Annotated in this window: 70 protein-coding genes, 1 rRNA gene, 1 pseudogene and 2 other annotated features (1 of these 74 cut by a window edge); of the genes and pseudogenes, 71 read left to right on the forward strand and 1 reads right to left on the reverse strand. The window is 44.6% G+C overall.

All coding sequences use genetic code 11. The features are described 5' to 3' along the window. Nucleotides 1–89: 89 nt before the first annotated feature. From rrf to BXO87_RS19830, 71 genes and pseudogenes are all read left to right on the forward strand, one after another. Nucleotides 90–205, forward strand: a 5S ribosomal RNA gene (gene rrf / locus BXO87_RS19475). A gap of 226 nt (nucleotides 206–431) precedes the next feature. Beyond that, on the forward strand, nucleotides 432–896 hold the full coding sequence (gene ctsR, locus BXO87_RS19485) for a transcriptional regulator CtsR (protein WP_003156396.1): 465 nt from the start codon (nucleotides 432–434) through the stop codon (nucleotides 894–896). A 13-nt stretch (nucleotides 897–909) separates the two neighbouring features. Next, a complete protein-coding gene (gene mcsA, locus BXO87_RS19490) occupies nucleotides 910–1,467 on the forward strand; it encodes a protein-arginine kinase activator protein McsA (protein WP_025284097.1) in 558 nt (185 codons plus the stop codon). Beyond that, nucleotides 1,467–2,558 carry a protein-arginine kinase McsB gene (mcsB, locus tag BXO87_RS19495; protein WP_003156398.1) on the forward strand — a complete coding sequence of 364 codons (1,092 nt, stop codon included), beginning with the start codon at nucleotides 1,467–1,469 and terminating at the stop codon, nucleotides 2,556–2,558. Before mcsA ends, mcsB begins: the two co-directional genes overlap by 1 nt. Further along, nucleotides 2,555–4,987 carry an ATP-dependent protease ATP-binding subunit ClpC gene (gene clpC, locus BXO87_RS19500; RefSeq protein ID WP_015239036.1) on the forward strand — a complete coding sequence of 811 codons (2,433 nt, stop codon included), beginning with the start codon at nucleotides 2,555–2,557 and terminating at the stop codon, nucleotides 4,985–4,987. Before mcsB ends, clpC begins: the two co-directional genes overlap by 4 nt. A gap of 93 nt (nucleotides 4,988–5,080) precedes the next feature. Further along, nucleotides 5,081–6,460 (forward strand): DNA repair protein RadA, encoded by a 1,380-nt coding sequence (gene radA, locus BXO87_RS19505; protein ID WP_014416742.1) that lies wholly within the window; start codon nucleotides 5,081–5,083, stop codon nucleotides 6,458–6,460. A 3-nt stretch (nucleotides 6,461–6,463) separates the two neighbouring features. Further along, nucleotides 6,464–7,546, forward strand: coding sequence for a DNA integrity scanning diadenylate cyclase DisA (disA, locus tag BXO87_RS19510; protein ID WP_007615225.1), 1,083 nt, complete (start codon nucleotides 6,464–6,466; stop codon nucleotides 7,544–7,546). 113 nt (nucleotides 7,547–7,659) lie between these two features. Further along, nucleotides 7,660–8,760, forward strand: a complete 1,101-nt coding sequence (locus BXO87_RS19515; protein WP_003156403.1) for a PIN/TRAM domain-containing protein — start codon at nucleotides 7,660–7,662, stop codon at nucleotides 8,758–8,760. Between the two features lie 12 nt (nucleotides 8,761–8,772). Beyond that, on the forward strand, nucleotides 8,773–9,471 hold the full coding sequence (ispD, locus tag BXO87_RS19520; RefSeq protein ID WP_038456709.1) for a 2-C-methyl-D-erythritol 4-phosphate cytidylyltransferase: 699 nt from the start codon (nucleotides 8,773–8,775) through the stop codon (nucleotides 9,469–9,471). Continuing rightward, nucleotides 9,464–9,940, forward strand: coding sequence for a 2-C-methyl-D-erythritol 2,4-cyclodiphosphate synthase (gene ispF / locus BXO87_RS19525; RefSeq protein WP_038456712.1), 477 nt, complete (start codon nucleotides 9,464–9,466; stop codon nucleotides 9,938–9,940). The genes ispD and ispF overlap by 8 nt, the downstream gene beginning before the upstream one ends. Nucleotides 9,941–10,031: 91 nt before the next feature. Then, complete coding sequence (gene gltX / locus BXO87_RS19530; RefSeq protein WP_038456715.1) at nucleotides 10,032–11,483, forward strand: glutamate--tRNA ligase; 1,452 nt, start codon at nucleotides 10,032–10,034, stop codon at nucleotides 11,481–11,483. A gap of 2 nt (nucleotides 11,484–11,485) precedes the next feature. Next, nucleotides 11,486–11,719, forward strand: a binding site (T-box leader). Between the two features lie 74 nt (nucleotides 11,720–11,793). After that, the gene (cysE, locus tag BXO87_RS19535; protein WP_003156410.1) at nucleotides 11,794–12,447 is read left to right on the forward strand and encodes a serine O-acetyltransferase; all 654 of its coding nucleotides are present in this window, start codon (nucleotides 11,794–11,796) and stop codon (nucleotides 12,445–12,447) included. Further along, entirely contained in the window at nucleotides 12,444–13,844 is a 1,401-nt protein-coding gene (gene cysS, locus BXO87_RS19540; protein ID WP_007615229.1) for a cysteine--tRNA ligase, read from the forward strand. Before cysE ends, cysS begins: the two co-directional genes overlap by 4 nt. Before the next feature lie 4 nt (nucleotides 13,845–13,848). Further along, nucleotides 13,849–14,280, forward strand: coding sequence for a Mini-ribonuclease 3 (locus BXO87_RS19545; protein ID WP_038456717.1), 432 nt, complete (start codon nucleotides 13,849–13,851; stop codon nucleotides 14,278–14,280). After that, the gene (gene rlmB, locus BXO87_RS19550; protein WP_003156413.1) at nucleotides 14,264–15,013 is read left to right on the forward strand and encodes a 23S rRNA (guanosine(2251)-2'-O)-methyltransferase RlmB; all 750 of its coding nucleotides are present in this window, start codon (nucleotides 14,264–14,266) and stop codon (nucleotides 15,011–15,013) included. The genes BXO87_RS19545 and rlmB overlap by 17 nt, the downstream gene beginning before the upstream one ends. A gap of 6 nt (nucleotides 15,014–15,019) precedes the next feature. Continuing rightward, nucleotides 15,020–15,532: a ribosome-dependent mRNA decay endonuclease Rae1/YacP gene (rae1, locus tag BXO87_RS19555; protein ID WP_003156414.1), complete on the forward strand. Its 513-nt coding sequence runs from the start codon at nucleotides 15,020–15,022 to the stop codon at nucleotides 15,530–15,532. Between the two features lie 62 nt (nucleotides 15,533–15,594). Continuing rightward, nucleotides 15,595–16,251: an RNA polymerase sporulation sigma factor SigH gene (gene sigH / locus BXO87_RS19560; protein WP_003156415.1), complete on the forward strand. Its 657-nt coding sequence runs from the start codon at nucleotides 15,595–15,597 to the stop codon at nucleotides 16,249–16,251. A gap of 85 nt (nucleotides 16,252–16,336) precedes the next feature. After that, nucleotides 16,337–16,486, forward strand: a complete 150-nt coding sequence (rpmG, locus tag BXO87_RS19565) for a 50S ribosomal protein L33 (RefSeq protein WP_003156421.1) — start codon at nucleotides 16,337–16,339, stop codon at nucleotides 16,484–16,486. 32 nt (nucleotides 16,487–16,518) lie between these two features. Then, the gene (gene secE, locus BXO87_RS19570; protein WP_003156422.1) at nucleotides 16,519–16,698 is read left to right on the forward strand and encodes a preprotein translocase subunit SecE; all 180 of its coding nucleotides are present in this window, start codon (nucleotides 16,519–16,521) and stop codon (nucleotides 16,696–16,698) included. A gap of 166 nt (nucleotides 16,699–16,864) precedes the next feature. Beyond that, on the forward strand, nucleotides 16,865–17,398 hold the full coding sequence (gene nusG / locus BXO87_RS19575) for a transcription termination/antitermination protein NusG (protein ID WP_003156423.1): 534 nt from the start codon (nucleotides 16,865–16,867) through the stop codon (nucleotides 17,396–17,398). Between the two features lie 167 nt (nucleotides 17,399–17,565). Next, complete coding sequence (rplK, locus tag BXO87_RS19580; RefSeq protein WP_003156430.1) at nucleotides 17,566–17,991, forward strand: 50S ribosomal protein L11; 426 nt, start codon at nucleotides 17,566–17,568, stop codon at nucleotides 17,989–17,991. 94 nt (nucleotides 17,992–18,085) lie between these two features. After that, complete coding sequence (rplA, locus tag BXO87_RS19585) at nucleotides 18,086–18,784, forward strand: 50S ribosomal protein L1 (protein WP_003156431.1); 699 nt, start codon at nucleotides 18,086–18,088, stop codon at nucleotides 18,782–18,784. Between the two features lie 48 nt (nucleotides 18,785–18,832). Next, nucleotides 18,833–18,975: a sequence feature (ribosomal protein L10 leader region), on the forward strand. Between the two features lie 63 nt (nucleotides 18,976–19,038). Further along, nucleotides 19,039–19,539, forward strand: coding sequence for a 50S ribosomal protein L10 (gene rplJ / locus BXO87_RS19590; RefSeq protein ID WP_007410396.1), 501 nt, complete (start codon nucleotides 19,039–19,041; stop codon nucleotides 19,537–19,539). 41 nt (nucleotides 19,540–19,580) lie between these two features. Then, nucleotides 19,581–19,952, forward strand: a complete 372-nt coding sequence (gene rplL, locus BXO87_RS19595; RefSeq protein ID WP_003156436.1) for a 50S ribosomal protein L7/L12 — start codon at nucleotides 19,581–19,583, stop codon at nucleotides 19,950–19,952. 91 nt (nucleotides 19,953–20,043) lie between these two features. After that, on the forward strand, nucleotides 20,044–20,649 hold the full coding sequence (locus tag BXO87_RS19600) for a class I SAM-dependent methyltransferase (protein WP_029325705.1): 606 nt from the start codon (nucleotides 20,044–20,046) through the stop codon (nucleotides 20,647–20,649). Between the two features lie 244 nt (nucleotides 20,650–20,893). After that, a complete protein-coding gene (gene rpoB / locus BXO87_RS19605) occupies nucleotides 20,894–24,475 on the forward strand; it encodes a DNA-directed RNA polymerase subunit beta (RefSeq protein ID WP_038456721.1) in 3,582 nt (1,193 codons plus the stop codon). Nucleotides 24,476–24,537: 62 nt separating this feature from the next. Further along, entirely contained in the window at nucleotides 24,538–28,137 is a 3,600-nt protein-coding gene (rpoC, locus tag BXO87_RS19610; RefSeq protein ID WP_038456723.1) for a DNA-directed RNA polymerase subunit beta', read from the forward strand. A gap of 168 nt (nucleotides 28,138–28,305) precedes the next feature. Continuing rightward, nucleotides 28,306–28,554 carry a 50S ribosomal protein L7ae-like protein gene (locus BXO87_RS19615; protein WP_003156443.1) on the forward strand — a complete coding sequence of 83 codons (249 nt, stop codon included), beginning with the start codon at nucleotides 28,306–28,308 and terminating at the stop codon, nucleotides 28,552–28,554. A 115-nt stretch (nucleotides 28,555–28,669) separates the two neighbouring features. Beyond that, nucleotides 28,670–29,086, forward strand: a complete 417-nt coding sequence (rpsL, locus tag BXO87_RS19620; protein WP_003156445.1) for a 30S ribosomal protein S12 — start codon at nucleotides 28,670–28,672, stop codon at nucleotides 29,084–29,086. 39 nt (nucleotides 29,087–29,125) lie between these two features. Next, entirely contained in the window at nucleotides 29,126–29,596 is a 471-nt protein-coding gene (gene rpsG, locus BXO87_RS19625) for a 30S ribosomal protein S7 (RefSeq protein WP_003156447.1), read from the forward strand. A 52-nt stretch (nucleotides 29,597–29,648) separates the two neighbouring features. Then, nucleotides 29,649–31,727 carry an elongation factor G gene (fusA, locus tag BXO87_RS19630; RefSeq protein ID WP_007410399.1) on the forward strand — a complete coding sequence of 693 codons (2,079 nt, stop codon included), beginning with the start codon at nucleotides 29,649–29,651 and terminating at the stop codon, nucleotides 31,725–31,727. 119 nt (nucleotides 31,728–31,846) lie between these two features. Beyond that, nucleotides 31,847–33,037, forward strand: coding sequence for an elongation factor Tu (tuf, locus tag BXO87_RS19635; RefSeq protein WP_007410400.1), 1,191 nt, complete (start codon nucleotides 31,847–31,849; stop codon nucleotides 33,035–33,037). A gap of 103 nt (nucleotides 33,038–33,140) precedes the next feature. Then, nucleotides 33,141–34,106: an alpha/beta fold hydrolase gene (locus BXO87_RS19640; RefSeq protein ID WP_038456726.1), complete on the forward strand. Its 966-nt coding sequence runs from the start codon at nucleotides 33,141–33,143 to the stop codon at nucleotides 34,104–34,106. Nucleotides 34,107–34,354: 248 nt separating this feature from the next. Continuing rightward, the gene (gene rpsJ, locus BXO87_RS19645; RefSeq protein ID WP_003156464.1) at nucleotides 34,355–34,663 is read left to right on the forward strand and encodes a 30S ribosomal protein S10; all 309 of its coding nucleotides are present in this window, start codon (nucleotides 34,355–34,357) and stop codon (nucleotides 34,661–34,663) included. A gap of 39 nt (nucleotides 34,664–34,702) precedes the next feature. Then, a complete protein-coding gene (gene rplC, locus BXO87_RS19650; RefSeq protein WP_007410402.1) occupies nucleotides 34,703–35,332 on the forward strand; it encodes a 50S ribosomal protein L3 in 630 nt (209 codons plus the stop codon). Nucleotides 35,333–35,359: 27 nt separating this feature from the next. Beyond that, nucleotides 35,360–35,983, forward strand: a complete 624-nt coding sequence (gene rplD, locus BXO87_RS19655) for a 50S ribosomal protein L4 (RefSeq protein WP_007615239.1) — start codon at nucleotides 35,360–35,362, stop codon at nucleotides 35,981–35,983. Next, the gene (gene rplW / locus BXO87_RS19660; protein WP_003156467.1) at nucleotides 35,983–36,270 is read left to right on the forward strand and encodes a 50S ribosomal protein L23; all 288 of its coding nucleotides are present in this window, start codon (nucleotides 35,983–35,985) and stop codon (nucleotides 36,268–36,270) included. Before rplD ends, rplW begins: the two co-directional genes overlap by 1 nt. Nucleotides 36,271–36,301: 31 nt before the next feature. Then, nucleotides 36,302–37,135 carry a 50S ribosomal protein L2 gene (gene rplB / locus BXO87_RS19665; RefSeq protein WP_003156470.1) on the forward strand — a complete coding sequence of 278 codons (834 nt, stop codon included), beginning with the start codon at nucleotides 36,302–36,304 and terminating at the stop codon, nucleotides 37,133–37,135. A gap of 57 nt (nucleotides 37,136–37,192) precedes the next feature. Then, on the forward strand, nucleotides 37,193–37,471 hold the full coding sequence (gene rpsS / locus BXO87_RS19670; protein WP_003156472.1) for a 30S ribosomal protein S19: 279 nt from the start codon (nucleotides 37,193–37,195) through the stop codon (nucleotides 37,469–37,471). 16 nt (nucleotides 37,472–37,487) lie between these two features. Further along, entirely contained in the window at nucleotides 37,488–37,829 is a 342-nt protein-coding gene (gene rplV / locus BXO87_RS19675) for a 50S ribosomal protein L22 (protein WP_003156475.1), read from the forward strand. Between the two features lie 3 nt (nucleotides 37,830–37,832). Beyond that, complete coding sequence (gene rpsC, locus BXO87_RS19680; protein ID WP_003156476.1) at nucleotides 37,833–38,489, forward strand: 30S ribosomal protein S3; 657 nt, start codon at nucleotides 37,833–37,835, stop codon at nucleotides 38,487–38,489. A 1-nt stretch (nucleotide 38,490) separates the two neighbouring features. Then, nucleotides 38,491–38,925 carry a 50S ribosomal protein L16 gene (gene rplP, locus BXO87_RS19685; protein WP_003156478.1) on the forward strand — a complete coding sequence of 145 codons (435 nt, stop codon included), beginning with the start codon at nucleotides 38,491–38,493 and terminating at the stop codon, nucleotides 38,923–38,925. After that, complete coding sequence (gene rpmC / locus BXO87_RS19690; RefSeq protein ID WP_003156482.1) at nucleotides 38,915–39,115, forward strand: 50S ribosomal protein L29; 201 nt, start codon at nucleotides 38,915–38,917, stop codon at nucleotides 39,113–39,115. Before rplP ends, rpmC begins: the two co-directional genes overlap by 11 nt. A gap of 22 nt (nucleotides 39,116–39,137) precedes the next feature. Then, nucleotides 39,138–39,401: a 30S ribosomal protein S17 gene (gene rpsQ, locus BXO87_RS19695; protein ID WP_003156484.1), complete on the forward strand. Its 264-nt coding sequence runs from the start codon at nucleotides 39,138–39,140 to the stop codon at nucleotides 39,399–39,401. 40 nt (nucleotides 39,402–39,441) lie between these two features. Next, nucleotides 39,442–39,810: a 50S ribosomal protein L14 gene (gene rplN / locus BXO87_RS19700; RefSeq protein WP_007410404.1), complete on the forward strand. Its 369-nt coding sequence runs from the start codon at nucleotides 39,442–39,444 to the stop codon at nucleotides 39,808–39,810. A 36-nt stretch (nucleotides 39,811–39,846) separates the two neighbouring features. After that, a complete protein-coding gene (rplX, locus tag BXO87_RS19705; RefSeq protein ID WP_003156486.1) occupies nucleotides 39,847–40,158 on the forward strand; it encodes a 50S ribosomal protein L24 in 312 nt (103 codons plus the stop codon). Between the two features lie 26 nt (nucleotides 40,159–40,184). Continuing rightward, nucleotides 40,185–40,724, forward strand: a complete 540-nt coding sequence (rplE, locus tag BXO87_RS19710) for a 50S ribosomal protein L5 (protein ID WP_003156487.1) — start codon at nucleotides 40,185–40,187, stop codon at nucleotides 40,722–40,724. Between the two features lie 22 nt (nucleotides 40,725–40,746). After that, nucleotides 40,747–40,932 carry a 30S ribosomal protein S14 gene (gene rpsN / locus BXO87_RS19715; RefSeq protein WP_003156488.1) on the forward strand — a complete coding sequence of 62 codons (186 nt, stop codon included), beginning with the start codon at nucleotides 40,747–40,749 and terminating at the stop codon, nucleotides 40,930–40,932. A gap of 31 nt (nucleotides 40,933–40,963) precedes the next feature. Then, nucleotides 40,964–41,362, forward strand: a complete 399-nt coding sequence (gene rpsH, locus BXO87_RS19720) for a 30S ribosomal protein S8 (protein WP_003156489.1) — start codon at nucleotides 40,964–40,966, stop codon at nucleotides 41,360–41,362. Between the two features lie 30 nt (nucleotides 41,363–41,392). Next, nucleotides 41,393–41,932, forward strand: coding sequence for a 50S ribosomal protein L6 (gene rplF, locus BXO87_RS19725; RefSeq protein WP_003156490.1), 540 nt, complete (start codon nucleotides 41,393–41,395; stop codon nucleotides 41,930–41,932). Between the two features lie 34 nt (nucleotides 41,933–41,966). Next, the gene (gene rplR / locus BXO87_RS19730; RefSeq protein WP_003156492.1) at nucleotides 41,967–42,329 is read left to right on the forward strand and encodes a 50S ribosomal protein L18; all 363 of its coding nucleotides are present in this window, start codon (nucleotides 41,967–41,969) and stop codon (nucleotides 42,327–42,329) included. A 24-nt stretch (nucleotides 42,330–42,353) separates the two neighbouring features. Beyond that, nucleotides 42,354–42,854 carry a 30S ribosomal protein S5 gene (gene rpsE, locus BXO87_RS19735; protein WP_003156493.1) on the forward strand — a complete coding sequence of 167 codons (501 nt, stop codon included), beginning with the start codon at nucleotides 42,354–42,356 and terminating at the stop codon, nucleotides 42,852–42,854. Nucleotides 42,855–42,867: 13 nt separating this feature from the next. Then, on the forward strand, nucleotides 42,868–43,047 hold the full coding sequence (rpmD, locus tag BXO87_RS19740) for a 50S ribosomal protein L30 (RefSeq protein WP_003156497.1): 180 nt from the start codon (nucleotides 42,868–42,870) through the stop codon (nucleotides 43,045–43,047). A 30-nt stretch (nucleotides 43,048–43,077) separates the two neighbouring features. Continuing rightward, nucleotides 43,078–43,518, forward strand: a complete 441-nt coding sequence (gene rplO / locus BXO87_RS19745) for a 50S ribosomal protein L15 (RefSeq protein WP_003156499.1) — start codon at nucleotides 43,078–43,080, stop codon at nucleotides 43,516–43,518. 1 nt (nucleotide 43,519) lies between these two features. Continuing rightward, complete coding sequence (gene secY / locus BXO87_RS19750) at nucleotides 43,520–44,815, forward strand: preprotein translocase subunit SecY (RefSeq protein WP_007615246.1); 1,296 nt, start codon at nucleotides 43,520–43,522, stop codon at nucleotides 44,813–44,815. A gap of 51 nt (nucleotides 44,816–44,866) precedes the next feature. Next, nucleotides 44,867–45,520, forward strand: coding sequence for an adenylate kinase (locus BXO87_RS19755; RefSeq protein WP_007410407.1), 654 nt, complete (start codon nucleotides 44,867–44,869; stop codon nucleotides 45,518–45,520). Continuing rightward, on the forward strand, nucleotides 45,517–46,263 hold the full coding sequence (gene map, locus BXO87_RS19760; RefSeq protein ID WP_007410408.1) for a type I methionyl aminopeptidase: 747 nt from the start codon (nucleotides 45,517–45,519) through the stop codon (nucleotides 46,261–46,263). Before BXO87_RS19755 ends, map begins: the two co-directional genes overlap by 4 nt. A gap of 22 nt (nucleotides 46,264–46,285) precedes the next feature. Next, nucleotides 46,286–46,610, forward strand: a pseudogene (locus BXO87_RS21120) (KOW domain-containing RNA-binding protein). After that, nucleotides 46,588–46,806, forward strand: coding sequence for a translation initiation factor IF-1 (gene infA, locus BXO87_RS19770; RefSeq protein WP_003156508.1), 219 nt, complete (start codon nucleotides 46,588–46,590; stop codon nucleotides 46,804–46,806). The pseudogene BXO87_RS21120 and the gene infA overlap by 23 nt, the downstream one beginning before the upstream one ends. A gap of 33 nt (nucleotides 46,807–46,839) precedes the next feature. Continuing rightward, a complete protein-coding gene (rpmJ, locus tag BXO87_RS19775; RefSeq protein ID WP_003156543.1) occupies nucleotides 46,840–46,953 on the forward strand; it encodes a 50S ribosomal protein L36 in 114 nt (37 codons plus the stop codon). A 22-nt stretch (nucleotides 46,954–46,975) separates the two neighbouring features. Beyond that, nucleotides 46,976–47,341 (forward strand): 30S ribosomal protein S13, encoded by a 366-nt coding sequence (gene rpsM, locus BXO87_RS19780; RefSeq protein ID WP_003156545.1) that lies wholly within the window; start codon nucleotides 46,976–46,978, stop codon nucleotides 47,339–47,341. Nucleotides 47,342–47,361: 20 nt separating this feature from the next. Continuing rightward, a complete protein-coding gene (rpsK, locus tag BXO87_RS19785; protein ID WP_003156547.1) occupies nucleotides 47,362–47,757 on the forward strand; it encodes a 30S ribosomal protein S11 in 396 nt (131 codons plus the stop codon). A gap of 176 nt (nucleotides 47,758–47,933) precedes the next feature. Then, the gene (locus BXO87_RS19790; protein WP_003156549.1) at nucleotides 47,934–48,878 is read left to right on the forward strand and encodes a DNA-directed RNA polymerase subunit alpha; all 945 of its coding nucleotides are present in this window, start codon (nucleotides 47,934–47,936) and stop codon (nucleotides 48,876–48,878) included. Nucleotides 48,879–48,955: 77 nt separating this feature from the next. Beyond that, the gene (gene rplQ, locus BXO87_RS19795) at nucleotides 48,956–49,318 is read left to right on the forward strand and encodes a 50S ribosomal protein L17 (protein ID WP_003156550.1); all 363 of its coding nucleotides are present in this window, start codon (nucleotides 48,956–48,958) and stop codon (nucleotides 49,316–49,318) included. Between the two features lie 131 nt (nucleotides 49,319–49,449). After that, nucleotides 49,450–50,295 carry an energy-coupling factor ABC transporter ATP-binding protein gene (locus tag BXO87_RS19800; protein WP_007615256.1) on the forward strand — a complete coding sequence of 282 codons (846 nt, stop codon included), beginning with the start codon at nucleotides 49,450–49,452 and terminating at the stop codon, nucleotides 50,293–50,295. After that, nucleotides 50,271–51,140 carry an energy-coupling factor ABC transporter ATP-binding protein gene (locus BXO87_RS19805; protein ID WP_007615263.1) on the forward strand — a complete coding sequence of 290 codons (870 nt, stop codon included), beginning with the start codon at nucleotides 50,271–50,273 and terminating at the stop codon, nucleotides 51,138–51,140. Before BXO87_RS19800 ends, BXO87_RS19805 begins: the two co-directional genes overlap by 25 nt. Continuing rightward, entirely contained in the window at nucleotides 51,137–51,934 is a 798-nt protein-coding gene (locus BXO87_RS19810) for an energy-coupling factor transporter transmembrane component T family protein (RefSeq protein WP_014304219.1), read from the forward strand. The genes BXO87_RS19805 and BXO87_RS19810 overlap by 4 nt, the downstream gene beginning before the upstream one ends. Before the next feature lie 12 nt (nucleotides 51,935–51,946). Beyond that, the gene (gene truA / locus BXO87_RS19815) at nucleotides 51,947–52,690 is read left to right on the forward strand and encodes a tRNA pseudouridine(38-40) synthase TruA (RefSeq protein ID WP_017419475.1); all 744 of its coding nucleotides are present in this window, start codon (nucleotides 51,947–51,949) and stop codon (nucleotides 52,688–52,690) included. Nucleotides 52,691–52,849: 159 nt separating this feature from the next. Next, on the forward strand, nucleotides 52,850–53,287 hold the full coding sequence (gene rplM, locus BXO87_RS19820) for a 50S ribosomal protein L13 (protein ID WP_003225844.1): 438 nt from the start codon (nucleotides 52,850–52,852) through the stop codon (nucleotides 53,285–53,287). A 20-nt stretch (nucleotides 53,288–53,307) separates the two neighbouring features. Continuing rightward, nucleotides 53,308–53,700 carry a 30S ribosomal protein S9 gene (rpsI, locus tag BXO87_RS19825; RefSeq protein WP_003225846.1) on the forward strand — a complete coding sequence of 131 codons (393 nt, stop codon included), beginning with the start codon at nucleotides 53,308–53,310 and terminating at the stop codon, nucleotides 53,698–53,700. Nucleotides 53,701–53,837: 137 nt separating this feature from the next. Further along, on the forward strand, nucleotides 53,838–54,605 hold the full coding sequence (locus BXO87_RS19830; RefSeq protein WP_038456733.1) for a class I SAM-dependent methyltransferase: 768 nt from the start codon (nucleotides 53,838–53,840) through the stop codon (nucleotides 54,603–54,605). 13 nt (nucleotides 54,606–54,618) lie between these two features. On the opposite strand, the gene BXO87_RS19835 is transcribed toward BXO87_RS19830, so the two are convergent. Further along, nucleotides 54,619–54,751, reverse strand: partial view of a DinB family protein gene (locus BXO87_RS19835; protein WP_038456735.1) — the 3' end only. It continues 341 nt past the right edge of the window; only the last 133 of its 474 coding nucleotides appear in the window; its start codon lies off the right edge, out of view; its stop codon occupies nucleotides 54,619–54,621.

The following is a 54,751-nucleotide window of genomic DNA, read 5'->3' on the forward strand; positions in this document are numbered from 1 at the left end:
TGGAGCTGACAGATACTAATCGATCGAGGACTTAACCAATTTGAATGTATGCTTACTGTTATCTAGTTTTGAGAGAACACTCTCAATGGTTTGGTGGCGATAGCGAAGAGGTCACACCCGTTCCCATACCGAACACGGAAGTTAAGCTCTTCAGCGCCGATGGTAGTCGGGGGTTTCCCCCTGTGAGAGTAGGACGCCGCCAAGCTATATTATGGTAAAGGCAGCTCATCATGAGTTGCCTTTTTTGTGTTTTTCTGCATACATTATATAATATGAGAAACGTAACGATATGCCTTTTTGTAAAAGTAGGTTTTATGCTTGTTCAAAGTGGAAATAATAGAGATAGAGCGATACAGTTGAAAAATTTCACGAAACACCTTATAGTAAGATTAAAGTCAAATATAGTCAAAGTCAATAAAGGAGGGGGTTGAGTGGGACATAATATTTCTGACATCATTGAACAGTACTTGAAACAAGTATTAGATCAAAATGGCAAAGAAATTTTAGAGATCAAACGCAGTGAAATCGCTGATAAATTTCAATGTGTTCCTTCCCAAATAAATTATGTCATCAACACCAGATTTACAAGTGAAAGAGGATATATTGTTGAAAGTAAACGGGGAGGCGGCGGTTATATTCGTATTATCAAAATTAAAATGAATAACGAAGTCGTCCTCATCAATAATATTATTTCGCAGATTCATACCCACTTGTCCCAGGCAGCCTCTGATGACATTATTCTCAGACTGTTAGAGGACGGAGTTATTTCGGAAAGAGAAGCTAAAATGATGGTGAGTGTAATGGATCGTTCAGTTCTATATATTGATTTGCCCGAACGGGATGAACTAAGAGCCAGAATGATGAAAGCAATGCTCACATCTTTAAAACTAAAGTAAGCGGGTGAAAAGATTGATTTGTCAAGAATGCAATGAGAGACCGGCCACTTTTCACTTTACGAAAGTTGTTAATGGAGAAAAACAAGAAGTTCATATTTGTGAACAATGTGCAAAAGAAAATAGCGATTCATACAGTATAAGTGGAAACCAAGGGTTCTCGATCCATAATTTATTATCAGGGCTGCTGAATATGGAGTCTTCATTTCAAAACACCGGTTCTCAAATGTTCAGCTACTCAGAGCAAGGCACAGCTTGTAAGAAATGCGGTATGACGTTTCAGCAGCTGAGAAAAACAGGGCGTTTCGGCTGTGCGGAATGTTACGATACGTTCTACAGCCAAATTACGCCGATCTTGCGAAAAGTTCACAGCGGGAATACGGTGCATGCCGGGAAAATTCCAAAACGAATAGGCGGAAACCTGCATGTAAGACGGCAAATGGAAATGTTAAAAAAAGAACTTGAATCTTTAATACACCACGAAGAGTTTGAAAGAGCAGCGGAGGTCAGGGATCAGATCCGATCGTTAGAGCAGAAATTAAAAAGTAAAGACAGTGAGGGGGAACAAGGGTAATGTCGCTCAAGCATTTTATTCAGGACGCACTAAGCAATTGGATGAAGCAAAAGGGACCTGAAAGTGACATTGTACTCAGCAGCCGTATACGGTTGGCCCGAAACTTTGAAAATATAAAGTTTCCTGCCAGGTATACGAATGAAGAAGCCTCATCCATCATTCAGCAATTCGAAGATCATTTTTCAGGAAAAGAACTGCCTGATATCGGTCAATTTCATTTAATCAGAATGAGTGAAGCTCAGCCTTTGGAAAAACGGGTGCTGATGGAGAAACATCTGATCAGCCCGAATTTAACTGAATCCCCTTTTGGCGGCTGTCTGCTTTCTGAAAATGAAGAAGTCAGCATTATGTTAAATGAAGAAGATCATATCAGAATTCAATGCCTCTTCCCCGGCTTCCAGCTTCTCAACGCCATAAAAGCGGCAAACCAGGTTGATGACTGGATTGAGGAGAAAGTGGATTACGCCTTTGGAGAGAAGAGAGGATACTTAACAAGCTGTCCTACAAATGTAGGGACGGGACTAAGGGCTTCAGTCATGATGCATTTGCCGGGCCTTGTATTAACTAGGCAAATGAATCGAATTATACCGGCAATTAACCAATTAGGCTTAGTTGTTAGAGGAATTTACGGTGAAGGCAGCGAAGCATTAGGAAATATCTTTCAAATTTCAAATCAAATCACACTCGGAAAATCAGAACAGGACATTGTAGATGATTTAAACAGTGTGGCTGCCCAGCTGATTGAGCAGGAACGTTCAGCCCGAGAAGCGCTTTACCAAACCTCGAAAATTGAATTGGAGGACCGGGTATTCAGATCTTATGGTGTTTTATCCAACTGCCGTATGATTGAATCAAAGGAAACGGCGAAATGCCTTTCTGACGTTCGGCTGGGGATAGACCTTGGAATCATCAAAGGGCTATCAAGCAATATACTTAATGAACTGATGATTTTGACACAGCCGGGTTTTCTCCAGCAATATTCGGGCGGTGCATTACGGCCGAACGAAAGAGACGCGAGAAGAGCGGCTCTTATCAGGGAAAGGCTGCATTTAGAAATGAGTGCAAATAGACAGGAGGATGATTCGATATGATGTTTGGAAGGTTTACAGAGCGAGCTCAAAAGGTATTGGCACTGGCACAGGAAGAAGCACTGCGCTTAGGCCATAACAATATTGGAACTGAACATATCTTATTAGGTCTGGTTCGTGAAGGAGAAGGGATTGCAGCTAAAGCACTCCAAGCACTCGGACTCGGTTCGGATAAAATTCAGAAAGAAGTGGAGAGCTTAATCGGACGGGGACAGGAAATGTCTCAAACGATTCATTATACGCCAAGAGCAAAAAAAGTCATTGAGCTCAGCATGGATGAAGCCAGAAAGCTAGGACATTCTTATGTGGGAACAGAACACATACTTCTCGGACTGATTCGTGAAGGAGAAGGCGTGGCCGCGAGAGTTCTGAATAATCTCGGTGTCAGCTTGAATAAGGCGAGACAGCAAGTGCTGCAGCTTCTGGGAAGCAATGAGACGGGATCTTCTGCATCCGGTACGAACAGCAATGCAAACACGCCGACGCTTGACAGTCTGGCTCGTGATTTAACCGCGATTGCGAAGGAAGACAGTCTTGATCCGGTTATCGGCCGAAGCAAAGAGATTCAGCGTGTTATTGAGGTATTAAGCCGCAGAACGAAGAATAATCCCGTTCTTATCGGAGAACCGGGTGTAGGTAAGACTGCGATTGCTGAAGGCCTCGCACAGCAGATCATCAATAATGAAGTGCCGGAAATTTTACGTGATAAACGCGTAATGACATTAGACATGGGTACGGTTGTAGCTGGTACGAAATACCGCGGAGAATTTGAAGACCGCTTGAAAAAAGTAATGGATGAAATACGTCAGGCCGGCAATATTATTTTATTCATTGACGAACTGCATACACTGATCGGAGCGGGGGGAGCAGAAGGTGCGATTGACGCATCGAATATCTTAAAACCTTCACTGGCCCGCGGAGAGCTTCAATGCATCGGTGCGACAACGCTTGATGAATACCGTAAATATATCGAAAAAGACGCCGCTCTGGAGCGCCGTTTCCAGCCGATTCAGGTGGATCAGCCGTCAGCCGATGAAAGCATTCAAATTTTAAAAGGGCTCCGTGACCGCTATGAAGCGCATCACCGCGTATCCATTACCGATGAAGCGATCGAAGCGGCGGTTAAATTGTCCGACCGTTATATTTCTGACCGCTTCCTTCCGGATAAAGCGATCGATTTAATTGATGAAGCCGGTTCAAAAGTACGTCTCCGTTCTTTCACAACGCCTCCGAACTTAAAAGAGCTTGAGCAGAAACTCGATGAAGTTCGCAAGGAAAAAGACGCTGCCGTTCAGAGCCAGGAGTTTGAAAAAGCGGCTTCCCTTCGTGATACGGAGCAGCGTCTGAGAGAACAGGTGGAAGACACGAAAAAAACGTGGAAAGAAAAACAAGGCCAGGAGAACTCCGAAGTTTCTGTAGAGGATATTGCGATGGTTGTATCCAGCTGGACCGGGGTGCCTGTATCTAAAATTGCCCAAACGGAAACAGATAAGCTTCTCAATATGGAAAACATTCTGCACTCCCGCGTCATCGGCCAGGATGAAGCTGTTGTAGCCGTTGCAAAGGCCGTCAGACGTGCAAGAGCCGGTCTGAAGGACCCGAAACGCCCGATTGGTTCATTCATCTTCTTAGGCCCTACAGGCGTTGGGAAGACAGAGCTGGCACGAGCGCTGGCGGAATCCATTTTCGGTGATGAAGAAGCGATGATCAGAGTGGATATGTCCGAATACATGGAGAAACATTCGACTTCACGTCTTGTCGGTTCTCCTCCGGGATATGTCGGCTATGATGAAGGCGGCCAGCTGACAGAAAAAGTGAGAAGAAAACCTTACTCTGTCGTACTGCTTGATGAAATTGAAAAAGCGCATCCTGATGTGTTTAACATACTCCTGCAAGTGCTTGAAGACGGACGCTTGACTGATTCAAAAGGACGCACTGTGGATTTCCGCAACACGATCCTGATTATGACGTCAAACGTCGGAGCGAGCGAGCTGAAACGCAACAAATATGTGGGCTTCAATGTCCAGGATGAATCACAAAACCATAAAGACATGAAAGACAAAGTCATGGGAGAGCTGAAACGTGCCTTCAGACCTGAGTTTATCAACCGGATTGACGAAATTATCGTCTTCCACTCCCTTGAGAAAAAACATCTTACAGACATCGTGTCGCTTATGTCTGATCAGTTAACAAAACGTCTGAAAGAACAAGATCTCTCTATCGAGCTGACGGATGCTGCAAAAGCAAAAGTAGCAGAAGAGGGCGTCGATTTGGAATACGGCGCACGTCCGTTAAGAAGAGCGATTCAAAAGCATGTGGAGGACCGGTTATCAGAAGAACTCCTCAGAGGCAATATTGATAAAGGCCAGCACATTGTTCTTGATGTTGAGGACGGCGAATTTGTCGTAAAAACAACTGCTAAAACGAACTAATATAGTGACAAACATGAGGCATACGTAAGCGAGTGTATGCCTCACTTTGTTATATAGAGAAATATTCGATAAGGAAGAGGTCTTACAACATATATGGCTAAATCAAAAACAAAATTCATCTGCCACTCATGCGGTTATGAATCCGCAAAGTGGATGGGAAAGTGCCCGGGCTGCGGGGCTTGGAATACAATGGTGGAAGAAACCATAAAAAAAGCGCCGGCGAATCGGCGGGCGGCTTTCTCCCACTCCGTTCAAACCGTCCAGAAACCATCACCCATTACATCAATTGAAACATCGGAAGAACCCCGCGTTCACACAAAGCTTGAAGAATTCAACAGAGTGCTTGGCGGCGGCGTTGTGAAGGGCTCGTTAGTATTAATCGGCGGCGATCCCGGCATCGGAAAATCAACGCTCCTTCTCCAAGTATCCGCACAATTAGCAGATACGGCCGGCAGCGTGCTTTACATTTCAGGGGAAGAATCCGTGAAGCAAACGAAGCTGCGCGCCGACAGACTTGGAATCAACAGCCAAATGTTACATGTTTTATCTGAAACCGATATGGAGTATATTTCGTCTGCTATACAAGAGATGAAACCCGCATTTGTTGTCGTAGACTCCATTCAGACCGTTTACCAAAGTGATATCACCTCGGCTCCCGGCAGTGTATCACAAGTAAGAGAGTGTACGGCCGAATTGATGAAAATCGCGAAAACAAACGGCATACCTATTTTTATCGTCGGGCACGTCACAAAAGAAGGATCGATCGCAGGGCCGAGATTGCTTGAGCACATGGTCGATACCGTTCTATACTTTGAAGGAGAGCGGCACCATACATTCCGTATTTTGCGGGCCGTAAAAAACCGTTTCGGCTCCACAAATGAAATGGGCATCTTTGAAATGCGGGAAGAGGGGCTTACGGAAGTGCTGAACCCTTCTGAAATTTTCTTGGAAGAGCGTTCTGCCGGGGCATCGGGTTCGAGTATCGTTGCGTCAATGGAAGGAACGAGACCGATCCTGGTTGAAATCCAGGCGCTCATATCACCGACCAGTTTTGGAAACCCGCGCCGCATGGCTACAGGCATTGACCACAACAGGGTGTCGTTAATTATGGCTGTGCTTGAGAAGCGGGTGGGTCTTTTGCTTCAAAATCAAGATGCATATTTAAAGGTCGCCGGCGGGGTCAAACTGGATGAACCGGCGATTGATTTGGCAGTAGCCGTCAGCATTGCCTCAAGCTTCAGAGATACACCGCCGAATCCCGCAGATTGCTTTATCGGTGAAGTGGGTCTGACAGGAGAAGTCCGCAGGGTGTCAAGAATCGAACAGCGCGTAAAGGAAGCGGCAAAACTCGGCTTCAAGCGCATGATCATACCTGAGGCGAATGCAGATGGGTGGACAATACCAAAAGGGATTGAGGTTGTCGGAGTAGCAAATGTTGCAGAAGCGCTTCGTACTTCATTAGGAGGATCATAATAGATGGAAAAAGAGAAAAAAGGGGCGAAACAAGAGCTTGACCTGTCTGCAATTCTACAGTTCGTTGCACCGGGCACCCCGCTCAGAGCCGGGATAGAGAATGTACTTCGGGCAAATACAGGCGGCCTGATTGTTGTCGGATACAATGATAAGGTAAAGCAAGTCGTGGATGGCGGTTTTCATATTAATACATCATTTGCGCCCGCTCACTTATACGAGCTGGCTAAAATGGACGGTGCCATTATTTTAAGTGATTCCGGCCAGAAAATTCTTTATGCGAATACGCAGCTTATGCCGGAGGCGACCATTTCTTCTTCAGAAACGGGAATGAGGCACCGTACGGCGGAACGGGTGGCGAAGCAGACCGGCTGTCTCGTCATCGCCATTTCTGAGCGCAGAAATGTCATTACGTTATATCAGGACAGCATGAAGTACACACTAAAGGACATAGGATTTATTTTAACAAAGGCAAATCAGGCTATTCAAACGCTTGAGAAGTATAAAACCATTTTAGACAAAACGATTACGGCTTTAAACGCATTAGAGTTTGAGGAGCTTGTGACATTCAGTGACGTGCTGTCCGTCATGCATCGATATGAAATGGTGCTCCGAATAAAAAATGAAATCAATATGTATATTAAAGAACTTGGAACGGAAGGCCACTTAATCCGTCTGCAGGTGATTGAACTGATTACGGACATGGAAGAAGAGGCGGCACTTTTCATCAAAGACTATGTCAAAGAAAAAATCAAAGATCCGTTCGTGCTGTTAAAAGAGCTTCAGGATATGTCCAGCTATGATCTGCTTGATGACTCCATTCTGTTTAAGCTGCTTGGATATCCGGCTTCTACCAATATTGATGATTATGTGCTCCCGAGAGGATACAGGCTGCTGAACAAAATTCCGCGTCTGCCGATGCCGATTGTTGAAAATGTGGTTGAGGCGTTCGGGTTTTTGCCAAGCATAACGGAAGCCACAGTAGAAGAGCTTGATGATGTTGAGGGTATCGGCGAAGTGCGCGCCAAAAAAATCAAAAAAGGCTTAAAACGCCTTCAGGAAAAACACTATATAGATAGACAGCTTTAAGAATCGCTTAAACCTGTCGGAATCCGGGTATATTATTGTTAGTTTTTGTTTATTCTGAATTTGTAGGCTCTGACAGTCTGCTGAAAAAATGCTACTTAAAAGGAGGTGGAGGTATGTTAAAACGAATAGTTCAGGCGTTCTTCATTATTGTGGGCGGCGTTGTCGGTATCTTTTTAATACCTGAATTGTTTGTGCTGTCAAATATACAGGACATACCTTTAATAACAAACGCATATACGTCTGCTGCAATTGGTGCTATTATCTTTTTTCTCATCAGTATATGGACGACAGAATATGTGATTAATTGGGTAAAATGGATTGAAGATTCTTTGCTGAGAGCTCCGGTGCCGGATCTGTTATTCGGGAGTCTCGGATTGGTTTTTGGACTTATCATCGCATATCTCATTGTAAACGTGATTCCGCTGGACAATATTCCGTACCGTATATTCAGCACCATCATTCCGGTCTTTCTGGCTTTCTTTCTCGGTTATCTGGGCTTCCAAGTCGGATTTAAGAAAAAGGATGAACTGATCAGTCTTTTCTCCATTTCTGCAAGAATGCAGAAGAAAAAGGGAAGTGCTGATGAGGAGCAGGAGGAACAGGATAAAAGGCTGAAAATCTTAGATACAAGTGTTATTATTGATGGGAGAATTGCAGATATTTGTCAGACGGGCTTTTTAGAAGGCGTCATTGTCATTCCTCAATTTGTGCTGGAGGAATTACAGCATATCGCTGATTCTTCAGATGTTTTAAAACGTAACAGAGGACGCCGCGGTCTGGATATCTTGAATCGCATTCAAAAGGAACTGGATATTACGGTTGAAATTTATGAAGGCGACTTCGAGGACATTCAGGAGGTTGACAGCAAGCTTGTCAAACTTGCGAAGCTGACATCCGGCGTCGTTGTGACGAATGATTTTAATTTAAATAAAGTATGTGAGCTTCAGAAGGTTGCGGTACTGAATATTAATGACCTTGCAAACGCGGTGAAGCCGGTTGTGCTTCCGGGCGAAGAGATGAATGTGCAGGTGATTAAGGACGGGAAAGAGCACAATCAAGGTGTGGCTTACTTGGATGACGGTACGATGATTGTTGTGGAAGAAGGCCGCAATTATATAGGGAAACATATTGATGTGCTCGTAACCAGCGTACTGCAGACAGCGGCGGGACGAATGATTTTTGCCAAGCCCAAGCTGCTTGAGAAAGCTCTTTAAGAGGGAGTTCATATGGAGTATGTTGTCGTTATTCCGGCTGCCGGACAAGGAAAACGGATGAAGGCCGGAAAAAATAAGCTGTTCATCAGCTTAAAAGGTGCGCCTGTTATTATACACACACTGCGGGTTTTTGAAGGCCACGCACCCTGTCAGAAAATAATCCTGGTGATAAACGAGAGTGAACAGGAAGATTTTCGCCAGCTGCTGGCCCAATTTCCGATTCAGACGGAAATTGAGCTTGTTACCGGAGGTGCGGAGCGTCAGAACAGTGTATACGAAGGACTGAAAGTGATTGATAAGGAATCGGTCGTTCTTGTTCATGACGGAGCGCGCCCGTTTGTCACACATCAGCATATCGATAAGCTCGTTGAAACAGCAGAGGAGGCGGGAGCGGCTGTCCTGGCTGTTCCTGTGAAAGACACGATAAAACGGGCGGAAGGCTCCCGGGTTGCGGAGACCTTTGATCGTTCAAGCTTGTGGGCCGTTCAAACGCCGCAAGCTTTTCGTCTTTCTTTATTGAAGACGGCGCATATGGAAGCGGAAAACAAAGGCTTCTTAGGGACGGATGACGCCAGCCTCGTCGAGCGTCTTGATGGATATCAGGTGAGTATCGTTGAAGGCAGCTATACCAATATTAAGCTGACAACGCCGGATGACCTGATATTTGCGGAAGCAATCATGAAAGCGGAAAGTGGGAATCATAATGTTTAGAATCGGACAAGGATTTGATGTGCATCAATTAACGGAAGGCCGTCCTCTCATCATCGGCGGAATTGAAATTCCTTATGAAAAGGGGCTGCTCGGACATTCAGATGCTGATGTATTGCTGCATACAGTCGCAGACGCGTGTCTCGGAGCGGCAGGTGAAGGAGATATCGGCAAGCATTTCCCGGATACTGATCCGGAATTCAAGGATGCAGATTCTTTTAAGCTGCTTCAGCATGTCTGGAACATTGTTAAAGAAAAAGGATACGTACTCGGAAATATAGACTGCACGATTATTGCGCAAAAGCCGAAAATGGCGCCGCATATTGAAGCTATGAGAAAGCGGATAGCGGAAGGCCTTGAGGCGGACGTCTCTCAAGTAAACGTAAAAGCGACGACGACTGAAAAGCTCGGGTTTACCGGAAGAGCCGAAGGAATTGCCGCTCAGGCGACCGTTCTGATCCAAAAAGCCTGATCATTGTTTTGATGCCCGGTCTATTTGGTGGTAGAATAGATACATATATTCGGCTAGAGGCTACAGACGAGATGAAAGGAAGTATTTGAACATGGGAAATGAAGTACGCGTTCGTTATGCACCGAGTCCGACCGGACATTTGCATATCGGTAACGCCAGAACAGCGCTTTTTAACTATTTATTTGCCCGCAGCCAAGGCGGAAAGTTTATTATCCGGATTGAGGATACGGACAAAAAGCGAAATATTGAAGGCGGAGAGCAAAGCCAGCTCAACTATTTGAAATGGCTCGGCATGGACTGGGATGAAAGTGTGGATGTCGGCGGAGAATACGGCCCGTACCGCCAGTCTGAGCGTAACGACATTTACAAAAAGTACTATGAAGAGCTTCTTGAAAAAGGGCTTGCTTATAAATGTTTCTGTACGGAAGAAGAACTTGAGAAAGAACGTGAAGAGCAAATCGCCCGCGGGGAAATGCCGCGCTATTCCGGCAAACACAGAAACCTGACTCAGGCAGAGCAGGAGCAGTTTTTAGCCGAAGGCAGACAGCCGAGCATCCGTTTCCGCGTGCCGGAAGGGAAAATCATCGCATTTAACGATATCGTAAAAGGTGAGATTTCTTTTGAATCAGACGGCATCGGCGACTTTGTCATCGTCAAAAAAGACGGAACACCGACGTATAACTTTGCTGTCGCGATTGACGATTACTTAATGAAAATGACGCACGTGCTCCGCGGTGAGGATCACATTTCAAATACACCGAAACAGATCATGATTTTCCAGGCATTCGGCTGGGATGTTCCTGTCTTCGGACATATGACGCTTATCGTAAACGAAAGCCGCAAAAAATTAAGTAAACGTGATGAATCAATTATCCAGTTTATTGAGCAGTATGATGAGCTGGGTTACCTGCCTGAAGCGCTGTTTAATTTTATCGGACTTCTCGGCTGGTCTCCCATCGGTGAAGAAGAGCTTTTCACAAGAGAACAATTCATTGAAATTTTTGATGTAAATCGTTTGTCTAAGTCACCGGCTCTGTTTGATATGCATAAACTGAAATGGGTCAACAACCAATACGTCAAAGCGCTGGACCTTGATCAAGTGGTTGAGCTGACCTTGCCGCACCTGCAAAAAGCAGGAAAAGTCGGCACTGAGCTTTCTGCCGAGGAGCAGGAATGGGTTCGTAAATTAATCTCTCTTTACCATGAGCAATTGAGCTACGGCGCTGAAATTGTCGAGCTGACTGATTTGTTCTTTAAAGATGAGATCGAGTATAATCAAGAGGCGAAAGCCGTTCTGGAAGAAGAACAGGTGCCTGAAGTGCTCAGCGTATTTGCTGCGAAGCTTGAAGAGCTTGAAGAATTTACGCCTGAGTTGATCAAAGCCTCAATTAAAGCTGTTCAGAAAGAAACAGGCCATAAAGGTAAAAAGCTGTTCATGCCGATTCGTGTAGCGGTTACCGGTCAGACACACGGTCCTGAGCTTCCGCAGGCCATTGAGCTGATCGGCAGAGAAACAGCCGTCAGACGCCTGAAAAGCATTTAAATATACGATTGTTGACAGGGAAGAGTATAAAACAATGACCATTACAGAAAGAATCTTCATCGGCTGAGAGAGATTCATGCGTCATGTTTTAGAAGTGCGCCCTTAAGACCTTTGAAGAACATTTCTGCGGAAATCAGTATTTAAAGGCGGCCGCCGCCGTTACCGGCTTTTAAGTTGGGAAAACAGTGACTTGTTTTTCAAACAGAGTGGAACCGCGCGGTAAAAGCGTCTCTGTCATGTTTACATGCAGAGGCGCTTTTTTTATAGGCGGAAAAACAGACTGGAGCGGGGAGAGAATGGGGGGAAGCATGTGTTTTTTAAAATGCTAAAAGAAGACATAGATACAGTGTTCGATCAAGATCCGGCAGCAAGAAGCTATTTCGAAGTTGTTTTAACTTATTCTGGTTTACATGCTATATGGGCGCATCGGATTGCACATGCTTTATATAAACGGAGATTTTTCTTCCTGGCGCGCCTGATATCACAGATTGCCCGTTTCTTTACCGGAATTGAAATCCATCCCGGCGCGACTATCGGGAGAAGGTTTTTCATTGACCACGGTATGGGGGTCGTCATAGGGGAAACATGTGAAATCGGCAATAACGTGACGGTATTCCAAGGTGTCACTCTCGGGGGAACGGGAAAAGAAAAGGGGAAGCGGCATCCGACCATAAAAGATGATGCTTTAATTGCAACCGGAGCGAAGGTGCTCGGCTCTATTACGGTCGGGCAGGGTTCTAAAGTAGGGGCCGGCTCCGTTGTGCTTCGTGATGTTCCCGACTTTTCGACCGTTGTCGGCATACCGGGGAAAGTCGTCATTCAGAACGGAAGAAAAATCAAACGCGATCTCAATCACCAAGACTTGCCCGATCCGGTTGCTGACCGGTTTAGAGCATTGGAGCAGCAGATTTTTGAACTGCAGGCTGAACTGGAAGATAAAAAAGAAAGGATCAACCAAAAATGACCATTACACTTTATAATACATTGACACGGAAAAAGGAAACGTTCGTTCCTCTTGAGGAAGGCAAAGTAAAAATGTACGTGTGCGGACCGACTGTATACAACTATATTCATATCGGAAACGCCCGTCCGGCGATTGTGTATGATACCGTACGCAACTATTTAGAGTATAAAGGATACGATGTTCAATACGTATCGAATTTCACCGATGTTGACGACAAACTGATTAAGGCGGCCAACGAGCTCGGTGAGGACGTCCCGGCCGTTTCTGAACGGTTCATTAAAGCGTATTTTGAAGACGTGGGCGCCCTCGGATGCCGGAAAGCGGATCTTCACCCCCGGGTCATGGAAAACATGGACGCCATTATTGAATTTGTCAGCGAGCTGATTAAAAAAGGCTACGCTTATGAATCAGAAGGCGACGTCTATTTCAAAACAAGGGCCTTCGAAGGCTACGGCAAGCTATCTCAGCAATCAATTGATGAACTCAGATCAGGCGCGCGTATCCGTGTCGGCGAGAAGAAAGAGGATGCGCTGGACTTTGCTCTTTGGAAAGCTGCTAAGGACGGAGAAATTTCATGGGATAGCCCTTGGGGAAAAGGCCGCCCAGGCTGGCATATTGAATGCTCCGCAATGGTGAAAAAGTATTTGGGTGACGAAATCGATATTCATGCCGGCGGTCAGGACCTGACATTCCCGCACCATGAAAACGAAATCGCCCAATCTGAAGCATTAACAGGCAAGACATTCGCAAAATACTGGCTTCACAACGGATATATCAATATCGATAATGAGAAGATGTCAAAATCTCTCGGCAACTTTGTTTTGGTGCACGATATCATTAAGCAATATGACCCGCAGCTTTTGAGATTTTTCATGCTGTCCGTTCATTACCGCCACCCGATCAACTATTCGGAAGAGCTGCTTGAGAAAACAAAAAACGCGTTTAACCGCCTGAAGACGGCCTATAGTAATTTAAACCATCGTTTGATTAGCAGCACGAATCTGACTGACAATGATGAGGAATGGCTTGCTAAAATCGAAGAGCACCGCACTGCGTTTGAAGAAGCAATGGATGATGATTTTAATACGGCGAATGCGATTTCCGTTTGGTTTGATCTGGCGAAGCTCGCCAATTACTACATGCAGGAAGACAATACGGCTGATCACGTCATTAAAGCCTTTATCAGCATGTTTGACAGAATCGGATCTGTTCTCGGACTTACGCTCGGCGAAGAAGAGCTTGTCGACGAAGAGATTGAAGAGTTGATTGAGAAGAGAAATGAAGCCCGCCGCAATCGCGATTTTGCTTTGTCGGACCAGATTCGCGATCAGCTGAAAAGCATGAATATCATTCTTGAAGATACGGCCCAGGGAACTCGCTGGAAGCGGGGAGAGTAAGCGGATGCTTCAATTTGAACAAATCAAAGATTCAAAGCAGTTAAACGGTCTTGCGCTTGCTTATATGGGTGATGCCATTTTTGAAATATACGTCCGGCATCACCTGCTTAAGCAGGGCTTTACGAAACCGAATGACCTTCATAAGAAGGCGAGCCGGATTGTATCGGCAAAATCACAGGCAGACATATTGTTCAGCCTTCAGGACGAATCCTTTTTCACGGAGGAAGAGGAAGCCGTGCTGAGAAGAGGCAGAAACGCGAAATCAGGGACGACGCCTAAAAACACAGATGTACAGACGTACCGCCATAGTACAGCTTTTGAGGCTTTACTCGGATACCTTTTTCTTGAGAAAAGAGAAGAAAGACTGAATCAGCTGATTGCTGAGGCTATACAAGTCGGGACGTCAGGGAGGAAAACAAATGAGTCAGCAACATGATTACGTCATAGGAAAAAACGCTGTGATTGAGACGTTAAAGTCAGATCGCAAGCTGTATAAGTTATGGATGGCGGAAAACACAGTAAAAGGACAGGCGCAGCAAGTTATGGAGCTTGCTAAAAAGCGCGGCGTCACCATTCAATTTGTACCGAGGAAAAAACTCGATCAAATGGTAGAGGGGCAGCATCAGGGTGTTGTCGCCCAAGTGGCGGCATATGAATATGCACAATTAGACGAATTATATAAAAGAGCGGAAGAGAGAAACGAACAGCCTTTCTTTCTCATACTGGACGAGCTGGAAGACCCTCATAATCTCGGTTCCATCATGAGAACGGCTGACGCTGTCGGTGCACACGGCATCGTGATTCCGAAACGCAGAGCGGTCGGACTGACTTCGACAGTCGCAAAAGCTTCGACCGGTGCGATTGAACACATTCCCGTCGTGAAGGTGACCAACCTTGCCCGGACACTTGATGAAATGAAGGAGCGGGGGATTTGGGTCGTCGGAACGGATGCATCCGCCCGGGAAGACTACCGCTCTATGGACGGCAAGATGCCTTTGGCGCTCGTTATCGGAAGCGAAGGCAGAGGAATGGGCCGGCTTGTGAAAGAGAAATGTGATTTTCTCATTAAGCTTCCGATGGCCGGAAAAGTCACGTCTCTGAATGCGTCGGTAGCGGCCGGCCTTCTCATGTATGAAGTCTACCGGAAGCGCAATCCTTTAGGGGAATGAAGACAGATGGACATCCTGTTAGTAGACGGATACAACATGATTGGAGCTTGGCCGCAGCTAAAGGATTTAAAAGCGAACAGTTTTGAAGAAGCGAGAGATGTACTGATCCAGAAGATGGCGGAATATCAGTCCTACACGGGAATCAGAGTCATTGTGGTGTTTGACGCACACCTGGTAAAAGGCATAGAGAAAAAACAAACGAATCACAGAGTCGAAGTGATTTTCACACGGGAGAATGAAACGGCGGATGAGCGGATCGAGAAGCTTGCCCAGGCGCTGAATAATATTGCGACACAGATTCATGTCGCAACCTCCGATTATACGGAGCAGTGGGCGATTTTCGGACAAGGGGCTCTCCGTAAATCCGCCCGGGAGCTCCTGAGGGAAGTGGATACGATAGAGCGCCGGATTCAAAGGCGGGTTTCAAAGATCACTTCTGAAAAACCACCGGGTAAAATCGAGCTGTCCGAAGAGGTTTTGAAAACGTTTGAAAAGTGGCGCCGAGGGGGTCTGGATTAGGTTGACGCTTTTTCGCCCATTAATGTATAATATTTCTATCTACGTGCGCCGGGGGGATCGCAGTGAATCTACAGAACAGCAAGGGAAAGTTCAACAAAGTGCAATTTTGCCAGTTGGAGGACGAGCAGGTCATTGAAAAGGTTCATGTTGGGGATAGTGATGCGTTAGATTACTTGATTACGAAGTACCGTAATTTTGTACGGGCGAAAGCAAGGTCTTATTTTTTAATAGGGGCCGACAGAGAAGATATTGTACAGGAAGGGATGATAGGCTTATATAAGTCTATCCGAGACTTTAGAGAGGACAAGCTTACTTCATTTAAAGCTTTTGCAGAATTATGCATTACCCGCCAGATTATTACCGCAATAAAGACAGCTACCCGTCAGAAACACATTCCTTTAAATTCCTATGTTTCTTTAGACAAACCTATTTTTGATGAAGAATCTGACAGAACACTGCTTGATGTCATTTCAGGCGCTAAAACGTTAAATCCTGAAGAGATGATTATTAATCAGGAAGAATTTGATGATATCGAAATGAAAATGGGAGAACTGCTGAGCGATCTGGAGAGAAAGGTGCTTGTTTTGTACTTGGACGGAAGAAGTTACCAAGAGATTTCAGATGACTTAAACCGACACGTAAAATCAATCGATAATGCCCTGCAGCGCGTGAAGCGCAAGCTTGAAAAATATTTAGAAATAAGAGAGATCAGCCTGTAGCAGGTTTCTGTGTCATATTGACAGAATTTTTCTGACTGTGCTATTTTATTAAGATAAATGAATGTTTAGGAAAAGGTGTAACGACATGAGAAAAAAGATTACGCTGGCATGCAAAACATGCGGAAATCGTAATTATACGACAATGAAAAGCTCTGCATCAGCGGCTGAGCGGTTAGAAGTTAAGAAGTACTGCAGCACTTGCAATTCACATACAGCTCATTTAGAAACAAAATAGTGTTCGCTTTTTAAATTGTGGAGGTCTTTTACATGCGCATGATGAGTTTCTTTAAAGATGTTGGGAAAGAAATGAAAAAGGTTAGCTGGCCTAAAGGCAAAGAGTTAACGCGCTATACAATCACGGTGATTTCAACGGTTATCTTTTTTGTTATCTTTTTTGCCCTCCTTGATACAGGAATTTCTCAATTAATTCGTTTAATAGTTGAATAATGATCAGCAATACGTGCTATAATAGATCATAATATCGTTTGCCAAAACCCGTTCAGCGGGTTTTTTATTGTGTTGTTGAAAAAGGATTCATAGGCCCTGAGCCTATTTTTTGTTTTACACTTCATTTTTAAATGCGGGGAGGGAAGGACTGCAGAGTCCTGATAGAATGGAAAAGAATTGGTATGTTGTTCATACGTATTCCGGTTATGAAAATAAAGTAAAAGCAAACCTTGAAAAACGTGTGGAATCAATGGGAATGCAGGATAAAATTTTCCGCGTTGTCGTCCCTGAAGAAGAAGAGACTGATATTAAGAACGGCAAGAAAAAAGTAGTCAAAAAGAAAGTGTTCCCGGGTTATGTGCTTGTTGAAATCGTCATGACTGATGATTCCTGGTATGTGGTCCGCAACACGCCGGGCGTTACCGGATTCGTCGGATCAGCCGGTTCAGGCTCAAAGCCGACTCCGCTTCTTCCTGGCGAAGCGGAAACCATCTTAAAACGCATGGGCATGGATGAGCGGAAAACCGACATTGATTTTGAATTGAATGAGACAGTCAAAGTCATAGACGGACCTTTCGCCAACTTTACAGGATCAATTGAAGAGATTGATTATGATAAGAGCAAAGTGAAAGTATTCGTTAACATGTTCGGCCGTGAAACGCCGGTTGAACTGGAATTTACCCAGATCGACAAATTGTAATGTGAAAAAACTTGAAATTGCTATATATTAATGATAATATAGCAAAGGTACGTCTTGGACTAATCCAAGGCAGCTAGCTTGATATTTCGTCATTCATATAAAGAATGAAACCTTGAGTGGGAGGGTTTACCCTATTACCACATCACGGACTTAAGGAGGTGTGTCTCGTGGCTAAAAAAGTAGTAAAAGTTGTAAAATTGCAAATTCCTGCTGGAAAAGCTAACCCAGCGCCGCCAGTTGGACCTGCACTAGGTCAAGCCGGTGTAAATATCATGGGATTCTGTAAGGAGTTTAACGCTCGTACAGCTGACCAAGCTGGTTTAATCATTCCTGTTGAAATTTCGGTTTACGAAGACCGTTCATTTACATTTATTACAAAAACTCCGCCTGCTGCAGTATTGCTTAAAAAAGCAGCTGGAATTGAGTCTGGTTCTGGTGAACCAAACCGTAATAAAGTGGCAACCGTTAAGCGCGATAAGGTTCGCGAAATCGCTGAAACGAAAATGCCTGACTTAAACGCAGCAGACGTTGAAGCGGCAATGCGCATGGTTGAAGGTACTGCCCGCAGTATGGGTATCGTTATCGAGGATTAATTTGTTTCTTGTCGGGTTGCGAGTTTTCACAAGTTCGCAACCCTTATTCGTGGGAGGTTATTCCGCTATAACCACATAAGGAGGAAATTTTAAAATGGCTAAAAAAGGTAAAAAGTACGTTGAAGCTGCGAAGCTTGTAGACCGTGCGAAAGCTTACGACGTCGCTGAAGCAGTGGCGCTTACTAAAAAAACAAACACAGCTAAATTCGACGCTACAGTTGAAGTTGCTTTTCGTTTAGGGGTTGACCCTCGTAAAAACGATCAGCAAATCCGCGGTGCAGTTGTACTTCCTAACGGAACTGGTAAAACTCAGCGCGTGCTTGTATTCGCTAAAGGCGAAAAAGCAAAAGAAGCTGAAGCTGCCGGTGCAGACTACGTTGGCGATTCTGATTACATCGCGAAAATCCAGCAAGGCTGGTTCGAATTCGATGTAATCGTTGCGACTCCTGACATGATGGGTGAAGTCGGTAAAATCGGCCGTGTGCTTGGACCAAAAGGTCTTATGCCAAACCCTAAAACAGGAACTGTTACATTCGAAGTAGAAAAAGCAATCGGCGAAATCAAAGCTGGTAAAGTAGAATACCGCGTTGACAAAGCTGGTAACATCCATGTTCCGATCGGAAAAGTTTCTTTCGAGGATGAAAAACTTGTTGAGAACTTCACAACAATGTATGATACAATCCTGAAAGCAAAACCGGCTGCGGCTAAAGGTGTTTACGTGAAAAACGTTGCCGTTACTTCTACTATGGGCCCTGGTGTCAAAGTAGACGCTTCTACTTTCAACGTAAAATAATATTTGACTTTAGATCAGCATTCTGATATGATTCAAAATGTTGTAAAATATAATATGTCATTTATACCGTAGACAGCAGGGGCCGTTGAGGCTTAATATCCTGCCGAGGTGTATATATATCACAGCTATTACGTTACGTATGCTTGTATATACAGCCTCCATGTCCACATGGAGGCTTTTTATATGAAATCGTCGTCACAGTCGTGATCACCTAGCGGTATAAGTGTTACACAAAATCTACAGGAGGTGTAACCATGAGCAGCGCAATTGATACAAAAAAAGTTGTTGTTGAAGAGATTGCTTCTAAACTGAAAGAAAGCAAATCAACGATCATCGTTGACTACCGCGGACTTAACGTTTCTGAAGTAACTGAACTCCGTAAACAGCTTCGCGAAGCTAACGTAGAGTTCAAAGTGTACAAAAACACAATGACTCGCCGTGCGGTTGAACAAGCTGAACTTGATGGTTTGAATGATGTCTTAACTGGACCGAATGCGATCGCATTCAGTACTGAAGATGTTATCGCTCCGGCAAAAGTTCTTAACGAGTTCGCGAAAAATCACGAAGCTCTGGAAATCAAAGCGGGCGTTATCGAAGGAAAAGTATCTTCTGTTGAAGAAGTGAAAGCTCTTGCTGAACTTCCTTCACGCGATGGCTTACTTTCTATGTTGCTTAGCGTACTTCAAGCTCCAGTTCGCAACCTTGCACTTGCAGCTAAAGCAGTTGCAGACCAAAAGGAAGAACAAGGCGCTTAATCTGATTTTACCCTAAAATAAAACAAATGGAGGAATTTCAAATGGCTTTAAATATCGAAGAAATCATTGCTTCCGTTAAAGAAGCAACTGTACTTGAATTGAACGACCTAGTAAAAGCAATCGAAGAAGAATTTGGCGTAACTGCTGCTGCTCCTGTAGCTGTAGCTGGCGGAGCTGCTGCTGGCGGCGCTGCTGAAGAGCAAAGCGAATTCGACCTTATCCTTGCTGGTGCAGGTTCTCAGAAAATCAAAGTTATCAAAGTTGTTCGTGAAATCACTGGTCTTGGCTTGAAAGAAGCTAAAGAACTTGTTGACAACACTCCAAAACCACTTAAAGAAGGTATTGCGAAAGAAGAAGCTGAAGAGCTTAAAGCTAAACTTGAAGAAGTTGGCGCTTCTGTAGAAGTTAAGTAATCTTCACTTGCCTGTAGGGGAAGCTCGCTTTTATGAGGCGGGCTTTTTCTTTGCTTTTCTTTAAGTGCCATTAAAAAAGGAGGTTCTAATAATGAGTGAACACTATTATTCAGAAAAACCTTCAGTTAAAAGCGATAAACAGACATGGTCATTTACACTGCGGAACAGATCTTATACATTCACAAGTGACAGCGGCGTTTTCTCGAAAAAGGAAGTTGATTTCGGTTCGCGTGTCTTAATTGAAGCGTTTGAAGAGCCGGAGATCGATGGTGACTTCCTGGATGCAGGCTGCGGTTACGGCCCGATCGGTCTGTCGCTCGCCGGTGCATTTACAGACCGGACCGTGCACATGATTGACGTGAATGAAAGAGCCGTAGAGCTGTCAAATGAAAATGCAGAAAAAAACGGAATAAAAAACGTTCGGATTTATCAGAGTGATTTATTTTCAAATATTGATTCTGCTCAAACATTTGCTTCTATTTTTACAAACCCCCCAATCCGCGCCGGAAAAAAAGTTGTCCATGCCATTTTTGAAAAAAGCGCTGAGCATTTAAGGGCTTCAGGTGAATTGTGGATCGTTATACAGAAAAAACAGGGCGGGCCTTCTGCCATTGAAAAACTGAAGGAGCTTTTTGACGAAGTTTCTGTGGTTCAAAAAAAGAAAGGCTATTATATCATAAAAGCAAAAAAAGTTTGACTTGAATTTTCAGCTATGTTAATATTGTAAAATGCCAATGTATATATTTTGCATGATATGCTGAAATAATCATAGTGCATGTATAAATTATACAAACATGGAAATGCTAATAAAATCGGTATTTGTTTTTGGATGTGGTTTTCTTAATTAGAAACCCTTTTTTCTTTTGTCTTGTAAAAGTATTTCTTTATCGTAAGAGATGCTTATTACACATATAATACGCATGATTTGAGGGGTGAATCAGTTGACAGGTCAACTAGTTCAGTATGGACGACACCGCCAGCGCAGAAGCTATGCTCGCATTAGCGAAGTGTTAGAATTACCAAATCTCATTGAAATTCAAACCTCTTCTTATCAGTGGTTTCTTGATGAGGGTCTTAGAGAGATGTTTCAAGACATATCACCAATTGAGGATTTCACTGGTAACCTCTCTCTAGAGTTCATTGACTACAGTTTAGGAGATCCTAAGTATCCCGTTGAAGAGTCAAAAGAACGTGATGTGACTTACTCAGCTCCGCTGAGAGTGAAGGTTCGTTTAATTAACAAAGAAACTGGAGAGGTAAAAGACCAGGATGTCTTCATGGGTGATTTCCCTATTATGACAGATACCGGTACTTTTATCATCAACGGTGCAGAACGTGTTATCGTATCTCAGCTTGTTCGGTCTCCAAGTGTATATTTCAGTGGTAAAGTAGACAAAAACGGTAAAAAAGGTTTTACCGCGACTGTCATTCCAAACCGTGGCGCATGGTTAGAATACGAAACTGATGCGAAAGATGTTGTGTATGTCCGCATTGATCGCACACGTAAGTTGCCGGTTACGGTTCTTTTGCGTGCTCTCGGCTTCGGTTCCGACCAAGAGATTCTCGATCTCATTGGTGAGAACGAATATCTCCGCAATACACTGGATAAGGACAACACTGAAAACAGTGACAAAGCGCTTCTTGAAATCTATGAGCGCCTTCGTCCCGGAGAGCCGCCTACAGTAGAAAACGCAAAAAGCTTGCTGGATTCCCGTTTCTTCGATCCGAAGCGATACGACCTTGCGAATGTAGGACGCTATAAAATTAATAAAAAGCTTCATATCAAGAACCGCCTGTTTAACCAGCGCCTTGCAGAAACACTGGTGGATCCGGAAACCGGTGAAATTCTCGCTGAAAAAGGGCAGATTCTTGACAGAAGAACACTTGATAAAGTACTGCCATACTTAGAAAATGGAATCGGCTTCAGAAAACTTTATCCTAACGGCGGCGTTGTCGAGGATGAAGTGATGCTTCAATCCATTAAAATCTATGCTCCTACCGATGCAGAAGGAGAGCAGACGATCAATGTGATCGGCAATGCTTACATCGAAGAAGCGATTAAAAACATTACGCCTGCTGATATTATTTCTTCTATCAGCTACTTCTTCAACCTCCTGCACGGAGTGGGCGACACTGATGATATCGACCATCTCGGAAACCGCCGTCTGCGTTCTGTAGGTGAGCTCCTGCAAAACCAATTCCGTATCGGTTTAAGCCGGATGGAACGTGTCGTACGTGAAAGAATGTCTATTCAAGACACAAATACAATTACGCCGCAGCAGCTGATTAACATCAGACCTGTTATTGCGTCTATTAAAGAGTTCTTCGGAAGCTCACAGCTTTCTCAATTCATGGATCAGACGAACCCGCTTGCTGAATTGACGCACAAACGCCGTCTGTCAGCTCTCGGACCGGGCGGTTTGACACGTGAGCGCGCAGGTATGGAAGTACGTGACGTTCACTACTCTCACTATGGCCGTATGTGTCCGATTGAAACGCCTGAGGGCCCGAACATCGGTTTGATCAACTCATTGTCATCATTTGCGAAAGTAAACCGCTTTGGTTTCATTGAGACACCATACCGCCGCGTTGATCCTGAAACAGGAAAAGTAACGCCTAGAATCGACTACCTGACTGCTGATGAAGAGGATAACTATGTCGTAGCCCAAGCGAATGCTAAGCTGAGCGAGGACGGTTCTTTCTTGGATGACAGCATCGTAGCGCGTTTCAGAGGGGAAAACACCGTTGTAGCCCGCAACCGCGTGGATTACATGGACGTTTCTCCTAAACAGGTTGTTTCTGCTGCGACAGCATGTATTCCGTTCTTGGAAAACGATGACTCGAACCGCGCCCTCATGGGAGCGAACATGCAGCGTCAGGCTGTGCCTTTGATGCAGCCGGAAGCTCCGATCGTCGGAACGGGTATGGAATACGTATCCGGTAAAGACTCCGGTGCAGCCGTTATTTGTAAACACCCTGGTATCGTTGAACGGGTGGAAGCGAAAAACGTATGGGTGCGCCGCTATGAAGAAATTGACGGCCAAAAAGTAAAAGGCAACCTGGATAAGTACAGCTTGCTGAAATTTGTCCGCTCCAACCAAGGTACGTGCTACAACCAGCGTCCGATCGTCAGTGTCGGCGATGAAGTAGTCAAAGGAGAAATCCTTGCTGACGGACCTTCAATGGAGCTTGGCGAACTTGCTCTCGGCCGCAACGTAATGGTCGGCTTCATGACATGGGATGGTTACAACTATGAGGATGCCATCATCATGAGTGAACGCCTTGTGAAAGATGATGTATACACATCTATTCACATTGAAGAATATGAATCAGAAGCACGTGATACAAAGCTTGGGCCTGAAGAGATCACCCGCGATATTCCAAACGTAGGGGAAGACGCGCTTCGCAATCTTGATGACCGCGGAATTATCCGTATCGGTGCGGAAGTCAACGACGGAGACCTTCTCGTAGGTAAAGTAACGCCTAAAGGTGTAACTGAGCTTACGGCTGAAGAACGCCTTCTGCATGCGATCTTTGGAGAAAAAGCGCGTGAAGTCCGTGATACTTCTCTCCGTGTGCCTCACGGCGGCGGCGGAATTATCCACGACGTAAAAGTCTTCAACCGTGAAGACGGCGACGAACTTCCTCCGGGAGTGAACCAGCTTGTACGCGTATATATCGTTCAGAAACGTAAGATTTCTGAAGGTGATAAAATGGCCGGACGTCACGGAAACAAAGGGGTTATCTCGAAGATTCTTCCTGAAGAAGATATGCCTTACCTTCCTGACGGCACGCCGATCGATATCATGCTTAACCCGCTGGGTGTACCATCACGTATGAATATCGGTCAGGTATTAGAACTTCACATGGGTATGGCTGCCCGCTACCTCGGCATTCACATCGCGTCACCTGTATTTGACGGCGCGCGGGAAGAAGATGTGTGGGAAACACTTGAAGAAGCAGGCATGTCAAGAGATGCTAAAACAGTTCTTTATGACGGCCGTACGGGAGAACCGTTTGACAACCGTGTATCTGTCGGAATCATGTACATGATCAAACTGGCGCACATGGTTGATGATAAACTTCATGCCCGTTCTACAGGTCCTTACTCACTTGTTACGCAGCAGCCTCTCGGCGGTAAAGCCCAATTCGGCGGACAGCGTTTCGGTGAGATGGAGGTTTGGGCGCTTGAAGCTTACGGCGCAGCTTACACGCTTCAAGAAATCCTGACTGTGAAGTCCGATGACGTGGTCGGACGTGTGAAAACATATGAAGCCATCGTCAAAGGCGACAATGTTCCAGAGCCTGGTGTTCCGGAATCATTCAAAGTATTGATCAAAGAGCTTCAAAGCTTAGGTATGGACGTAAAAATCCTTTCAGGCGATGAAGAAGAAATAGAAATGAGAGATCTAGAAGACGAGGAAGATGCGAAACAAGCTGACGGCCTTGCATTATCAGGTGATGAAGCGCCGGAAGAAACAGCATCTCCAGACGTTGAACGTGACGCAGTAACGAAAGAATAGTCTCTGATTGATAAAGGCAAGTGACATCGGTTAATCCGAAGATAAAAAGGGAGGTAGGCCCCTTGCTAGATGTGAACAATTTTGAGTATATGAACATCGGTCTTGCTTCACCGGATAAAATCCGTTCATGGTCTTTTGGTGAAGTGAAAAAGCCTGAAACGATAAACTATCGTACATTGAAACCTGAAAAGGACGGCCTGTTCTGCGAACGCATTTTCGGACCGACTAAGGACTGGGAATGTCATTGCGGCAAGTACAAGCGGGTTCGTTATAAAGGCGTAGTTTGTGACCGTTGCGGAGTTGAAGTAACGCGGGCTAAAGTCCGTCGTGAGAGAATGGGGCATATTGAACTGGCTGCCCCGGTTTCTCACATTTGGTATTTCAAAGGTATTCCGAGCCGTATGGGTCTTGTATTGGATATGTCACCGCGTGCGCTGGAAGAAGTTATTTACTTTGCTTCTTACGTCGTAACTGACCCGGCCAATACACCGCTCGAAAAGAAACAGCTTTTATCTGAAAAGGAATACCGTGCGTATCTGGATAAGTACGGAAACAAATTCCAAGCCTCTATGGGTGCGGAAGCCATTAATAAACTTCTGCAGGACATCGACCTGGTCAAAGAAGTTGATATGTTAAAAGAAGAGCTGAAGACATCTCAAGGGCAGCGCCGTACACGTGCGATCAAACGCCTTGAAGTGCTTGAAGCCTTCCGTAATTCAGGAAACAAGCCGTCTTGGATGATCCTCGACGTGCTTCCGGTTATTCCGCCTGAATTAAGACCGATGGTTCAGCTTGACGGCGGACGTTTCGCAACGTCTGACCTGAACGACCTTTACCGTCGTGTCATCAACCGTAATAACCGTTTAAAACGTCTGTTAGACCTCGGCGCGCCAAGCATCATCGTTCAGAACGAAAAACGTATGCTTCAGGAAGCAGTCGACGCTCTGATTGACAACGGACGCCGCGGCCGTCCGGTTACCGGACCGGGTAACCGTCCGCTTAAATCTCTTTCTCACATGCTGAAAGGGAAACAAGGGCGTTTCCGTCAGAACCTTCTCGGTAAACGTGTAGACTACTCAGGACGTTCCGTTATCGTCGTAGGTCCGCATCTGAAAATGTATCAGTGCGGTTTGCCGAAGGAAATGGCGCTTGAGCTCTTCAAGCCTTTCGTCATGAAAGAGCTTGTTGAAAAAGGCCTTGCTCACAATATCAAGAGCGCAAAACGCAAAATCGAACGCGTGCAGCCTGAAGTATGGGATGTACTTGAATCTGTCATTAAGGAGCATCCGGTCTTACTGAACCGTGCCCCTACTCTTCACAGATTAGGTATCCAGGCTTTCGAACCGACGCTTGTTGAAGGACGCGCCATCCGTCTTCACCCGTTAGTATGTACAGCTTATAACGCTGACTTTGACGGTGACCAAATGGCGGTTCACGTACCTTTATCAGCTGAGGCTCAAGCTGAGGCGCGCATTCTGATGCTTGCGGCCCAAAACATCTTGAACCCTAAAGATGGTAAACCGGTTGTTACGCCGTCTCAGGATATGGTATTAGGAAACTACTACCTGACGCTTGAGCGCGCCGGAGCAGTCGGCGAGGGTATGGTTTTCAAAAATACGGACGAAGCGCTTCTTGCTTATCAAAACGGTTATGTTCACCTTCATACGAGAGTAGCTGTTGCAGCGAACTCCCTTAAGAATGTGACATTTACTGAAGAACAGCGTTCAAAATTGTTAATTACAACTGTCGGTAAGCTCGTCTTCAATGAAATTCTTCCGGAATCATTCCCTTACATGAATGAACCAACGAAGAGCAACATTGAAGAGAAGACACCTGACCGTTTCTTCTTAGATAAAGGTGCTGACGTAAAAGCTGTGATTGCTGAGCAGCCGATCAACGCACCGTTTAAAAAAGGCATTCTCGGTAAAATCATCGCGGAAATCTTTAAACGATTCCATATCACGGAAACGTCTAAAATGCTTGACCGCATGAAAAACCTCGGTTTCAGATATTCAACGAAAGCCGGCATCACAGTAGGGGTATCTGATATCGTCGTTCTCGATGATAAACAGGAAATCCTTGAAGAAGCACAAAGCAAAGTTGATAATGTCCTGAAACAGTTCAGACGCGGTTTAATCACCGAAGAAGAACGTTATGAAAGAGTCATTTCAATTTGGAGTTCAGCGAAAGATGTTATCCAAGGCAAACTGATGAAATCATTAGACGAAGTCAACCCGATCTACATGATGAGTGACTCAGGAGCCCGTGGTAACGCATCTAACTTTACACAGCTTGCGGGTATGCGCGGTCTGATGGCCAACCCGGCTGGACGAATCATTGAATTGCCGATTAAATCAAGTTTCCGTGAAGGTCTGACAGTATTGGAGTACTTTATCTCCACTCACGGTGCGCGTAAAGGTCTTGCCGATACCGCCCTGAAAACAGCTGACTCAGGTTACCTTACACGCCGTCTTGTTGATGTTGCGCAGGATGTTATCATTCGTGAAACAGATTGCGGAACAGACCGCGGTATTCTTGCAAAACCGCTCAAAGAAGGCACGGAAATCATCGAGCGTCTGGAAGAGCGTCTGATCGGACGTTTCGCCAGAAAACAGATCAAACATCCTGAAACGGGTGCTGTGCTCATTAACGAAAATGAATTGATCGATGAAGATAAAGCGCTGGAAATCGTTGGAGCCGGAATCGAAGAAGTGTGGATCCGTTCCGCGTTCACATGTAACACTCCTCATGGTGTATGTAAACGATGCTACGGACGTAACCTTGCAACCGGAACTGATGTTGAAGTCGGCGAAGCAGTAGGTATTATCGCCGCTCAATCTATCGGTGAGCCTGGAACACAGTTAACAATGCGTACGTTCCACACAGGCGGGGTTGCCGGAGACGATATCACACAAGGTCTTCCGCGTATCCAAGAGCTTTTCGAAGCGCGTAATCCGAAAGGTCAAGCGACGATTTCTGAGATTGACGGTACAATTGCCGAAATCAATGAAGTCCGCGACAAACAGCAGGAGATTGTTGTTCAGGGCGCTGTTGAGACACGTTCATACACGGCACCTTACAACTCACGCCTGAAAGTGGCTGAGGGTGATCAGATTACCCGTGGTCAAGTGCTGACAGAAGGTTCTATCGATCCGAAAGAACTTCTTAAGGTCACTGACCTGACAACGGTTCAGGAATATCTTCTGCATGAGGTTCAGAAGGTTTACCGTATGCAGGGGGTTGAAATCGGCGATAAACACGTAGAAGTAATGGTTCGCCAGATGCTTCGCAAAGTCCGTGTGATCGATGCCGGAGATACTGATGTTCTCCCTGGCACATTGCTTGATATTCACCAATTTACAGAAGCGAACAAAAAAGTGCTGCTTGAAGGCAATCGACCTGCTACAGGCCGGCCTGTCCTTCTCGGTATCACAAAAGCTTCACTCGAGACGGATTCATTCTTGTCTGCCGCATCATTCCAAGAAACAACACGTGTTCTTACAGATGCTGCGATTAAAGGCAAGCGCGATGAACTTCTCGGCCTGAAAGAGAATGTTATCATCGGTAAACTGGTTCCGGCCGGTACCGGTATGATGAATTACAGAAAAGTAAAACCTGTTTCAAACGTTCAGCCTTCGGAAGATATGGTTCCGGCTGAATAATAGAAACTGCTGCAGGAAAGGCTGTTTCGACAGCTTTTCCTCAGTATTACAATTATTCTGGCGGGGGACTGCACTAAAAAATGTCATACGTTGTTGACATCCGTCCCGCAGAGTGATAATATAACCAAGGTGCTCGAAATAAAACCTGTTACTTTGGAGGATATGTTTATGTCTTATGATAAAGTATCACAGGCCAAATCAATTATTATTGGTACGAAGCAAACAGTGAAAGCTCTAAAACGAGGTTCAGTGAAGGAAGTCGTCGTGGCAAAAGACGCGGATTCAGTTCTTACAGCTGGCGTTATCCAGCTTGCAAAGAACCAAAATACCGCTGTCTGTATGGTGGATTCCATGAAAAAGCTCGGCAAAGCCTGCGGAATTGAAGTGGGAGCAGCAGCTGTTGCCATTATGTTATAGCGTACTTTTTGTTTTTATATAAGATATCATTCTTGTGTAAAGACATTGTTTTTTGCCTAATGATGAACCACCTGGGTATGTGGGTTATAAAACGTAATGAAGGGAGGAACACAACATGCCTACAATTAATCAGCTAATTCGCAAGGGACGCGTGAGCAAAGTTGAAAACTCTAAGTCACCTGCACTAAACAAAGGATACAACAGCTTTAAAAAAGAGCACACTAACGTATCTTCTCCACAAAAACGCGGGGTATGTACTCGTGTGGGTACAATGACACCGAAAAAACCGAACTCAGCACTTCGTAAATATGCTCGTGTTCGTTTGACTAACGGAATCGAGGTTACTGCCTACATTCCTGGTATCGGTCACAACCTGCAAGAGCACAGCGTTGTACTGATCCGCGGCGGACGTGTAAAAGACTTACCGGGGGTACGCTACCACATCGTTCGTGGCGCGCTTGATACTGCCGGAGTTGAAAACCGTGCGCAAGGCCGTTCTAAATACGGTACGAAACGTCCTAAAGCAAAGTAATCAAATAAATCATTAAAACTATGAAGGGAGGATATTCAGATGCCACGTAAAGGTCCTGTAGCAAAAAGAGATGTTTTACCTGATCCGCTTTACAACTCTAAGCTGGTATCCCGCCTGATCAACAAAATGATGATCGACGGTAAAAAAGGTAAATCTCAAACAATCCTATACAAGTCATTCGATATCATTAAAGAACGCACTGGCAATGATGCAATGGAGGTTTTCGAACAAGCATTGAAAAACATCATGCCTGTACTTGAAGTAAAAGCACGCCGTGTAGGTGGAGCTAACTACCAAGTGCCTGTAGAAGTTCGTCCTGAACGCCGTACAACTCTTGGTCTTCGCTGGTTGGTTAACTATGCGCGTCTTCGCGGAGAAAAAACAATGGAAGAGCGCCTGGCTAACGAAATTCTTGATGCAGCTAACAACACTGGTGCTGCCGTTAAGAAACGTGAAGACACTCACAAGATGGCAGAAGCGAACAAAGCATTTGCTCACTACCGCTGGTAGGATTCATATAATCAAAATAATAATTCCCTAATAAGGAAGGAGAAATTACCCAATGGCAAGAGAGTTCTCCTTAGAAAAAACTCGTAATATCGGGATCATGGCTCACATCGATGCCGGTAAAACGACTACTACAGAACGGATCTTGTTCTACACAGGCCGTATCCACAAAATTGGCGAAACTCACGAAGGTGCTTCGCAAATGGACTGGATGGAGCAGGAACAAGAACGCGGTATCACAATCACTTCTGCGGCAACGACTGCACAGTGGAAAGGTTACCGTGTAAACATCATCGATACACCGGGACACGTAGACTTCACAGTTGAAGTTGAACGTTCACTCCGTGTACTTGATGGTGCGGTTGCCGTACTTGATGCTCAATCAGGTGTTGAGCCTCAGACAGAAACAGTATGGCGCCAAGCAACAACTTACGGAGTACCGCGTGTTGTATTTGTCAACAAAATGGACAAAATCGGCGCAGACTTCCTTTACTCTGTAGGCACTTTAAGAGACCGTCTTCAAGCTAACGCTCACGCAATTCAATTGCCGATCGGCGCTGAAGACAACTTCGAAGGTATCATCGACTTAGTAGAAAACGTTGCGTATTTCTACGAAGATGACCTTGGAACTCGTTCAGATGCGAAAGAAATCCCTGAAGAGTACAAAGAACAAGCTGAAGAGCTTCGCAGCAGCCTGATTGAAGCTGTAGCTGAGCTTGATGAAGAGCTTATGGAAAAGTACCTTGAAGGTGAAGAAATCACTATCCCTGAACTGAAAGCTGCTATCCGTAAAGGTACACTGAATGTTGAATTCTACCCTGTACTTGTTGGTTCTGCTTTCAAAAACAAAGGTGTTCAGCTTGTACTTGATGCTGTTCTTGACTACCTTCCTGCGCCAACTGATGTTGCTGCAATCAAAGGTGTACGTCCTGATACAGATGAAGAGATCGTTCGTCATTCTTCTGATGAAGAGCCATTCTCTGCACTTGCATTTAAAGTTATGACTGACCCTTATGTCGGTAAGCTGACATTCTTCCGCGTATATTCCGGTACACTTGATTCCGGTTCATATGTAAAGAACTCTACAAAAGGCAAGCGTGAGCGCGTAGGACGTATCCTTCAAATGCACGCTAACAGCCGTGAAGAGATCTCTACTGTTTACGCTGGAGACATCGCAGCTGCTGTAGGTCTAAAAGATACTTCTACTGGAGATACTCTATGTGATGAGAAGGATCTTGTAATCCTTGAATCAATGGAATTCCCAGAGCCTGTTATCGACGTAGCGATTGAGCCTAAATCAAAAGCTGACCAAGATAAAATGGGTATCGCTTTAGCGAAACTTGCTGAAGAAGATCCTACATTCCGTACACAAACTAACCCTGAAACGGGTCAAACAATCATCTCTGGTATGGGTGAGCTTCACCTTGATATCATTGTTGATCGTATGAAGCGTGAGTTCAAAGTTGAAGCTAACGTTGGTGCTCCTCAAGTTGCGTACCGTGAGACATTCCGTACCGGTGCAAAAGTTGAAGGTAAATTCGTACGTCAATCAGGCGGACGCGGTCAGTTCGGTCACGTTTGGATCGAATTTGAACCGAACGAAGAAGGCGCTGGCTTTGAATTCGAAAACGCAATCGTCGGTGGTGTTGTTCCTCGTGAATACATCCCAGCCGTACAAGCAGGTCTTGAAGACTCTCTTGAAAATGGTGTCCTAGCCGGATTCCCGCTAATCGACATCAAGGCGAAACTTTTTGATGGATCTTACCATGATGTTGACTCAAACGAAATGGCGTTTAAAGTCGCTGCTTCTATGGCATTGAAAAATGCAGTCAGCAAATGTAACCCAGTTCTTCTTGAACCAATCATGAAAGTTGAAGTTGTTATTCCTGAAGAATACATGGGAGACATCATGGGTGATGTTACTTCTCGTCGCGGACGCGTAGAAGGTATGGAAGCTCGCGGTAACGCTCAAGTTGTGCGTGCGATGGTACCTCTTGCTGAAATGTTCGGTTACGCTACTGCCCTTCGTTCTAACACGCAAGGACGCGGTACGTTCACAATGTTCATGGATCACTACGAAGAAGTGCCGAAGAGCATCGCTGAAGAAATTATCAAAAAAAATAAAGGCGAATAATTGATTTTGCCACTTAACTCAAGTATAACTACTATTGTAAGATGAGGAAGTGAGAGCTTGCTTTCACTTTCTATCACTCTATACATTACTAATTAAAAGCTCTTAAGGAGGATTTTAGAATGGCTAAAGAAAAATTCGACCGTTCCAAATCACATGCCAATATCGGTACAATTGGACACGTTGACCATGGTAAAACAACATTAACTGCTGCTATCTCAACAGTACTTCATAAGAAATCTGGTAAAGGTACAGCTATGGCGTACGATCAAATTGATGGTGCTCCAGAAGAACGTGAGCGCGGTATCACAATCTCTACTGCACACGTTGAGTACGAAACTGACACTCGTCACTATGCACACGTTGACTGCCCAGGACACGCTGACTATGTTAAAAACATGATCACTGGTGCTGCTCAAATGGACGGAGCTATCCTTGTAGTATCTGCTGCTGATGGCCCAATGCCACAAACTCGTGAGCACATCCTTCTTTCTAAAAACGTTGGTGTACCATACATCGTAGTATTCCTTAACAAATGCGACATGGTAGACGACGAAGAGCTTCTTGAGCTTGTTGAAATGGAAGTTCGCGATCTTCTTAGCGAATACGACTTCCCTGGTGATGATGTACCAGTTGTTAAAGGTTCTGCTCTTAAAGCTCTTGAAGGTGACGCTGAGTACGAAGAAAAAATTCTTGAACTTATGGCTGCAGTTGATGAGTACATCCCAACTCCAGAACGCGACACTGACAAACCATTCATGATGCCAGTTGAGGACGTATTCTCAATCACTGGTCGTGGTACAGTTGCTACTGGCCGTGTAGAACGCGGACAAGTTAAAGTCGGTGACGAAGTTGAAATCATCGGTCTTCAAGAAGAAAACAGCAAAACAACTGTTACAGGTGTTGAAATGTTCCGTAAGCTTCTTGACTACGCTGAAGCTGGAGACAACATCGGTGCACTTCTTCGCGGTGTAGCTCGTGAAGACATCCAACGTGGACAAGTACTTGCTAAACCAGGTACAATCACTCCACACAGCAAATTCAAAGCTGAAGTTTACGTTCTTTCTAAAGAAGAGGGTGGACGTCATACTCCATTCTTCTCTAACTACCGTCCTCAGTTCTACTTCCGTACAACTGACGTAACTGGTATCATCAATCTTCCAGAAGGCGTAGAAATGGTTATGCCTGGAGATAACACTGAAATGATCGTTGAACTTATCTCTACAATCGCTATCGAAGAAGGAACTCGTTTCTCTATTCGTGAAGGCGGACGTACAGTTGGTTCAGGCGTTGTTTCTACAATCACTGAGTAATCGACTCGTTCATTAATGCGGGGTCCCTTATGGGGCCTCGTTTTTTTGTTTCCCCGCTGATTACATGTATAATAGAACGTATACAAATTTTAGGAGCAGAGCGATGAACGATAACTTCAAGAAAACCAATCGTATTTCAATGCTTCAGCAATTGCTGATTAATGGCAGTGAACAAACCATTATGATTAATGGTGATGACAGGAGTAATCCGCTGCTTTTGTTTTTGCACGGTGGTCCCGGCACGCCTCAAATCGGCTATGCGAGGAAATACCAGAATAAGCTGGAAAAGCATTTCACCGTTGTGAACTGGGATCAGAGAGGGGCGGGTCTCTCTTATTCAAAGGAAATTCCGGGTTCATCTATGACTTTGGATCAGCTGACAGCCGATACCATTCATTTGACCGAACACTTATGCAAGCAATTCAGCAGGCAAAAAATATATATCGCCGGCTATTCGTGGGGTTCAGTTCTGGCGCTTCCTGTTCTTCAAGAAAGACCTGATTTGTATTATGCGTATATCGGTATCAGTCAGGTGGTTAATATTCAAAAGGAAGAAATGGAAGCTTACCGGCTGATGATGGAATGGAGCAGGCAACGCAAACATTTCCTGCTGGAAAAGACGCTGAGCTTTATCGGAGCGCCTCCATGGGAGAAACAGCTGCAGCGATCGTTATTTCTGCTATGTATCGAGATGAGGGGAGGGGGCTTTACCCATCATCCGATCGGTGCTCTTAAAGCAGGGGGGCGAATGCTGTTTGGTGAACCGTACGGTGTGAGAGGGAGCTTCTTAGCCGCGCGGGGACAAATGTTCAGCCTGAAACACCTGTGGGAGGATCTCATTTTCTTTGATGCCGGAGAATCAGTTTCTTCTATTATAATACCGTGCTGTTTTATGTCAGGGAGATACGATTTGACGGTCCCGGGAACGACGTCTTATGAATATTATCAGAAGGTTGATGCGCCGTATAAAGAATGGCATTGGTTTGAGAACTCAGCCCATTCGCCTCACCTGGAGGAACCGGATCGCTTTGCCGAAGTTGTCAGCCGGTTCGCATCGTTCCATCTCTGAAAGAAAACAGGCATATCCTTGATTAATCATGGTATCACCTGTATAATAATCAAAGTGTGAAAACCACAAGGTTCTTTAAATAAACCTTGCAACATGCGTCTATTTTCTGTATAATAGTGTATGTTGGTCTTTGACTGCGATGAAGTGAGAGGTTGCTGACACACCCGGCCGCTTTGCCATGGCAAGGTGATCAGGTTTTTCTCACGGAGAACTGTCTAACGTGATGTAGGCGAAAAGGAGGGAAAATAATGGCAAAACAAAAAATTCGTATTCGTTTAAAAGCATATGATCATAGAATCCTTGATCAATCTGCAGAGAAGATTGTTGAAACGGCAAAACGTTCTGGTGCCAGCGTATCTGGTCCGATTCCGTTGCCAACTGAAAAATCAGTTTACACAATCCTTCGTGCGGTGCACAAATACAAAGATTCTCGTGAGCAATTTGAAATGCGTACACATAAACGTTTAATCGACATTGTGAACCCAACACCACAAACTGTTGATGCTCTCATGCGATTAGACTTACCATCTGGTGTCGATATCGAAATCAAACTTTAATTCTAAAATATAGAATGATCTTAATAGGAGGTGTGACGAATGACCAAAGGAATCTTAGGAAGAAAAATTGGTATGACGCAAGTATTCGCAGAGAACGGTGATCTTATCCCGGTAACTGTTATTGAAGCAGCTCCAAACGTTGTTCTTCAAAAGAAAACAGCTGAAAACGATGGCTATGAAGCGATCCAGCTTGGTTTTGACGATAAGCGTGAAAAGCTTTCAAACAAACCGGAAAAAGGACACGTTGCAAAAGCGGAAACTGCTCCTAAGCGCTTCGTTAAAGAATTACGCGGCGTGGATATGGATGCGTATGAAATTGGTCAGGAAGTCAAGGTTGAAATTTTCTCTGCAGGAGAAATCGTAGATGTAACAGGAGTATCTAAAGGTAAAGGTTTCCAAGGTGCAATCAAGCGCCACGGACAATCTCGCGGACCTATGTCTCACGGTTCACGCTACCACCGTCGTCCTGGTTCAATGGGACCTGTAGATCCTAACCGTGTATTCAAAGGTAAACTATTACCTGGACGCATGGGCGGAGATCAAATCACTGTCCAAAACCTTGAAATCGTAAAAGTAGATGCTGAGCGCAATCTTCTTTTGATTAAAGGTAACGTACCTGGTGCGAGAAAAACTTTAATCACTGTTAAAAGTGCTGTTAAATCTAAATAAGTCTCTTAGGAAAGGAGGAAATTGATCATGCCAAAAGTAGCATTATACAACCAAAACGGTTCTACTGCTGGTGATATCGAATTAAACGCGTCTGTATTTGGAATTGAGCCAAATGAGAGCGTAGTATTCGACGCTATTCTTATGCAAAGAGCTTCCTTACGTCAAGGATCTCACAAAGTAAAAAATCGTTCTGAAGTACGCGGCGGAGGTCGCAAACCATGGCGTCAAAAAGGTACAGGTCGTGCCCGTCAAGGTTCAATCCGTTCACCGCAATGGCGCGGAGGTGGTGTCGTATTCGGCCCAACACCACGCAGCTATTCTTACAAATTACCTAAAAAAGTTCGCCGCTTGGCAATCAAATCAGTATTGTCTTCTAAAGTGAACGACAACAACATTATTGTTCTTGAAGATCTTACTCTTGATACGGTTAAAACAAAAGAAATGGCAGCTATCCTTAAAGGATTATCTGTTGAGAAAAAAGCTTTAATCGTAACTGCGGATGCAAACGAAGCAGTATCTCTTTCTGCACGCAACATCCCTGGAGTTACAGTTGTTCAAGCTAACGGAATCAACGTGTTAGACGTTGTCAACCACGAGAAGCTTCTGATTACAAAAGCTGCGGTTGAAAAAGTAGAGGAGGTGCTTGCATAATGAAAGATCCTCGTGATGTTCTTAAGCGCCCCGTCATTACTGAACGTTCTGCTGATTTAATGACTGAAAAAAAATATACTTTTGAAGTTGATGTAAGAGCTAACAAAACAGAAGTGAAAGATGCAGTTGAAAGTATCTTTGGAGTGAAAGTTGACAAAGTCAACATCATGAACTACAAAGGGAAATCAAAACGTGTCGGCCGCTACACTGGTATGACTAGCCGTCGCAGAAAAGCGATCGTAAAACTTACTGCAGACAGCAAAGAAATCGAAATTTTTGAAGCTTAATTATCTGTAAAAAGAAGGAGGGAAATTCAAAATGGCGATTAAAAAGTATAAACCGACCTCTAACGGACGTCGTGGCATGACAACTTCAGATTTTGCTGAAATCACGACTGACCAGCCGGAAAAATCCTTGCTTGCTCCCCTTCACAAAAAAGGCGGACGTAACAACCAAGGTAAATTGACTGTACGTCACCAAGGTGGCGGACACAAACGCCAATACCGTGTTATCGACTTTAAACGCGATAAAGATGGTATACCTGGACGCGTTGCTACAGTTGAGTACGATCCAAACCGTTCAGCTAACATTGCACTAATCAACTATGTAGACGGAGAAAAACGTTACATTCTTGCACCAAAAGGAATTCAAGTAGGTACTGAAATCATGTCCGGCCCTGAAGCTGACATCAAAGTAGGTAACGCACTTCCGCTTATCAACATCCCAGTTGGTACAGTTGTGCATAACATTGAATTAAAACCTGGTAAAGGCGGACAGCTTGTACGTTCAGCTGGTACATCTGCTCAGGTTCTTGGTAAAGAAGGCAAATACGTTCTTGTACGTCTTAACTCTGGTGAAGTTCGCATGATCCTTTCTGCTTGCCGCGCTTCTATCGGTCAAGTAGGTAACGAGCAGCACGAACTTATCAACGTTGGTAAAGCAGGACGCTCTCGCTGGAAAGGCATCCGCCCTACAGTCCGCGGTTCTGTAATGAACCCTAATGATCACCCACACGGTGGTGGTGAAGGTCGCGCGCCAATCGGACGTAAATCACCAATGTCTCCTTGGGGCAAACCGACTCTTGGATTCAAGACACGTAAGAAAAAGAACAAATCTGATAAATTTATCGTACGTCGTCGTAAAAATAAATAACGGGGTTGTCTACGGTTCATTTCGGACCGTAGTGCAATCACGAAGGGAGGTTCCAAAATGGCTCGCAGCTTGAAAAAAGGACCATTTGTCGATGGACACTTGATGACAAAAATCGAGAAATTAAATGAAACGGACAAGAAACAAGTTGTAAAAACTTGGTCTCGCCGTTCAACTATTTTCCCACAATTTATCGGTCACACTATCGCAGTATATGACGGACGTAAACACGTGCCTGTATTCATTTCTGAAGACATGGTAGGCCACAAGTTGGGCGAATTCGCACCGACTCGTACTTACAAAGGCCACGCCAGTGACGATAAAAAAACAAGACGCTAAGAGAGGAGGCTTTTAAATGCAAGCTAAAGCTGTTGCAAGAACAGTCCGTATTGCTCCTCGTAAAGCACGTCTAGTAATGGACCTGATTCGAGGTAAGCAAGTAGGCGAAGCAGTATCTATCCTGAACTTAACTCCGAGAGCTGCTTCTCCGATCATCGAAAAAGTTTTAAAATCTGCTATCGCAAATGCTGAGCACAACTACGAGATGGACGCTAACAATCTGGTTATTTCTCAGGCATTTGTTGACGAAGGCCCAACGTTAAAAAGATTCCGCCCGCGTGCTATGGGACGTGCGAGCCAAATCAACAAACGTACGAGCCACATTACAATCGTTGTATCAGAAAAGAAGGAGGGATAAGTAGTGGGTCAAAAGGTAAATCCAGTCGGTCTTCGTATCGGAGTCATTCGTGATTGGGAATCTAAGTGGTACGCTGGTAAAGATTACGCTGACTTCCTGCACGAAGATTTAAAAATTCGTGAATTCATTAGCAAACGCCTTTCTGACGCTTCTGTTTCTAAAGTAGAAATCGAGCGCGCAGCAAACCGCGTTAACATTACGATCCACACTGCTAAGCCTGGTATGGTAATCGGTAAAGGCGGATCTGAAGTTGAAGCACTTCGTAAAGCCCTTAACAGCCTTACTGGCAAGCGTGTACACATTAACATTCTTGAAATCAAAAGAGCAGATCTTGATGCTCAGCTTGTAGCTGACAACATCGCTCGTCAACTAGAAAACCGTATTTCTTTCCGCCGTGCGCAGAAACAACAAATCCAACGCACTATGCGTGCTGGAGCACAAGGTGTGAAAACAATGGTTTCCGGCCGTCTTGGCGGAGCTGACATTGCTCGTTCTGAATACTACAGTGAAGGAACTGTTCCATTGCACACTTTGCGTGCTGACATCGACTATGCAACATCTGAAGCTGACACAACTTACGGTAAGCTTGGTGTAAAAGTCTGGATCTATCGTGGAGAGGTTCTTCCTACTAAGAAGAAAACTGAGGAAGGAGGAAAATAATATGTTATTACCAAAACGCGTTAAATATCGCAGAGAGCATCGCGGAAAAATGCGCGGTCGCGCTAAAGGCGGTACTGAAGTACATTTTGGTGAGTACGGTATCCAGGCTCTTGAAGCTTCTTGGATCACGAACCGCCAAATCGAAGCTGCACGTATTGCGATGACTCGTTACATGAAACGTGGCGGTAAAGTTTGGATTAAAATTTTCCCTTCAAAACCTTACACTGCTAAACCGCTTGAGGTACGGATGGGTTCCGGTAAAGGGGCTCCTGAAGGCTGGGTAGCTGTTGTAAAACCGGGCAAAGTTTTATTTGAAATTTCTGGTGTGTCTGAAGAGGTAGCTCGTGAAGCTCTTCGCCTTGCATCTCACAAATTGCCAATTAAAACGAAGTTCGTAAAACGTGAAGAAATTGGTGGTGAATCAAATGAAAGCTAATGAAATTCGTGACCTTACCACTGCTGAAATTGAACAAAAAGTAAAGTCTCTTAAAGAAGAACTTTTCAATCTTCGCTTTCAATTAGCGACAGGACAACTTGAAAATACTGCTCGCATTCGTGAAGTGCGCAAAGCTATCGCGCGCATGAAAACTGTGATTCGTGAAAGAGAAATTGCTGCCAACAAATAATCACTGAGGGGAGGTCGTGAGCATGAGCGAACGTAACCAACGCAAAGTTTACCAAGGCCGTGTTGTTTCTGACAAAATGGATAAAACCATCACTGTTGTTGTTGAAACATACAAAAAGGATCCTATTTACGGTAAACGCGTAAAATACTCGAAGAAATTCAAAGCACATGATGAAAATAACCAAGCTAAAATCGGAGACATCGTAAAGATCATGGAAACTCGTCCATTATCTGCAACTAAGCGTTTTCGTCTAGTAGAAGTTGTCGAAGAAGCTGTTATTATCTAATAAAGTTCGGAATTCTTTTTCCGAAGGGAGGTAACAAATAATGATTCAACAAGAGACTCGTTTAAAAGTTGCTGACAACTCCGGTGCGCGTGAGGTACTTACTATTAAAGTTCTTGGCGGTTCTGGACGTAAAACGGCTAACATTGGTGATGTAATTGTTTGCACGGTTAAACAAGCAACACCAGGAGGCGTTGTCAAAAAAGGTGAAGTCGTAAGAGCTGTTATCGTTCGCACAAAAAGCGGAGCACGCAGAACTGACGGATCATACATCAGCTTCGATGAGAATGCATGTGTTATCATCCGTGACGACAAGAGCCCGCGTGGGACTCGTATCTTCGGACCGGTTGCCCGTGAATTACGTGAAAACAACTTCATGAAAATTGTTTCTCTGGCTCCAGAAGTTATCTAATGAAATAAATGCCTTACTCAAGGAGGTGCGATCAGGATGCATGTGAAAAAAGGCGATAAAGTAATGGTTATCTCTGGTAAAGATAAAGGCAAACAAGGTACAATCCTTGCTGCTTTCCCTAAAAAGGACCGCGTTCTAGTTGAGGGCGTAAACATGGTGAAGAAGCACTCTAAACCAACTCAAGCAAACCCTCAAGGCGGTATTTCTAATCAAGAGGCGCCAATTCATGTATCAAACGTTATGCCGCTCGATCCTAAAACAGGTGAAGTGACTCGCGTAGGATACAAAGTGGAAGATGGCAAAAAAGTTCGTGTTGCAAAAAAATCTGGGCAAGTCTTAGATAAATAGTATTTAAAGGAAGGGAGGTCTATCTCATGAACCGCCTTAAAGAAAAGTACAATAAAGAAATTTCACCTGCTTTAATGACGAAGTTCAACTACGACTCTGTTATGCAGGTGCCAAAAATCGAAAAAATCGTAATCAACATGGGTGTTGGTGATGCTGTTCAAAACGCGAAAGCAATCGACAGTGCTGTTGAAGAATTAACGTTTATCGCAGGTCAAAAACCTGTCGTTACTCGTGCGAAGAAATCAATTGCTGGATTCCGTCTTCGTGAGGGAATGCCTATCGGTGCGAAAGTAACTCTTCGCGGAGAGCGCATGTATGATTTCCTTGATAAACTTATTTCTGTATCTTTACCGCGTGTACGTGACTTCCGCGGGATTTCTAAGAAATCTTTCGACGGTCGCGGAAACTACACTCTTGGTATCAAAGAACAGTTAATCTTCCCTGAAATTGACTACGATAAAGTAACAAAGGTTCGCGGAATGGACATCGTTATCGTAACGACTGCTAACTCTGACGAAGAGGCTCGTGAGCTATTAACTCAAGTAGGTATGCCGTTCCAGAAATAATCAATGAAAGGGAGGCGAAATCGTGGCTAAAAAGTCAATGATTGCGAAACAACAACGTACACCAAAGTTTAAAGTGCAAGAGTACACTCGCTGTGAACGCTGCGGACGTCCGCACTCAGTCATTCGTAAATTTAAACTTTGCCGTATTTGTTTCCGTGAGCTTGCATATAAAGGACAAATTCCTGGCGTGAAAAAAGCCAGCTGGTAATCCCCAAGAATGGGAAGGAGGTAATTATATAATGGTTATGACAGATCCAATTGCAGATATGCTGACTCGTATTCGCAATGCAAACATGGTACGTCATGAGAAGCTTGAAATTCCTGCTTCTAAATTGAAAAGAGAAATTGCTGACATTTTAAAGCGTGAAGGTTTCATTCGTGACGTTGAGTTCGTAGAAGACAGCAAACAAGGTATCATCCGCGTTTTCTTGAAATACGGACAAAACAACGAGCGCGTTATCACTGGTCTTAAAAGAATCAGCAAACCAGGTTTGCGTGTATACGCTAAATCAAATGAAGTACCTCGCGTACTTAACGGTCTTGGAATCGCGATTATTTCTACATCACAAGGTGTTTTAACGGACAAAGAAGCCCGTGCAAAACAAGCTGGTGGAGAAGTTCTAGCATACGTTTGGTAAGAAGTTTAACAAGAATGGAGGTGTTTTAGTATGTCTCGTGTAGGAAAAAAACTGCTTGAGATCCCTTCTGGAGTTACAGTAACGCTGAACGAAGGCAACACTGTAGCTGTAAAAGGACCAAAAGGAGAATTAACTCGTACTTTCCATCCTGATATGGAAATCAAAATTGAGGACAACGTGCTTACAGTTACTCGTCCTTCTGATCACAAAGAGCACCGTGCGCTGCATGGTACGACTCGCAGTCTGCTTGGAAACATGGTTGAAGGCGTATCTAAAGGATTTGAAAGAGGTTTGGAATTAGTCGGTGTCGGTTATCGTGCGGCTAAATCCGGAAACAAACTTGTTTTAAACGTTGGATACTCTCACCCTGTTGAGATCGTTCCTGAAGAGGGCATCGAAATCGAAGTTCCTTCTCAAACTAAAGTAGTTGTAAAAGGTACAGACAAAGAGCGTGTAGGAGCTATCGCTGCTAACATCCGCGCTGTACGTTCTCCAGAGCCTTACAAAGGTAAAGGAATCCGCTACGAAGGTGAAGTTGTTCGCCGTAAAGAAGGTAAATCTGCTAAGTAAGACCGCTTAAAGTGAAGAAAGGAGTGACCTAAGGATGATTACGAAAACTAGCAAAAATGCTGCTCGTCAAAAAAGACATGCCCGTGTTCGTGCTAAACTTTCAGGCACAGCTGAAAGACCTCGTCTGAATGTGTTCCGTTCAAACAAACACATTTATGCTCAAATCATCGATGATGTAAATGGCGTTACACTTGCTAGTGCCTCTACTCTCGATAAAGATTTGAACGTGGAAAGCACTGGTGACAGCGCTGCTGCTGCTAAAGTCGGTGAACTCGTTGCGAAACGCGCTTCTGAGAAAGGTGTTTCTGACGTAGTATTTGACCGCGGCGGATACTTATACCATGGACGTGTAAAAGCTCTGGCCGATGCAGCTCGTGAAGCCGGACTGAAATTTTAATAAAAAAAGGAGGGACACATGATTATGCGTCGTATTGACCCAAGCAAATTAGAGTTAGAAGAACGCTTAGTTACGGTTAACCGCGTAGCGAAAGTTGTTAAAGGTGGTCGTCGTTTCCGTTTCGCAGCTCTAGTCGTTGTCGGTGACAAAAACGGTCACGTAGGTTTCGGTACTGGTAAAGCACAAGAAGTACCTGAAGCAATCCGCAAAGCTGTTGAAGATGCGAAAAAGAATTTGATTGAAGTACCAATGGTTGGAACTACGATTCCACACGAAATCATCGGACGTTTCGGTGCAGGCAATATCTTGTTGAAACCTGCTTCTGAAGGTACTGGAGTTATCGCTGGAGGCCCTGTACGTGCGGTACTTGAGCTTGCTGGCGTTGCTGATATCCTTTCTAAGTCTTTAGGTTCTAACACACCGATCAACATGATCCGTGCAACACTTCAAGGTTTAAGTGAGCTTAAACGTGCCGAAGAGGTTGCGAAGCTTCGTGGAAAATCTGTAGAAGAACTGTTAGGATAAGGAGGGAACATTAATGGCTAAATTAGAAATTACCCTCAAACGCAGTGTAATCGGTCGCCCGGAAGATCAGCGCGTTACTGTAAGAACACTTGGTTTAAAGAAAACAAACCAAACTGTCGTTCATGAAGATAACGCTGCGATCCGCGGTATGATTAATAAAGTATCTCATCTAGTTTCTGTTAAAGAACAATAAAAATAAATTATAGGCTAAGGAGGTGTCCTAATGAAACTTCATGAATTAAAGCCTTCAGAAGGTTCACGTAAAGTACGCAATCGCGTAGGTCGTGGTATTGGTTCTGGTAACGGTAAAACAGCTGGTAAAGGTCACAAAGGTCAAAACGCTCGTTCTGGCGGCGGTGTACGCCCTGGATTCGAGGGGGGACAAATGCCTTTATTCCAACGTCTTCCTAAACGCGGTTTTACAAACATCAACCGTAAGGAATACGCTATTGTGAACGTAGACAAATTGAACGGTTTTGCGGAAGGAACGGAAGTCACTCCTGAACTTCTTCTTGAGACTGGTGTTATTAGCAAACTTAATGCAGGAGTAAAGATTCTTGGCAACGGTAAATTAGAGAAAAAATTAACTGTAAAAGCCAATAAATTCTCTGCTTCTGCGAAAGAAGCTGTTGAAGCTGCTGGCGGTACAGCTGAGGTGATCTAACTTGTTTAAGACAATCTCCAACTTTATGCGTGTGAGTGATATTCGGAATAAAATCATTTTTACATTACTCATGCTTATCGTCTTTCGCATAGGTGCGTTTATCCCTGTGCCATATGTAAATGCTCAGGCGTTGCAGACACAAAGTTCGATGGGGGTTTTTGATCTCCTTAATACATTTGGCGGCGGTGCGCTTTATCAGTTCTCCATTTTTGCGATGGGAATTACGCCTTACATCACTGCTTCAATCATCATTCAGCTGCTTCAGATGGATGTTGTGCCGAAGTTTACCGAGTGGTCTAAGCAAGGTGAGGTCGGCCGCCGTAAATTAGCTCAGTTCACGAGATATTTTACGATTGTGCTTGGTTTTATCCAGGCATTAGGTATGTCTTACGGGTTTAACAACCTGGCAAACGGTATGCTGATTGAGAAATCCGGCATATCGACATATCTGATTATTGCTTTAGTACTCACTGGAGGAACTGCTTTTTTAATGTGGCTGGGAGAACAAATTACTTCCAATGGAGTAGGTAACGGAATTTCGATCATCATCTTCGCGGGGATTGTGGCTAGTATTCCGAAAACTGTTGGGCAGATTTATGAGACTCAATTTGTCGGCAGCAGCGATCAGCTGTTTATTCATATTGTAAAAATCGCTTTACTGGTGATTGCGATTTTGGCCGTTATTGTTGGTGTTATTTTCATTCAGCAGGCCGTACGCAAAATCGCGATTCAATATGCAAAAGGGCAAGGTCGTTCACCTGTTGGCGGAGGCCAGTCAACTCACCTTCCGCTTAAAGTGAATCCTGCAGGGGTTATTCCGGTAATCTTTGCGGTTGCGTTTCTTATTACGCCGCGTACTATCGCGTCATTTTTCGGAGAAAACAATGTGACAAAGTGGATTCAAGCCAACTTTGACAATACACATCCGGTGGGCATGGCGGTTTATGTCGCATTAATTATCGCCTTTACGTACTTCTATGCTTTTGTGCAGGTAAACCCTGAACAAATGGCTGATAACCTTAAAAAACAGGGTGGCTATATCCCGGGGGTTCGTCCAGGGAAAATGACTCAAGATAGAATTACGAGCATTTTGTATCGACTTACGTTTGTGGGTTCTATATTCTTAGCCGTGATTTCCATTCTTCCTATCTTTTTCATTCAATTCGCTGGATTGCCTCAAAGTGCACAGATTGGCGGAACATCATTGTTAATTGTCGTCGGGGTAGCCTTGGAGACAATGAAGCAGCTGGAGAGCCAGTTAGTGAAACGTAATTACCGAGGATTTATGAAAAATTAGAGGACTGGTTTTAACCATTCCTCTAAATAAGAGAGGACGGGGGAAATCCGAATGAACTTAGTCTTAATGGGACTTCCTGGAGCCGGTAAAGGCACACAGGGAGAACGAATTGTTGAGGATTATGGGATACCTCATATCTCAACGGGAGATATGTTCCGTGCTGCTATGAAAGAAGAAACACCACTCGGACTCGAAGCAAAGTCTTATATTGATAAAGGCGAGCTCGTACCGGACGAAGTCACAATCGGCATTGTCAAAGAAAGACTCGGCAAAGATGATTGTGAAAGAGGTTTTCTTCTGGACGGATTTCCGCGAACAGTCGCTCAGGCTGAAGCTCTTGAAAACATTCTTGAGGAATACGGCAAGCCGATTGATTATGTCATTAACATTAAAGTAGACAAAGACTCTTTAATGGAACGTTTGACTGGACGCAGAATTTGCAGTGTTTGCGGCACAACCTATCATTTGGTTTTCAATCCGCCGAAAACGCCGGGTGTTTGTGATAAAGACGGAGGAGACCTTTATCAACGGGCAGATGATAATGAGGAAACCGTCTCAAAACGGCTTGAGGTCAACATGAAGCAGACTCAGCCTTTACTCGATTTTTATTCTGAGAAAGGGTATCTTGTCAACGTCAATGGCCAGCAGGACATTAACGACGTGTACAAAGATGTGAAAGAGCTTCTTGGAGGATTGAGCAAATGATTATCTGTAAGACCCCTCGTGAGCTTGGCATCATGCGGGAAGCAGGGCGAATCGTGGCTTTGACTCATGAAGAGATGAAAAAGCACATTAAACCAGGAATCTCGACAAAAGAATTGGATCAAATTGCCGAACGTTTTATTGAGAAGCAGGGTGCAATCCCATCTTTTAAGGGGTATAATGGGTTTCGCGGGAGCATCTGTGTATCAGTTAATGAAGAACTCGTTCACGGAATACCCGGTAAAAGGGTTTTGCGTGACGGTGACATTATCAGCATTGATATCGGTGCTAAATTAAATGGTTATCATGGTGACTCTGCTTGGACATATCCGGTAGGAAACATCAGTGATGATGATAAACGACTGCTGGAAGTGACAGAGGAGTCTTTATATAAAGGCTTGAAGGAAGCAAAACCAGGTGAACGTTTGTCGAATATTTCCCACGCAATACAAACGTATGTCGAAAATGAGCAGTTTTCAGTTGTTAGGGAGTATGTCGGACATGGTGTTGGTCAAGACTTGCATGAGGATCCGCAAATTCCTCATTACGGTCCGCCAAACAAAGGACCTAGGCTGAAGCCTGGTATGGTTCTCGCTATAGAACCGATGGTTAACGCTGGCAGCCGGTATGTGAAAACATTGGCTGACAACTGGACGGTTGTAACGGTAGATGGGAAAAAGTGTGCTCATTTTGAACATACGATTGCGATTACGGAAACGGGTTTTGATATACTGACAAAAGTCTAGATGATGAAATGAATTCCTTGACATATGTTTTTCATTCCGCACCTGGGCAGATTGTAGGTTTACAATTGGTCGGAAGAAAAACCGGCTAGCTGCTGTCATCGGAATGAAGATTCATCATCGTGTACTAAAGCAGACGGAGAAAAGCGTACATTTCATTCTCCTTAGAAAAAGAATATCAATCATTCACCCTTTATGATTGCGTATCTCCGGAAGTTCAGAACAGTATAAACGAAACAGGGCGTGTGACAAACGGATAACTGAGATTTTCTCTTTTGAAATTTGTCAGAGAGCAAGTTACTGATTTGAAGAAGGGAGAACACTTGAATGGCGAAAGACGATGTAATTGAAGTGGAAGGTACGATTGTCGAAACACTGCCAAACGCGATGTTCAAAGTTGAACTCGAAAATGGCCATACGGTTTTGGCTCACGTATCTGGTAAAATCCGCATGCACTTCATTCGCATTTTACCTGGAGACAAAGTTACGGTAGAATTATCTCCATATGACTTAACTCGTGGCAGGATTACGTACCGTTACAAATAAAGCACTCCGGAAACTGAAGGAGGTTGGAAACACATGAAAGTGAGACCATCAGTTAAACCAATCTGCGAAAAATGTAAAGTTATTCGCAGAAAAGGAAAAGTAATGGTGATCTGTGAAAATCCAAAGCATAAACAAAAACAAGGATAATTAATAAGGAGGTGCCCAGAGAATGGCTCGTATTGCTGGTGTAGATATCCCACGTGACAAACGTGTTGTTATTTCTTTAACATATGTCTTCGGAATTGGCCGCACAACGGCTCAGCAAGTCTTGAAAGAGGCTGGTGTTTCTGAAGATACTCGTGTGCGTGATCTTACTGAAGAAGAACTTGGTAAAATCCGTGATGTTATTGACAAACTGAAAGTAGAAGGTGACCTTCGCCGTGAAGTTTCTCTTAACATCAAGCGTCTGATCGAAATCGGAAGCTACCGCGGAATCCGCCATCGCAGAGGTTTGCCTGTTCGCGGACAAAACTCTAAAAACAATGCGCGTACTCGTAAAGGTCCGCGTCGTACTGTAGCTAACAAGAAAAAATAAGTAAGGGAGGTACCTAAACAATGGCTGCTGCTCGTAAACAAAACACGCGTAAACGTCGCGTGAAAAAGAATATTGAGTCAGGAATCGCTCATATTCGTTCAACTTTCAACAACACGATCGTTACGATCACTGATACTCATGGTAATGCTATTTCTTGGTCAAGTGCCGGAGCTCTAGGATTCAGAGGTTCTCGTAAATCTACTCCTTTTGCTGCGCAAATGGCTGCTGAAACAGCTGCTAAAGGTTCAATCGAACACGGACTTAAAACTCTTGAAGTAACTGTTAAAGGACCAGGTTCTGGCCGTGAAGCTGCAATCCGTGCTTTACAAGCTGCCGGGCTTGAAGTTACAGCTATCAGAGACGTAACTCCTGTTCCTCATAATGGATGCCGTCCACCAAAACGTCGCCGCGTGTAATTTGTTTGTATAGATTTTGTGTCCCTGTCAATAATGGGTTATGATACAGTTATTTATGAAACGAATGCACCGACTCGTTGCCTGAGCACATACGGGACTAAACAATGGGGAATTTCGGATGGAATCTCATATGATTCTATTCGAGGTTTCGACGTTTTGAAGGAGGGTTTTAAGTAATGATCGAGATTGAAAAACCAAAAATCGAAACGGTTGAAATCAGCGACGATGCCAAATTTGGTAAGTTTGTCGTAGAGCCGCTTGAGCGTGGATATGGTACAACTCTGGGTAACTCCTTACGTCGTATCCTCTTATCCTCACTCCCTGGTGCCGCTGTAACATCGATCCAGATAGATGGTGTACTGCACGAATTCTCGACAATCGAAGGCGTTGTGGAAGATGTTACAACGATAATCTTGCACATTAAAAAGCTTGCATTGAAAATCTACTCTGATGAAGAGAAGACGCTTGAAATTGATGTACAGGGCGAAGGAACTGTCACAGCAGCTGATATTACACACGACAGCGATGTTGAAATCCTTAATCCGGATCTTCATATCGCGACTCTTGGTGAGAATGCGAGTTTCCGAGTTCGCCTTACTGCACAAAGAGGACGTGGGTATACACCTGCTGATTCGAACAAAAGAGACGATCAGCCAATCGGCGTGATTCCGATCGATTCAATCTTTACGCCAGTTTCTCGTTTATCTTATCAGGTAGAAAACACTCGTGTAGGCCAGGTTGCAAACTATGACAAACTTACACTTGATGTTTGGACTGACGGAAGCACTGGACCGAAGGAAGCAATTGCGCTCGGTTCAAAGATTTTAACTGAACACCTTAATATATTCGTCGGTTTAACTGACGAAGCTCAGCATGCTGAAATCATGGTTGAAAAAGAAGAGGACCAAAAAGAAAAAGTTCTTGAAATGACGATTGAGGAACTTGACCTTTCTGTCCGTTCTTACAACTGCTTGAAGCGTGCGGGCATTAACACGGTTCAAGAACTTGCGAACAAGACGGAAGAAGATATGATGAAAGTTCGCAATCTGGGACGCAAATCACTTGAAGAAGTGAAAGCGAAACTTGAAGAACTTGGACTCGGCCTTCGCAAAGACGATTGATCTAGTTTCCATGTGAACTAGGATTTTCGTGTGTTTTTTATTTAGAAACAGCATTCCATTAAAGGAGGGGACATCACATGTCATACAGAAAACTAGGACGTACGAGTTCACAGCGTAAAGCTATGCTTCGTGATCTTACAACAGATTTGATCATCAACGAAAGAATTGAAACAACTGAAACACGTGCGAAAGAACTTCGCTCTGTTGTTGAAAAGATGATCACTCTTGGTAAGCGCGGTGACTTGCATGCTCGTCGTCAAGCTGCTGCATACATTCGCAACGAGGTTGCTAATGAAGAAAATAACCAAGATGCACTTCAAAAATTGTTCTCTGACATTGCAACTCGTTACGAGGAGCGCCAAGGCGGATACACACGTATTATGAAGCTTGGTCCTCGCCGTGGTGACGGTGCACCAATGGCAATCATCGAATTGGTTTAATCACATATTTTTGTGTATCTAAAGAAGGGCGGGACAGTTTCTAACTGGATCTATGCCCTTTTTTTAGATATCAGAACTTTTTATCATGAGACAGACAAGCAGAGCTATAGCTGAGAGGAGGCCAGGCGCCCATGGATCAAAAGCAGCTTATATCCGTAAAAGACATTCTATTCCGATACCGCAAAGATGCGGAAAGACCAGCGCTGGACGGTGTGAGTCTGGAGGTATACGAAGGAGAATGGCTTGCTATCGTAGGCCACAACGGTTCAGGGAAGTCGACTTTGGCCAGAGCGCTGAACGGGCTGATTTTGCCCGAGGCCGGAGAAATTGAAGTCGGCGGCATCAAACTGACTGAGGATACCGTGTGGGATGTGCGAAAAAAAATAGGGATGGTCTTTCAGAATCCCGATAACCAATTTGTCGGAACGACTGTTCGCGATGATGTGGCTTTTGGTTTAGAAAACAATGGTGTTCCGCGCGAAGAAATGATTGAGAGAGTAGATTGGGCTGTCACACAAGTCAATATGCAGGATTTTCTTGATCAAGAGCCGCACCATCTCTCCGGAGGTCAAAAACAAAGAGTGGCGATCGCGGGAATTATTGCCGCGCGTCCTGATATTATGATTTTGGATGAAGCGACATCCATGCTTGACCCGATTGGGAGAGAAGAAGTCCTTGATACTGTCAGACGCTTAAAAGATCAGGGCATGGCCACCGTCATTTCGATAACACATGATCTGGAAGAAGCCGCAAGGGCGGACAGGATCATTGTGATGAACGGCGGCAGGAAATATGCAGAGGGCACGCCTGAAGAGATTTTTAAATTAAACGAAGACTTGGTTCGCATCGGTCTTGATTTGCCTTTCTCATTCCAGCTCAGCCTGCTTTTGAAAGAAAGCGGACTGGCGTTAACGAAAAACCATCTGACTCAGGAAGGGCTGGTGAATGAGCTGTGGACATTAAAATCAAAGATGTAGAACACCGCTATCAAATGAAGACACCGTTTGAACGGCTTGCTCTGTATGATATCAATGCCGTAATAAAAGAGGGCAGCTACGTTGCCGTCATCGGGCATACAGGGTCGGGCAAATCGACGCTCCTGCAGCATTTAAACGGTTTGCTGAAACCGACTAAAGGACAGCTTGAACTCGGGAGCACGATTCTGGCAGCCGGTAAAAAGAATAAAGACCTTAAGACTTTACGAAAAAAAGTCGGAATCGTTTTCCAATTTCCCGAACATCAGCTGTTTGAAGAGACTGTGCTGAAGGACATCGCATTCGGACCGATGAATTTCGGTGTAAAAAAAGAAGACGCTGAACGGAAAGCAAAAGAAATGCTGGGGCTTGTAGGCCTTCCGGAAGACATTTTGGATCGTTCACCATTTGAGCTCAGCGGCGGCCAGATGCGCAGAGTGGCGATTGCGGGCGTTCTCGCGATGGAGCCGGAAGTGCTGGTTTTGGATGAACCGACGGCCGGTCTTGATCCGAGAGGGCGCCAGGACATTATGGACATGTTCTATGCGCTTCATCAGCGGGGAAACCTGACTACCGTTCTCGTCACCCACAGTATGGAGGACGCCGCCCGTTATGCCGACGAGATGATCGTCATGCACAAAGGAACCATTAAAGCGACGGGGAGTCCGCGTGACTTGTTTGTAAAAGGTGAAGAGATGTCCGAAATGGGCCTGGACCTTCCTGAATCAGTGAAGTTTCAGAGACGGCTTGAGAAGGCTCTCGGCGTCAAGTATGAGAAACCCATGCTGACCCTGCAGGATGCCGCCAGTGAAATTAAGGCTTTCTTTCAGGAGGAAAAGGACCAATGATGGACAGCATGATTATCGGAAAGTATGTTCCCGGATCATCGCTTATTCACCGATTGGACCCGCGAACAAAACTTGTCAGCATCTTTCTTTTTGTATGTATTGTTTTTTTGGCAAACAACGTACAGACGTACGCTTTGCTCGGTTTGTTTACATTCGGGGTGATTGCCTTAACGCGCGTGCCGTTCAGCTTTTTGCTGAAGGGGCTTAAGCCGATTATCTGGATTGTGGCGTTTACCTTTTTATTACACATTTTCATGACGCATGAAGGATCTGTCATTTTTCAGCTTGGCTGGTTTAAAGTGTATGAGGGCGGCCTTATACAGGGGATTTTTATCTCCCTCCGTTTCGTTTACCTTATCTTTATGACGACGCTGCTGACGCTGACAACAACGCCGATTGAAATAACAGATGGAATGGAGCAGCTGCTGAATCCTTTTAAAAAGGTGAAGCTGCCCGTACACGAACTCGCATTGATGATGTCGATATCATTGCGATTTATCCCGACATTGATGGAAGAGACAGATAAAATCATGAAGGCGCAAATGGCGAGGGGTGCGGACTTTACAAGCGGCCCGGTGAAAGACAGAATCAAAGCGGTTGTTCCGCTGCTTGTTCCGCTGTTTGTCAGCGCCTTTAAACGCGCAGAAGAGCTCGCGGTCGCCATGGAGGCGAGAGGCTACCAGGGCGGTGAGGGGAGAACGAAATACAGAAAGCTCGTCTGGACCGGAAAGGATACCGGAGCTATTCTGCTCATCATCGTATTAGCCGTGTTATTGTTTTTCTTAAGAAGTTAGAGGTGCTGCTGAATGAGAGTGAAATGTACCATTGCTTATGACGGGCATTTATTTAACGGATATCAGGTTCAGCCTGGAAAGCGGACCGTTCAAAGTGAATTGGAAAAAGCGCTGGCCGTCATCCATAAAACGGACGGCAGAGTGCCTGTGTACTCATCCGGCCGCACGGACAGCGATGTTCATGCTGCCGGGCAGGTCATTCATTTTGATACGCCGCTGTCCATCCCGGCTGAGAAATGGCCGTTTGCGCTCAATGCCCTGCTGCCTGATGATATTGCCGTCAAAACAGCAGAGATTGCGGATGATGGGTTCCATGCACGATTTAGCGCAGTCCAAAAGGAATATCGCTATATTGTATATACGGAGAAACACCCGGACGTATTTAAACGACATTACGCTTACCATTTTGCATATCAGCTTAATGTGCAGAAAATGAGGGAAGCTTCAAGGCACCTCATCGGGACACATGATTTCACAAGCTTTTGCGCGGCTGATACCGCGGTTCAGGATAAGGTCAGAACGATTTACGAGCTGGATTGGACTGAGACCGGAGACGGCCTGCAGATGCGGATCACCGGTAACGGTTTTCTCTATAATATGGTCAGAATCATTGCCGGAACGTTATTGGATACAGGAGCTGGAAAATTTTCTCCCGATGATGTAAAAGCAATGCTCGAAGCGAAAGATCGCGAAGCCGCGGGGCGCACCGCACCGGGGCACGGGCTGTATTTATGGAGCGTTTGCTATGACAACTAAACCAGGTGTAACATTTTCTTGACAGAGTCTGCATAAAGTTATAAGATATCATATGGTATGTATTTCAACCCCACGATAAGCCCCGGAACTTATTGTGTTGTGAAATAGAACGTAATCGAAGATTATTGAAAATGACAGATCATTTAGGAGGGAAATTCAATGCGTACAACACCTATGGCTAACGCAAGTACTATTGAACGCAAGTGGTTAGTTGTTGATGCTGCTGGCAAGACTTTAGGACGTCTTTCTACAGAAGTTGCATCTATCCTTCGCGGGAAACACAAACCGACTTACACACCGCACGTTGATACTGGAGATCATGTGATCATCATCAACGCTGAAAAAATCGAGTTAACTGGTAAAAAGTTAACTGACAAAATCTACTACCGTCACACTCAACATCCAGGCGGATTAAAATCAAGAACTGCTCTTGAAATGCGTACAAACTACCCTGAGAAAATGCTTGAGCTTGCTATCAAAGGCATGCTTCCAAAAGGTTCTCTAGGTCGTCAAATGTTCAAAAAATTGAACGTATACCGTGGTTCTGAGCATCCACATGAAGCACAAAAACCTGAAGTTTACGAACTTCGCGGTTAATTAAAAAGGAGGTTACCAATTTGGCACAGGTTCAATATTACGGTACTGGCCGTCGTAAAAGTTCTGTAGCGCGTGTGCGCTTAGTTCCAGGAGAAGGTCGTATCGTCGTTAATAATCGTGAAATCAGCGAGCACATTCCATCTCCAGCCCTAATCGAAGATATCAAACAACCATTAACTTTAACTGAAACAGCTGGTACTTATGATGTTTTAGTAAACGTACATGGAGGCGGCTTATCTGGTCAAGCTGGAGCAATCCGTCATGGTATCGCTCGTGCTTTGCTTGAAGCAGATCCAGAATACCGTGCAACACTTAAACGTGCCGGTCTTCTGACTCGTGACGCTCGTATGAAAGAACGTAAAAAATACGGTCTTAAAGGCGCTCGTCGTGCACCTCAGTTCTCAAAACGTTAATCGTTTTGGATGGCAAAAACCACAACTTCTTGGTTGTGGTTTTTTTGTATTTTTTTCTCATATTCAAGAGGTTATCCGATGTTTTTCTAGAATTGTTTGTTATACTCTATTCATTACCAATAAGGAGCGCAGTTATAATGAATAAGTTAGTCATACATAACAGCAAGGCATGGGATAAAAAAGTCGAAACAGGCAATGAATGGACGGTTGCGGTTGATTCTCATACGATTGGTGAAGCGAAAAAAGGCAATTGGAGCATCAGAATGACCCCCGGAAAAGATGTGCCGGCGGATTGGTTTCCGCCCATAGACGGTCTGAAGGTTCTTTGTCTCGCTTCAGGAGGAGGACAGCAAGGGCCGGTCCTTGCTGCTGCAGGAGCGGACGTGACCATCTTAGACAATTCGGAAAAACAGCTTGAGCAAGACAGAATGGTTGCCGAGCGGGACGATCTTACGCTTCGGACTGTCAAAGGCAGCATGAATGATCTGAGCTGTTTTGATGATGAGTCATTTGATTTTATCGTGCACCCGGTATCGAATTGCTTTGTTGATACGGTTCTTCCGGTATGGAAAGAAGCTCATCGCGTATTGAAAAAAGGCGGGTCTTTAGTCTCCGGTTTTGTAAATCCCGTCGTGTTCTTATTTGATATGGATTTAGAGCAGGAAGGTGTACTCAAAGTAAAGTATTCCATTCCGTTTTCGGATGAAAAAGACCTGAGTAAGAAAAAGGTAAAGGAACTTATTGATAATCATGAAGCGCTTGAATTCGGCCATACGCTGGAGGATCAAATTAAAGGTCAGATTGACGCAGGCTTCATGGTTGCCGGTTTTTACGAGGACAAAGGCGGCCTCGTGCTGGATGAATACATTAATACATACTCCGTAACAAGAAGCATTAAAATATAAAAACGGCATCCCGTCAGAGGTGCTGTTTTTTTGCGGCTTTTTCCTGCGGTCGGCTGATCACATTAGCCGAAACCGGTTCTATTCCAATTTCTCTGGCCCAAACCGACAGTTGTCCCATATGGTGAATCTCATGCGCAAGGATGTGG

This window comes from Bacillus sp. GZB, assembly GCF_001975995.1.
GTDB lineage: Bacteria > Bacillota > Bacilli > Bacillales > Bacillaceae > Bacillus > Bacillus velezensis.

Bases quoted from the DNA above. Each gene is read 5' to 3' on its own strand.
- infA (WP_003156508.1), top strand. From the start codon at position 46,588: ATGGCGAAAGACGATGTAATTGAAGTGGAAGGTACGATTGTCGAAACA.
- tuf (WP_007410400.1), top strand. From the start codon at position 31,847: ATGGCTAAAGAAAAATTCGACCGTTCCAAATCACATGCCAATATCGGT.
- rplD (WP_007615239.1), top strand. From the start codon at position 35,360: ATGCCAAAAGTAGCATTATACAACCAAAACGGTTCTACTGCTGGTGAT.
- truA (WP_017419475.1), top strand. From the start codon at position 51,947: ATGAGAGTGAAATGTACCATTGCTTATGACGGGCATTTATTTAACGGA.
- gltX (WP_038456715.1), top strand. From the start codon at position 10,032: ATGGGAAATGAAGTACGCGTTCGTTATGCACCGAGTCCGACCGGACAT.
- rplE (WP_003156487.1), top strand. From the start codon at position 40,185: ATGAACCGCCTTAAAGAAAAGTACAATAAAGAAATTTCACCTGCTTTA.
- rplF (WP_003156490.1), top strand. From the start codon at position 41,393: ATGTCTCGTGTAGGAAAAAAACTGCTTGAGATCCCTTCTGGAGTTACA.
- rae1 (WP_003156414.1), top strand. From the start codon at position 15,020: ATGGACATCCTGTTAGTAGACGGATACAACATGATTGGAGCTTGGCCG.
- rpmJ (WP_003156543.1), top strand. From the start codon at position 46,840: ATGAAAGTGAGACCATCAGTTAAACCAATCTGCGAAAAATGTAAAGTT.
- rplP (WP_003156478.1), top strand. From the start codon at position 38,491: ATGTTATTACCAAAACGCGTTAAATATCGCAGAGAGCATCGCGGAAAA.
- mcsB (WP_003156398.1), top strand. From the start codon at position 1,467: ATGTCGCTCAAGCATTTTATTCAGGACGCACTAAGCAATTGGATGAAG.
- rpsQ (WP_003156484.1), top strand. From the start codon at position 39,138: ATGAGCGAACGTAACCAACGCAAAGTTTACCAAGGCCGTGTTGTTTCT.
- rplR (WP_003156492.1), top strand. From the start codon at position 41,967: ATGATTACGAAAACTAGCAAAAATGCTGCTCGTCAAAAAAGACATGCC.
- BXO87_RS19755 (WP_007410407.1), top strand. From the start codon at position 44,867: ATGAACTTAGTCTTAATGGGACTTCCTGGAGCCGGTAAAGGCACACAG.
- ispD (WP_038456709.1), top strand. From the start codon at position 8,773: ATGGAGTATGTTGTCGTTATTCCGGCTGCCGGACAAGGAAAACGGATG.
- rplW (WP_003156467.1), top strand. From the start codon at position 35,983: ATGAAAGATCCTCGTGATGTTCTTAAGCGCCCCGTCATTACTGAACGT.
- rplC (WP_007410402.1), top strand. From the start codon at position 34,703: ATGACCAAAGGAATCTTAGGAAGAAAAATTGGTATGACGCAAGTATTC.
- rplO (WP_003156499.1), top strand. From the start codon at position 43,078: ATGAAACTTCATGAATTAAAGCCTTCAGAAGGTTCACGTAAAGTACGC.
- BXO87_RS19545 (WP_038456717.1), top strand. From the start codon at position 13,849: ATGCTTCAATTTGAACAAATCAAAGATTCAAAGCAGTTAAACGGTCTT.
- map (WP_007410408.1), top strand. From the start codon at position 45,517: ATGATTATCTGTAAGACCCCTCGTGAGCTTGGCATCATGCGGGAAGCA.
- BXO87_RS19830 (WP_038456733.1), top strand. From the start codon at position 53,838: ATGAATAAGTTAGTCATACATAACAGCAAGGCATGGGATAAAAAAGTC.
- rpsH (WP_003156489.1), top strand. From the start codon at position 40,964: ATGGTTATGACAGATCCAATTGCAGATATGCTGACTCGTATTCGCAAT.
- ispF (WP_038456712.1), top strand. From the start codon at position 9,464: ATGTTTAGAATCGGACAAGGATTTGATGTGCATCAATTAACGGAAGGC.
- rplV (WP_003156475.1), top strand. From the start codon at position 37,488: ATGCAAGCTAAAGCTGTTGCAAGAACAGTCCGTATTGCTCCTCGTAAA.
- rplM (WP_003225844.1), top strand. From the start codon at position 52,850: ATGCGTACAACACCTATGGCTAACGCAAGTACTATTGAACGCAAGTGG.
- rpsJ (WP_003156464.1), top strand. From the start codon at position 34,355: ATGGCAAAACAAAAAATTCGTATTCGTTTAAAAGCATATGATCATAGA.
- BXO87_RS19800 (WP_007615256.1), top strand. From the start codon at position 49,450: ATGGATCAAAAGCAGCTTATATCCGTAAAAGACATTCTATTCCGATAC.
- rpsG (WP_003156447.1), top strand. From the start codon at position 29,126: ATGCCACGTAAAGGTCCTGTAGCAAAAAGAGATGTTTTACCTGATCCG.
- BXO87_RS19615 (WP_003156443.1), top strand. From the start codon at position 28,306: ATGTCTTATGATAAAGTATCACAGGCCAAATCAATTATTATTGGTACG.
- clpC (WP_015239036.1), top strand. From the start codon at position 2,555: ATGATGTTTGGAAGGTTTACAGAGCGAGCTCAAAAGGTATTGGCACTG.
- BXO87_RS19790 (WP_003156549.1), top strand. From the start codon at position 47,934: ATGATCGAGATTGAAAAACCAAAAATCGAAACGGTTGAAATCAGCGAC.
- rpmC (WP_003156482.1), top strand. From the start codon at position 38,915: ATGAAAGCTAATGAAATTCGTGACCTTACCACTGCTGAAATTGAACAA.
- rplQ (WP_003156550.1), top strand. From the start codon at position 48,956: ATGTCATACAGAAAACTAGGACGTACGAGTTCACAGCGTAAAGCTATG.
- cysS (WP_007615229.1), top strand. From the start codon at position 12,444: ATGACCATTACACTTTATAATACATTGACACGGAAAAAGGAAACGTTC.
- rpsK (WP_003156547.1), top strand. From the start codon at position 47,362: ATGGCTGCTGCTCGTAAACAAAACACGCGTAAACGTCGCGTGAAAAAG.
- rpsE (WP_003156493.1), top strand. From the start codon at position 42,354: ATGCGTCGTATTGACCCAAGCAAATTAGAGTTAGAAGAACGCTTAGTT.
- fusA (WP_007410399.1), top strand. From the start codon at position 29,649: ATGGCAAGAGAGTTCTCCTTAGAAAAAACTCGTAATATCGGGATCATG.
- BXO87_RS19600 (WP_029325705.1), top strand. From the start codon at position 20,044: ATGAGTGAACACTATTATTCAGAAAAACCTTCAGTTAAAAGCGATAAA.
- rplJ (WP_007410396.1), top strand. From the start codon at position 19,039: ATGAGCAGCGCAATTGATACAAAAAAAGTTGTTGTTGAAGAGATTGCT.
- rpmG (WP_003156421.1), top strand. From the start codon at position 16,337: ATGAGAAAAAAGATTACGCTGGCATGCAAAACATGCGGAAATCGTAAT.
- rplA (WP_003156431.1), top strand. From the start codon at position 18,086: ATGGCTAAAAAAGGTAAAAAGTACGTTGAAGCTGCGAAGCTTGTAGAC.
- rplB (WP_003156470.1), top strand. From the start codon at position 36,302: ATGGCGATTAAAAAGTATAAACCGACCTCTAACGGACGTCGTGGCATG.
- rpsS (WP_003156472.1), top strand. From the start codon at position 37,193: ATGGCTCGCAGCTTGAAAAAAGGACCATTTGTCGATGGACACTTGATG.
- BXO87_RS19515 (WP_003156403.1), top strand. From the start codon at position 7,660: ATGTTAAAACGAATAGTTCAGGCGTTCTTCATTATTGTGGGCGGCGTT.
- BXO87_RS19640 (WP_038456726.1), top strand. From the start codon at position 33,141: ATGAACGATAACTTCAAGAAAACCAATCGTATTTCAATGCTTCAGCAA.
- rplN (WP_007410404.1), top strand. From the start codon at position 39,442: ATGATTCAACAAGAGACTCGTTTAAAAGTTGCTGACAACTCCGGTGCG.
- disA (WP_007615225.1), top strand. From the start codon at position 6,464: ATGGAAAAAGAGAAAAAAGGGGCGAAACAAGAGCTTGACCTGTCTGCA.
- rpsL (WP_003156445.1), top strand. From the start codon at position 28,670: ATGCCTACAATTAATCAGCTAATTCGCAAGGGACGCGTGAGCAAAGTT.
- rplX (WP_003156486.1), top strand. From the start codon at position 39,847: ATGCATGTGAAAAAAGGCGATAAAGTAATGGTTATCTCTGGTAAAGAT.
- radA (WP_014416742.1), top strand. From the start codon at position 5,081: ATGGCTAAATCAAAAACAAAATTCATCTGCCACTCATGCGGTTATGAA.
- rpsM (WP_003156545.1), top strand. From the start codon at position 46,976: ATGGCTCGTATTGCTGGTGTAGATATCCCACGTGACAAACGTGTTGTT.
- secE (WP_003156422.1), top strand. From the start codon at position 16,519: ATGCGCATGATGAGTTTCTTTAAAGATGTTGGGAAAGAAATGAAAAAG.
- rlmB (WP_003156413.1), top strand. From the start codon at position 14,264: ATGAGTCAGCAACATGATTACGTCATAGGAAAAAACGCTGTGATTGAG.
- rplL (WP_003156436.1), top strand. From the start codon at position 19,581: ATGGCTTTAAATATCGAAGAAATCATTGCTTCCGTTAAAGAAGCAACT.
- rpmD (WP_003156497.1), top strand. From the start codon at position 42,868: ATGGCTAAATTAGAAATTACCCTCAAACGCAGTGTAATCGGTCGCCCG.
- nusG (WP_003156423.1), top strand. From the start codon at position 16,865: ATGGAAAAGAATTGGTATGTTGTTCATACGTATTCCGGTTATGAAAAT.
- BXO87_RS19810 (WP_014304219.1), top strand. From the start codon at position 51,137: ATGATGGACAGCATGATTATCGGAAAGTATGTTCCCGGATCATCGCTT.